This window comes from Donghicola mangrovi (assembly GCF_013377535.1).
In the GTDB taxonomy this organism is placed as follows: Bacteria; Pseudomonadota; Alphaproteobacteria; order Rhodobacterales; family Rhodobacteraceae; genus Donghicola; species Donghicola mangrovi.
On sequence record NZ_JABCJE010000013.1, the window covers coordinates 1 to 55,510 of the forward strand.

The 55,510-nt window shown below is 62.5% G+C and carries 58 protein-coding genes (1 of these 58 cut by a window edge); 31 read left to right on the top strand and 27 right to left on the bottom strand.

Annotation, left to right across the window (positions count from 1 at the left end):
* Window positions 1-39: 39 nt before the first annotated feature.
* From HJ536_RS17950 to HJ536_RS17995, 10 genes are all read right to left on the bottom strand, one after another.
* Entirely contained in the window at window positions 40-972 is a 933-nt protein-coding gene (locus HJ536_RS17950; protein ID WP_177158799.1) for a TIM barrel protein, read from the bottom strand.
* 3 nt (window positions 973-975) lie between these two features.
* On the bottom strand, window positions 976-1,272 hold the full coding sequence (locus HJ536_RS17955) for an antibiotic biosynthesis monooxygenase (protein WP_176853636.1): 297 nt from the start codon (window positions 1,270-1,272) through the stop codon (window positions 976-978).
* 12 nt (window positions 1,273-1,284) lie between these two features.
* Window positions 1,285-2,226: a sugar phosphate isomerase/epimerase family protein gene (locus HJ536_RS17960; RefSeq protein ID WP_177158800.1), complete on the bottom strand. Its 942-nt coding sequence runs from the start codon at window positions 2,224-2,226 to the stop codon at window positions 1,285-1,287.
* A 21-nt stretch (window positions 2,227-2,247) separates the two neighbouring features.
* Window positions 2,248-3,417 (bottom strand): Gfo/Idh/MocA family protein, encoded by a 1,170-nt coding sequence (locus HJ536_RS17965; protein ID WP_177158801.1) that lies wholly within the window; start codon window positions 3,415-3,417, stop codon window positions 2,248-2,250.
* Window positions 3,418-3,468: 51 nt separating this feature from the next.
* Complete coding sequence (locus HJ536_RS17970; RefSeq protein ID WP_177158802.1) at window positions 3,469-4,470, bottom strand: Gfo/Idh/MocA family oxidoreductase; 1,002 nt, start codon at window positions 4,468-4,470, stop codon at window positions 3,469-3,471.
* An 8-nt stretch (window positions 4,471-4,478) separates the two neighbouring features.
* Window positions 4,479-5,381: a sugar phosphate isomerase/epimerase family protein gene (locus tag HJ536_RS17975; RefSeq protein WP_176853640.1), complete on the bottom strand. Its 903-nt coding sequence runs from the start codon at window positions 5,379-5,381 to the stop codon at window positions 4,479-4,481.
* 60 nt (window positions 5,382-5,441) lie between these two features.
* Window positions 5,442-6,272: an ATP-binding cassette domain-containing protein gene (locus HJ536_RS17980; RefSeq protein ID WP_176853641.1), complete on the bottom strand. Its 831-nt coding sequence runs from the start codon at window positions 6,270-6,272 to the stop codon at window positions 5,442-5,444.
* A 4-nt stretch (window positions 6,273-6,276) separates the two neighbouring features.
* Window positions 6,277-7,275 (bottom strand): ABC transporter permease, encoded by a 999-nt coding sequence (locus HJ536_RS17985; protein ID WP_177158803.1) that lies wholly within the window; start codon window positions 7,273-7,275, stop codon window positions 6,277-6,279.
* Between the two features lie 10 nt (window positions 7,276-7,285).
* A complete protein-coding gene (locus HJ536_RS17990) occupies window positions 7,286-8,305 on the bottom strand; it encodes an ABC transporter permease (RefSeq protein WP_177158804.1) in 1,020 nt (339 codons plus the stop codon).
* Between the two features lie 134 nt (window positions 8,306-8,439).
* On the bottom strand, window positions 8,440-9,414 hold the full coding sequence (locus HJ536_RS17995) for a substrate-binding domain-containing protein (RefSeq protein WP_177158805.1): 975 nt from the start codon (window positions 9,412-9,414) through the stop codon (window positions 8,440-8,442).
* A gap of 158 nt (window positions 9,415-9,572) precedes the next feature.
* On the opposite strand from HJ536_RS17995, the gene HJ536_RS18000 reads away from it, so the two are divergent.
* Window positions 9,573-10,613: a LacI family DNA-binding transcriptional regulator gene (locus tag HJ536_RS18000; RefSeq protein WP_177158806.1), complete on the top strand. Its 1,041-nt coding sequence runs from the start codon at window positions 9,573-9,575 to the stop codon at window positions 10,611-10,613.
* Between the two features lie 18 nt (window positions 10,614-10,631).
* Here HJ536_RS18000 and HJ536_RS18005 read toward each other — a convergent pair whose 3' ends face one another.
* From HJ536_RS18005 to HJ536_RS18015, 3 genes are read right to left on the bottom strand one after another with little or no spacing between them, the layout of a single operon-like run.
* Entirely contained in the window at window positions 10,632-12,044 is a 1,413-nt protein-coding gene (locus tag HJ536_RS18005; RefSeq protein WP_177158807.1) for a cytochrome c, read from the bottom strand.
* 1 nt (window position 12,045) lies between these two features.
* Window positions 12,046-13,650 (bottom strand): GMC family oxidoreductase, encoded by a 1,605-nt coding sequence (locus tag HJ536_RS18010; protein WP_177158808.1) that lies wholly within the window; start codon window positions 13,648-13,650, stop codon window positions 12,046-12,048.
* Window positions 13,651-13,694: 44 nt separating this feature from the next.
* Complete coding sequence (locus tag HJ536_RS18015) at window positions 13,695-14,225, bottom strand: sugar dehydrogenase complex small subunit (protein ID WP_177158809.1); 531 nt, start codon at window positions 14,223-14,225, stop codon at window positions 13,695-13,697.
* Window positions 14,226-14,662: 437 nt separating this feature from the next.
* On the opposite strand from HJ536_RS18015, the gene HJ536_RS18020 reads away from it, so the two are divergent.
* Window positions 14,663-14,860 (top strand): hypothetical protein, encoded by a 198-nt coding sequence (locus HJ536_RS18020; RefSeq protein ID WP_177158810.1) that lies wholly within the window; start codon window positions 14,663-14,665, stop codon window positions 14,858-14,860.
* A 77-nt stretch (window positions 14,861-14,937) separates the two neighbouring features.
* Here the strand turns inward: HJ536_RS18020 and ppk2 are convergent, their stop codons facing one another.
* Complete coding sequence (gene ppk2, locus HJ536_RS18025; RefSeq protein WP_177158811.1) at window positions 14,938-15,858, bottom strand: polyphosphate kinase 2; 921 nt, start codon at window positions 15,856-15,858, stop codon at window positions 14,938-14,940.
* A 186-nt stretch (window positions 15,859-16,044) separates the two neighbouring features.
* Between ppk2 and HJ536_RS18030 the strand changes: the two genes are divergently transcribed.
* Window positions 16,045-17,754, top strand: a complete 1,710-nt coding sequence (locus tag HJ536_RS18030; RefSeq protein WP_177158812.1) for an OmpA family protein — start codon at window positions 16,045-16,047, stop codon at window positions 17,752-17,754.
* A gap of 38 nt (window positions 17,755-17,792) precedes the next feature.
* On the opposite strand, the gene HJ536_RS18035 is transcribed toward HJ536_RS18030, so the two are convergent.
* A complete protein-coding gene (locus tag HJ536_RS18035; protein ID WP_177158813.1) occupies window positions 17,793-18,401 on the bottom strand; it encodes a CGNR zinc finger domain-containing protein in 609 nt (202 codons plus the stop codon).
* Window positions 18,402-18,585: 184 nt separating this feature from the next.
* Between HJ536_RS18035 and HJ536_RS18040 the strand changes: the two genes are divergently transcribed.
* The 5 genes from HJ536_RS18040 to HJ536_RS18060 all read left to right on the top strand — a co-directional run bounded on the left by HJ536_RS18040 (window position 18,586) and on the right by HJ536_RS18060 (window position 22,902).
* A complete protein-coding gene (locus HJ536_RS18040; protein WP_177158814.1) occupies window positions 18,586-19,497 on the top strand; it encodes an alpha/beta fold hydrolase in 912 nt (303 codons plus the stop codon).
* Window positions 19,498-19,532: 35 nt separating this feature from the next.
* The gene (locus tag HJ536_RS18045) at window positions 19,533-20,162 is read left to right on the top strand and encodes an FMN-dependent NADH-azoreductase (protein ID WP_177158815.1); all 630 of its coding nucleotides are present in this window, start codon (window positions 19,533-19,535) and stop codon (window positions 20,160-20,162) included.
* Between the two features lie 101 nt (window positions 20,163-20,263).
* A complete protein-coding gene (locus HJ536_RS18050; protein ID WP_176853654.1) occupies window positions 20,264-21,124 on the top strand; it encodes a carbohydrate ABC transporter permease in 861 nt (286 codons plus the stop codon).
* Complete coding sequence (locus HJ536_RS18055; RefSeq protein WP_177158816.1) at window positions 21,121-21,918, top strand: carbohydrate ABC transporter permease; 798 nt, start codon at window positions 21,121-21,123, stop codon at window positions 21,916-21,918. Before HJ536_RS18050 ends, HJ536_RS18055 begins: the two co-directional genes overlap by 4 nt.
* A gap of 123 nt (window positions 21,919-22,041) precedes the next feature.
* Window positions 22,042-22,902: an aldo/keto reductase gene (locus HJ536_RS18060; protein WP_177158817.1), complete on the top strand. Its 861-nt coding sequence runs from the start codon at window positions 22,042-22,044 to the stop codon at window positions 22,900-22,902.
* A gap of 95 nt (window positions 22,903-22,997) precedes the next feature.
* Here the strand turns inward: HJ536_RS18060 and HJ536_RS18065 are convergent, their stop codons facing one another.
* Window positions 22,998-23,408 (bottom strand): cyclophilin-like fold protein, encoded by a 411-nt coding sequence (locus HJ536_RS18065; protein ID WP_228028798.1) that lies wholly within the window; start codon window positions 23,406-23,408, stop codon window positions 22,998-23,000.
* Between the two features lie 241 nt (window positions 23,409-23,649).
* Here HJ536_RS18065 and HJ536_RS18070 point away from each other — a divergent pair, with 241 nt between their 5' ends.
* The 13 genes from HJ536_RS18070 to HJ536_RS18130 all read left to right on the top strand — a co-directional run bounded on the left by HJ536_RS18070 (window position 23,650) and on the right by HJ536_RS18130 (window position 36,638).
* The gene (locus tag HJ536_RS18070; protein ID WP_177158818.1) at window positions 23,650-24,102 is read left to right on the top strand and encodes a (R)-mandelonitrile lyase; all 453 of its coding nucleotides are present in this window, start codon (window positions 23,650-23,652) and stop codon (window positions 24,100-24,102) included.
* Between the two features lie 75 nt (window positions 24,103-24,177).
* Window positions 24,178-25,107: a LysR family transcriptional regulator gene (locus HJ536_RS18075; protein WP_228028799.1), complete on the top strand. Its 930-nt coding sequence runs from the start codon at window positions 24,178-24,180 to the stop codon at window positions 25,105-25,107.
* Between the two features lie 97 nt (window positions 25,108-25,204).
* Window positions 25,205-25,966, top strand: a complete 762-nt coding sequence (locus HJ536_RS18080) for a carboxymuconolactone decarboxylase family protein (protein WP_177158819.1) — start codon at window positions 25,205-25,207, stop codon at window positions 25,964-25,966.
* Between the two features lie 47 nt (window positions 25,967-26,013).
* Entirely contained in the window at window positions 26,014-26,643 is a 630-nt protein-coding gene (locus tag HJ536_RS18085; protein WP_177158820.1) for an NADPH-dependent F420 reductase, read from the top strand.
* Between the two features lie 13 nt (window positions 26,644-26,656).
* A complete protein-coding gene (locus HJ536_RS18090; RefSeq protein ID WP_177158821.1) occupies window positions 26,657-27,055 on the top strand; it encodes a (R)-mandelonitrile lyase in 399 nt (132 codons plus the stop codon).
* Between the two features lie 108 nt (window positions 27,056-27,163).
* Complete coding sequence (locus HJ536_RS18095; RefSeq protein ID WP_177158822.1) at window positions 27,164-27,592, top strand: ester cyclase; 429 nt, start codon at window positions 27,164-27,166, stop codon at window positions 27,590-27,592.
* Between the two features lie 17 nt (window positions 27,593-27,609).
* Complete coding sequence (locus HJ536_RS18100; RefSeq protein ID WP_177158823.1) at window positions 27,610-28,992, top strand: multicopper oxidase family protein; 1,383 nt, start codon at window positions 27,610-27,612, stop codon at window positions 28,990-28,992.
* Window positions 28,993-29,144: 152 nt separating this feature from the next.
* On the top strand, window positions 29,145-31,766 hold the full coding sequence (gene mprF / locus HJ536_RS18105) for a bifunctional lysylphosphatidylglycerol flippase/synthetase MprF (RefSeq protein WP_177158824.1): 2,622 nt from the start codon (window positions 29,145-29,147) through the stop codon (window positions 31,764-31,766).
* A gap of 200 nt (window positions 31,767-31,966) precedes the next feature.
* Window positions 31,967-32,788 carry a phosphonate ABC transporter ATP-binding protein gene (gene phnC, locus HJ536_RS18110; protein ID WP_176853664.1) on the top strand — a complete coding sequence of 274 codons (822 nt, stop codon included), beginning with the start codon at window positions 31,967-31,969 and terminating at the stop codon, window positions 32,786-32,788.
* Window positions 32,789-32,849: 61 nt separating this feature from the next.
* Window positions 32,850-33,761: a phosphonate ABC transporter substrate-binding protein gene (phnD, locus tag HJ536_RS18115; protein WP_176853665.1), complete on the top strand. Its 912-nt coding sequence runs from the start codon at window positions 32,850-32,852 to the stop codon at window positions 33,759-33,761.
* Window positions 33,762-33,831: 70 nt separating this feature from the next.
* Complete coding sequence (phnE, locus tag HJ536_RS18120; protein ID WP_177158825.1) at window positions 33,832-34,686, top strand: phosphonate ABC transporter, permease protein PhnE; 855 nt, start codon at window positions 33,832-33,834, stop codon at window positions 34,684-34,686.
* Window positions 34,683-36,020: a phosphonate ABC transporter, permease protein PhnE gene (phnE, locus tag HJ536_RS18125; protein ID WP_177158826.1), complete on the top strand. Its 1,338-nt coding sequence runs from the start codon at window positions 34,683-34,685 to the stop codon at window positions 36,018-36,020. The genes phnE (HJ536_RS18120) and phnE (HJ536_RS18125) overlap by 4 nt, the downstream gene beginning before the upstream one ends.
* Before the next feature lie 3 nt (window positions 36,021-36,023).
* Window positions 36,024-36,638: an LbetaH domain-containing protein gene (locus tag HJ536_RS18130; protein WP_177158827.1), complete on the top strand. Its 615-nt coding sequence runs from the start codon at window positions 36,024-36,026 to the stop codon at window positions 36,636-36,638.
* Here HJ536_RS18130 and phnF read toward each other — a convergent pair.
* Window positions 36,635-37,351 carry a phosphonate metabolism transcriptional regulator PhnF gene (gene phnF, locus HJ536_RS18135; RefSeq protein WP_177158828.1) on the bottom strand — a complete coding sequence of 239 codons (717 nt, stop codon included), beginning with the start codon at window positions 37,349-37,351 and terminating at the stop codon, window positions 36,635-36,637. The genes HJ536_RS18130 and phnF overlap by 4 nt on opposite strands.
* Window positions 37,352-37,428: 77 nt before the next feature.
* On the opposite strand from phnF, the gene phnG reads away from it, so the two are divergent.
* The 7 genes from phnG to HJ536_RS18170 are packed head-to-tail and all read left to right on the top strand — an operon-like array spanning window position 37,429 to window position 42,347.
* A complete protein-coding gene (gene phnG, locus HJ536_RS18140) occupies window positions 37,429-37,869 on the top strand; it encodes a phosphonate C-P lyase system protein PhnG (RefSeq protein ID WP_177158829.1) in 441 nt (146 codons plus the stop codon).
* On the top strand, window positions 37,869-38,441 hold the full coding sequence (phnH, locus tag HJ536_RS18145) for a phosphonate C-P lyase system protein PhnH (protein ID WP_177158830.1): 573 nt from the start codon (window positions 37,869-37,871) through the stop codon (window positions 38,439-38,441). The genes phnG and phnH overlap by 1 nt, the downstream gene beginning before the upstream one ends.
* A complete protein-coding gene (locus tag HJ536_RS18150; protein WP_177158831.1) occupies window positions 38,441-39,526 on the top strand; it encodes a carbon-phosphorus lyase complex subunit in 1,086 nt (361 codons plus the stop codon). Before phnH ends, HJ536_RS18150 begins: the two co-directional genes overlap by 1 nt.
* Window positions 39,523-40,377, top strand: coding sequence for an alpha-D-ribose 1-methylphosphonate 5-phosphate C-P-lyase PhnJ (locus HJ536_RS18155; protein WP_177158832.1), 855 nt, complete (start codon window positions 39,523-39,525; stop codon window positions 40,375-40,377). Before HJ536_RS18150 ends, HJ536_RS18155 begins: the two co-directional genes overlap by 4 nt.
* The gene (phnK, locus tag HJ536_RS18160; RefSeq protein ID WP_177158833.1) at window positions 40,374-41,138 is read left to right on the top strand and encodes a phosphonate C-P lyase system protein PhnK; all 765 of its coding nucleotides are present in this window, start codon (window positions 40,374-40,376) and stop codon (window positions 41,136-41,138) included. The genes HJ536_RS18155 and phnK overlap by 4 nt, the downstream gene beginning before the upstream one ends.
* Window positions 41,139-41,142: 4 nt before the next feature.
* Window positions 41,143-41,826 (top strand): phosphonate C-P lyase system protein PhnL, encoded by a 684-nt coding sequence (phnL, locus tag HJ536_RS18165; RefSeq protein ID WP_177158834.1) that lies wholly within the window; start codon window positions 41,143-41,145, stop codon window positions 41,824-41,826.
* On the top strand, window positions 41,826-42,347 hold the full coding sequence (locus tag HJ536_RS18170) for an AAA family ATPase (protein WP_177158835.1): 522 nt from the start codon (window positions 41,826-41,828) through the stop codon (window positions 42,345-42,347). The genes phnL and HJ536_RS18170 overlap by 1 nt, the downstream gene beginning before the upstream one ends.
* Here HJ536_RS18170 and HJ536_RS18175 read toward each other — a convergent pair.
* Window positions 42,329-43,006: a DUF1045 domain-containing protein gene (locus HJ536_RS18175; RefSeq protein ID WP_338082459.1), complete on the bottom strand. Its 678-nt coding sequence runs from the start codon at window positions 43,004-43,006 to the stop codon at window positions 42,329-42,331. The genes HJ536_RS18170 and HJ536_RS18175 overlap by 19 nt on opposite strands.
* 82 nt (window positions 43,007-43,088) lie before the next feature.
* Between HJ536_RS18175 and HJ536_RS18180 the strand changes: the two genes are divergently transcribed.
* Entirely contained in the window at window positions 43,089-44,228 is a 1,140-nt protein-coding gene (locus HJ536_RS18180) for an alpha-D-ribose 1-methylphosphonate 5-triphosphate diphosphatase (RefSeq protein ID WP_177158837.1), read from the top strand.
* Window positions 44,229-44,281: 53 nt separating this feature from the next.
* Here the strand turns inward: HJ536_RS18180 and HJ536_RS18185 are convergent, their stop codons facing one another.
* From HJ536_RS18185 to HJ536_RS18210, 6 genes are all read right to left on the bottom strand, one after another.
* Window positions 44,282-45,304 (bottom strand): LacI family DNA-binding transcriptional regulator, encoded by a 1,023-nt coding sequence (locus HJ536_RS18185; RefSeq protein WP_176853679.1) that lies wholly within the window; start codon window positions 45,302-45,304, stop codon window positions 44,282-44,284.
* Between the two features lie 3 nt (window positions 45,305-45,307).
* Window positions 45,308-45,961, bottom strand: coding sequence for a dual specificity protein phosphatase family protein (locus HJ536_RS18190; RefSeq protein WP_177158838.1), 654 nt, complete (start codon window positions 45,959-45,961; stop codon window positions 45,308-45,310).
* A complete protein-coding gene (locus tag HJ536_RS18195; protein ID WP_228028800.1) occupies window positions 45,958-46,785 on the bottom strand; it encodes an inositol monophosphatase family protein in 828 nt (275 codons plus the stop codon). The genes HJ536_RS18190 and HJ536_RS18195 overlap by 4 nt, the downstream gene beginning before the upstream one ends.
* A gap of 69 nt (window positions 46,786-46,854) precedes the next feature.
* Window positions 46,855-47,967 carry an ABC transporter substrate-binding protein gene (locus HJ536_RS18200; protein WP_176853682.1) on the bottom strand — a complete coding sequence of 371 codons (1,113 nt, stop codon included), beginning with the start codon at window positions 47,965-47,967 and terminating at the stop codon, window positions 46,855-46,857.
* A gap of 41 nt (window positions 47,968-48,008) precedes the next feature.
* A complete protein-coding gene (locus HJ536_RS18205; RefSeq protein WP_177158840.1) occupies window positions 48,009-49,130 on the bottom strand; it encodes an ABC transporter ATP-binding protein in 1,122 nt (373 codons plus the stop codon).
* 3 nt (window positions 49,131-49,133) lie between these two features.
* The gene (locus HJ536_RS18210; protein WP_228028801.1) at window positions 49,134-50,966 is read right to left on the bottom strand and encodes an ABC transporter permease; all 1,833 of its coding nucleotides are present in this window, start codon (window positions 50,964-50,966) and stop codon (window positions 49,134-49,136) included.
* A gap of 274 nt (window positions 50,967-51,240) precedes the next feature.
* On the opposite strand from HJ536_RS18210, the gene HJ536_RS18215 reads away from it, so the two are divergent.
* On the top strand, window positions 51,241-51,870 hold the full coding sequence (locus HJ536_RS18215; RefSeq protein WP_177158841.1) for a hypothetical protein: 630 nt from the start codon (window positions 51,241-51,243) through the stop codon (window positions 51,868-51,870).
* The gene (locus HJ536_RS18220; protein ID WP_177158842.1) at window positions 51,860-52,894 is read left to right on the top strand and encodes a phytase; all 1,035 of its coding nucleotides are present in this window, start codon (window positions 51,860-51,862) and stop codon (window positions 52,892-52,894) included. Before HJ536_RS18215 ends, HJ536_RS18220 begins: the two co-directional genes overlap by 11 nt.
* Window positions 52,895-52,936: 42 nt before the next feature.
* On the opposite strand, the gene HJ536_RS18225 is transcribed toward HJ536_RS18220, so the two are convergent.
* The 3 genes in view from HJ536_RS18225 to HJ536_RS18235 are tightly spaced (at most 8 nt apart) and all read right to left on the bottom strand, a layout consistent with a single transcriptional unit that may run on beyond the window.
* A complete protein-coding gene (locus HJ536_RS18225; protein ID WP_228028802.1) occupies window positions 52,937-53,401 on the bottom strand; it encodes a CYTH domain-containing protein in 465 nt (154 codons plus the stop codon).
* Between the two features lie 8 nt (window positions 53,402-53,409).
* The gene (locus tag HJ536_RS18230) at window positions 53,410-54,162 is read right to left on the bottom strand and encodes a ParA family protein (RefSeq protein ID WP_176853687.1); all 753 of its coding nucleotides are present in this window, start codon (window positions 54,160-54,162) and stop codon (window positions 53,410-53,412) included.
* A gap of 2 nt (window positions 54,163-54,164) precedes the next feature.
* On the bottom strand, window positions 54,165-55,510 hold the 3' portion of the coding sequence (locus HJ536_RS18235; protein ID WP_177158844.1) for a CHAD domain-containing protein. 181 nt of this gene lie beyond the right edge of the window; only the last 1,346 of its 1,527 coding nucleotides appear in the window; the start codon falls outside the window, past its right edge; it ends in the stop codon at window positions 54,165-54,167.

Consider the following 55,510-nt stretch of genomic DNA (forward strand, 5'->3'; position numbering starts at 1 on the left):
CTGTTGTAACCTTGGCCAGCCCCTCCGGGACCAACCTATTCAGAAACCGATCGACGCCAGAAAGCCTCGGCTTGCCGCCAGATCGTCCAGCACAGAGCCGGAATTGCGCGGATCGCGCTCTTGTTCGATGGTGATGTAGCCGCCATAGCCGAGGTCGCTCAGCAAGGCGCGGATGGCCACATAGTCGATATTGCCGCGGCCGATGGGGCACATGACCCCTTGGGCGCAGGCGTCAAAGAACCGGATGCGTTCGCCCATCACGCGGGTGAACACGACCGGATCGATGTCCTTGAAGTGGATATAGTCGAGGCGGTCCCAGTACTGACGCAGCCCCGCCACCGGATCCATGCCCGCATAGGCCATGTGGCCCGTGTCCAGACATAGGCCCGCGGTGTCCGCGTCGATATCCTGAACCAGTCGCTCCAGTTCATCGGCGAACTCGATGTAGCCGCCCGCATGGGGGTGGATCACCGCACGTACACCGAATTCGTCCCGCGCGACCATTGCGATGGCGCGGATGTTGTCCATCATGCCCGCCCAAGCCGCATCGTCCAGACGCGGGGCGCGGTCCGAATGACCGGCAGCATAGTCGCGCTCGTCATGGCCCCAGTCCATCACCGTCAGGTAAGGCGCAGGGATGCGCTGGCCGTCATGGGTGGCGGGGCGCGGCAGGGCCGTGATCAGGGCGCAAATCTCTCGGGTCTGGCGCAGCAGGGCCTCGCGATTGGCCGGATCGACCAGATCGTCAAAGATCGTCCCCGCCACAATCGACAGACCGCGTTTGTCCAGCGCCGCGGACACCACGTCGACGTCCAGCGGCATGTAGCCATAGGGCCCCAGTTCCAGCCCGCCGAAACCGGCGGCGGCAGCCTCGTCCAGGACCTTTTCCCAGTGCGGCAGGTGGGGGTTATTGACATCGTCTACCCCCCAACAGCACGGGGCGCAGGTGATGGTGATCGGCTGCGGCGTCATGGATCAGGCGTCCTTGTCCGACGCGATATTGATGGTTTCGAACACCAACTCGCGATGGAATTGCTCATGGAACGCGATGAAGCGCTTGGTGTGCTCCTGCTCCATGTGAAAGGCGTGGGCCGCCTCGTCTTGCCATGTTTCAACAAAGACAAGGCGGTCCGGATTGTCGGTGCAGGTGTAGAAGTCATAGGCGATGCAGCCCGCTTCGGCGCGCGTGGCAGCCTGGGCCGTGGGAGCCTGCGCAAGCACGGTGTCTCGCGTGCCGGGCAAAAGGTCGATCGTGATAATGAACTTGTACACCTGCAGCCTCCGTTAGCGAATGATCGTTGCTTGCAGCGCGTCGATCGACGAACGGATGCCTGCTTCGGTCGACATGGTGAAGTCTTCCATCTCGAGCGAGACCCAGCCGTTGTAGCCGCACATGCCAACCACCGAGAAGAACTCTTTCCACCACTGCAGGTCACGGCCTGCACCGACGGCAACGTAGTTCCACGAACGGTTTGCCACGTCGGTCACGTCCTTCAGTTCCAGAAGGCCGTTGATGTCGCAAAGGCCGCGCTCGATGCGGGTGTCTTTGCCGTGGCAGTGGTGGATTGCTTTGCCCAGTGCGCGGGCCGACGCGATCGGCTCTGCGCCCATCCACATCAGGTGCGAGGGGTCGAGGTTCATGCCGACCATTTCGCCCACTTCGTTGCGCAGACGGAACAGGGTCTCGGGGTTCCACACCAGCATCGCGCTGAAGTTTTCCAGAGCGTAACGCTTGATGCCGGCCTTCTTGCCGAAGTCTACCAGATCGTGCCACAGCGGGAACGCGCGGTCTTCCCACTGGTAACGGTCGCGCTCGGGCATCTCGTCGGGCCAGGATTTGGTGTAGACCAGCCAGTTCGGCACGGTGTCGCCGGGGGCCGCTTCGGGCAGACCGGACATGGTGACGATGGTTTCAACGCCGATTTCGCCTGCCAGAGTGATGGTTTCTTTCATCTCTTTCAGGTGACGGGTGCCCATCGCGCCCGGATCCAGCGGGTTGGCCGAGCAGTTCAGTGCTGCGATCTGCAGGCCGCGGGCCTCGATCTCTGCCATTTTCTGCTTCAGCAGACCTTTGTCCGCCAGCAGTTCGTCCGCGCGGAAGTGCGGGCCCTTGGACCAGCCGCCGCCGGTCATCTCGATGCCTTCGACACCGAGTTCAACGCACTTGTCGAGCATCTCGGTGAACGAGAGGTTGCCCATGACGTCGGTACAGATTGACAGTTTCATGTCTGTTATTCCCAGAAGGTGTTATTCGAAGTCGATCCATGCCGCGCCGGCGTCTGCCGAACGGACACAGTTTTCCAGCCAACGCACGCCTTCGGTGCCTGCGGTGATGCCGGGGTAGTGATGGGTGGACAGGAACGCCTCATCGCCGCGGTTCTTGGCGTCGATGGCTTGGGCGATCCACAGGTAGATGTTGGCCCAGCTGTCGCCGAGGCCTTCGGTGTGGAGCGCGCCCATGCGGTCAACCGCAAGGCTCTCTTGTTCCAGATAGGGCATGCCGTGGTGCAGGATGCGGTTGGGTTCGCCCTGCACTTCGTAGATCAGCTGGTCGGGATGGCTGTCCGACCACTCGATCGAGGCTTTGGAGCCAACGAAACGGTAACGCTGCGAACCCATGTTCCCTGCGTTCACCGAGCTGACCCAAAGACGGCCACGAGCGCCGTTGTCATAGTGCATCAGAACGGTGGCGTGGTCTTCAAGAGGGGCGCGGCTGGGGATGAACGCTTTGCGGTCACACAGCAGCTTTTCGATCTTCATGTTGGGCAGAACGACCTCGGACAGATAGTAGAGGTGCGTGCCGATATCCCCCAGAACAAAGGTCGAGCCAGCGGTGGCGGGGTTGGTGCGCCACTTCACGGCGTCGGCGCTGTCGTCGTCGCCTGCGTTGAAGCCGTGAGTGTACTGCATATCCACAATGCGAATGTCACCCAGCATGCCCTTGGCCACCATTGCGGCCATCTGGTGCACCAGCGGGTGGCCGGTAAAGCCATAGGTGACGCCAACGATCAGACCCTTTTCCGCCGCCAAGGCTGCGACTTCCTCGCACTCGGCCACGGTGAAGAACAGCGGCTTTTCGCAGATCACGTGGATGCCCGCGTTCAAGAGCGCCTTGGTGATCTCGAAGTGGGTGAAGTTCGGGGTTGCCACCGACACCACATCCACGCCGTCCTCGCGGGCGGTCTCGCCTGCGATCAGGTCCTGATAGGTCGCATAGCAGCGGTCCTCGGCGACACCGAGGTTGGTGCCGAAATCGCGGCCCCGCTCGGCGTCCAGATCGAACGCGCCAGCAACCAGCTGGTAGGTGCCATCACGCAGGGCGCCGGTGCGGTGCTTGTAGCCAACCTGTCCCGTGCGGCCACCACCGACCATTCCCCAGCGCAGAGGGCGCGAGGTTGTACGTTCACCATTAATCATGGGGTTACCTTCCTTGGATGAAATCCCCTCTCCCCAGAGGGGAGTAGAAAATCAGTTATAGAGACCGGGCTTGTCGATCATCTCGACAGTTTCCAGGTTCTGGCTGTCCACGGCGCGCAAGGCGGCGTCAGCGACCAGAGTGGCAGCGTACCCGTCCCAAGTGCTGGGGCCGGTTGCGGTGCCCTGCCCTGCGGCGACGATCCATTCACGGAATTCCTGATCGTAGGCCTCGATGAAACGCTCGCGCCAATCTTCGGGGATCGCCTGACGGATGCCGAACTGGTCGGTGATCACGGTCGCCGGACGGTTGGGCAGCGCAGCGATGCCGGTCTCGCAGGAGACTTCGCCACGGATGTCATAGCCGTAGGAGATGTTCACCGAAATCTCGACATCCACGATCGCACCAGAGGACATGTGCAGCATGACCATAACCGGATCGCGCAGCTCGTTGCCACGGGTCGAGCGGCGGGGCACGCGCACTTCGACGCCGGTGATCTCGTCACCCAAGAGCCAGCGCGAAATGTCCGCGTCGTGCACCAGCGTGTCGTTCAGCGGCATGTCCGAGGTATAAAGCCCCTCGGGCACCGAAGCATTGCGGTGGGTCGATTTGTACATCAAGGGTGCACCCAGAGTGCCCCCGTCGATCACGGCCTTCAGGCGGCGGTAATCGGCATCGAAGCGGCGCATGAAACCGACCTGAACCAGACGGCGGCCAAAGGCGGTTTCGGCTTCCATGACGCGCAGGGCGGCCTCGGCCGAGGTGACCAGCGGCTTTTCGCAGAACACCGGCTTGCCTGCCGCGATGCAGTCCAGCAGCTGTTCCTCGTGGGCGGGGCCCCAAGAACAGATGACAACGGCCTGCACGTGGTCGGCGTGGATCAGCGCGTGGGGCGTGTCATAGACCTTGGCCCCGGCAGGAGCGGCGGCTTGCGCGCGCTCCAGATTGATGTCGGTGACGGCCACGACCTGCACACCCGACAGAACCTGCGTGAGACGACGGATATGGTCCTGACCGATCATACCGGTCCCGATGATACCTACCTGCAACGTCATGGTTTTTCTCACTTCTTGAAGTATTTATCGACGTAGCGCTGCATTTCGTTGCGCATGAAGACGCCGGACTGGTCTGCCTTGTCTTCCCACGCGAAAACGCAGGCGGTCATGATGCCGTCAAAGCCCACTTCGGCCAGAGTGCCGAAGAAGTCATCCCACGGAACCTCGCCCTGACCGATGTTCAGGTGCTGGTGAACGCGGGCGTTGGTGCCCGGAGGGTTCAGGATGTAGCGCAGGCCGCTCGATGCCTTGTGGTTGAAGGTATCGCCGACGTGGACGTGTGCCAGAACGTCTGCCGCTTCGCGCAGCATCGCTTTGGTGTCATCGCCAAAGTAGAAGGTGTGGGGCGCGCAATACAGGAACTTCACGTTCTTGGAGTTCACGGTGCGGATGATATCCAGCGCGGGCTGCAGGGTCTCGCACCAGTCTTCGGGGTGCGGTTCCACGTGCAGGTTGATGCCTTCGCGCTCGAACACGGGCACCAGTTCTTCCATGGAGCGCCACCATGCGTCTTCGCAGGCTTCGATCATCGAACCGGTGTGGCAGCAGTAGCACGAGCCCTTGTCGGGGTGCGGTCCGCGGCCGAATTCCGAGTTCATGGTGTCCACTTCCAGCTCGACCGCGATTTCGATCGCGCGCTTCCAGTGTTTGACAGCGGCCTGACGCTCGGCTTCGTCGTTGCTGGCCCAACGGTACATCGGCAGCAGCGACGCGATGCCTACGTCCGCATCCTTCAGGGCTTTCTTGAAGCTCTTGATGCGGTCGGGGAATACGCGGGGCGCCTTGAACCATTCAAGGAAGTCGCCACGGGGGCTCATTTCGATCCAGTCATAGCCGAGCTCTTTTACCTTGGACGGCAGCTCTTCGAGGCTCAGGTGACGGTGCATAAACGGGTCAAGCGCGATCTTCATGCGTCTTTCCTCCTAGGGGTGTTCGGGACGCGCCGCCACGAGGTGCGGCGCGTGAATTCGTTAACCGGCGGTGTTCATCTGGGGCGCGTGGCCGTCATGGGTTTCCATGTAGCCTTCGATGCTGGCCTCCAGATCGGCCATGGTCTCGCCGCCTGCCATGAGGTCGGTGATCTCTTCGCGGGTCTTTTCGCCCTTGCGGAAGTCGGCCGCGATGGCGCCGCGGATCAGAACCGCAAAGTGGTCGCCCACGGTCATCGCGTGCATCACCTGGTGGGTGATGAAGATCACGGCCAGACCACGACGCTTCGCCTCATTGACGATGCGCAGAACGTGGGCCGCCTGTTTCACACCCAGAGCCGCGGTGGGCTCGTCCAGGATCAGAACGCGGGCACCGAAGTAAACTGCGCGGGCAATCGCCAGCGACTGACGCTCACCGCCCGACAGGCCGCCAACCAGACGGTCGCCATCGGTGATGCGGGTGATGCCCATCTTCTGGACTTCTTCGACGGCGATCTTGTTCGCGGTCTTGCGGTCAAAGATCTTGAAGGGACCGAAACCGATGGTCGGCTCTTCGCCCATAAAGAAGTTGCGGCCCACGGACATCAGCGGATAGGTGCCGCCGAACTGGTGCACGGTGGCGATACCGCGGTTCTGCGCGTCCTTGGGACCCGAGAAGGTGACAGGCTCGCCATCAACCAGGATCTCGCCGCGGGTCGGGGCGTGAACGCCCGCCAGGGTTTTGATTAGGGTCGACTTACCGGCACCGTTGTCGCCAAGCAGACAGAGCACTTCGCCAGCGCGGACCTTGAGGGAAATCTCGTGCAGGACATCGATGGGGCCGAAGCTTTTGTCGACGTTACGCAGCTCGATAACAGGAGTAGTAGCGGACATATTCTCAGCCTTTCTTCTTTTTGGTGACAGCGGTCATGGCTTTTTTGCGGAAGGTCTCGTTCATGGCGACCGCGGCCAGAAGCATCACACCGATGATCAGGTTGGCCCAGTTGCGGTCGATCGCCGTGAAGTCGATCCCTTTGATAACAATCGCGAAAGTGATGGTGCCGACGAACACACCGATGATGGAACCGAAGCCGCCGGTCAGAAGCACACCGCCCACAACAACGCTGACGACGATGTTGAAGATGTCGTTCATACCGCCCGAAACCTGGGCCGAGTTGAACAGGATCGCATGGCACATACCGACGAACGAAGCCGAGGTTGCGGTGCCGACGAACAGCAGGATGGTGATCAGATCGACAGGGATACCGGCGTTGCGGGCAGATACCTTGTCGCCACCCATTGCGAAGATCCAGTTGCCGTACTTGCTCAGGTGGGCAAGGAACCAGAACACCGCGGTCAGAACGACCCACCACAGGATGACAACCTGATGGCTGCCGCCGAAGATGAAGTCACCGAAGATGGTCTTGGCCCAAGCTGGCGAGGTCAGCGGAACCGATGCGCCACCGGTCAGCAGTTTGGACCCGGCCAGAACGATGCCCTGCATCGCCACCAGCGTGCCCAGAGTGATGATCAGCGTCGGAACGCTGGTGCGGGTGGCAAGGATGCCGTTGAACAGACCCACGACCACACCGATCGCCAGAGCCCCGAGGATCGCGACCCCCATGGGCAGGCCGTAGTGACCCGCGATGATCGCGGTAGTCATGGCACCTGCGGGGATCATCGCACCGATCGAGATGTCGATCTCGCCCGAGATCATCAGCAGAGCCACCGGCAGAGCCACGATCCCGATGCGGGCCGCGTAGTTCACCCAAGAGGCTGCGCCCGACAGACGGTCCAGATCGACACCGCCAAAGATCACGTAGAAAACCAGAACACCGATCAAACTCAGGATAGACGGGGTTGCGGGCCGACGAAGTAAGCTAGAAATCATATCCATTCTCTCGTCCTCACTTCTTCTTGGTCGCATAGGTCATGGCGAGGGCACGGAAGGTGTCGTTCGACAGAACAGCCGCCAGCAGAAGCGCACCGATGATGATCGAGCCGATGTTCGGATCCAGCGCGGCAAAGAAGATGCCCTGGTTCACGACAGCAAAGGTCATGGTCCCCAGCACGATGCCGATCACGGACCCTGCCCCACCGGTCAGAAGCACACCACCGATCACAACGCACATGATCGAGTTGAAGATAAAGGACTGGCCACCGGCCACTTGGGCAGCCTGATAGGTCATGACCTGGGCAATGCCGACGAAGGCAGCGCAGAAGCCAGAAGTCATGAACAGGCCGATTGTCAGTTTGTCGGTCGGAATACCGGCGTTACGGGCGCTATCGCGGTCACCGCCAAGCGCGAACACCCAGCTTCCGAGCGGAGAAAGGTGAAGAAAGAAGAAAAAGACGACGACAAAGCCAAGCCACCAGAAGATCGAGACGTTGAACATGCCGTTGATGAAAGTACCGAGCAGCGCTTTGGTCACCGCGTCGGGAACATAAGAGACGCTGGTCGAACCTTTGACCATAACCGCCAGACCCAGCGTCATGCCCATCACCGCGAACATCATGCCGATGGTTGCGATCAGCGACGGGATGGTGGTGCGGGTCACGATCAGACCGTTGATAAACCCAACGAGCAGACCCACGCCCAAACCGCCGGCAATGCCGACAACGGCGGGCAAACCATAATGGCCCGACAATACCGCGGCCATCATCGAGGAAGCGGGCACAACAGAGCCCACAGACATATCGAATTCACCGGAAATCATCAGCAGGCCAACGGGCAGCGCGATAATGCCGACTTCGGCCGCGATGTTCAGCCAGCTCGACCAACCGGGGGCTCCCAGAAAGACCGCCCCGCCGAGGCTTGCGAAAAATACGTACACCACGATGAACCCGATCAGAGACCCCGTTTCGGGTCGCCGGATCAGCCCACCAATCGAAAAACCACCCTCTGCGGATGAGGTTTGCGTTGACATCTAAGCGTTTCCTGTTTGGTCCGTTACTGCTGCCGGGCACATGCCCGCAGCGTTGCAGAAGGAGGTCCGCCGGACTGCTCCGGCGGCCTGCTTCTGTGTGTGCGGGAGGGCCCGCACACATCGGGGAGGATGGATCAGCGCGCGCCGGCCTTAACGCCTTCGATCACCAGCTCGACGTTCGATGCATCAATCACGCCGGGACCGGTCAGGATCTCGCGGGTGGGGATGGTCACGCCGTAGTTGACGAAGTTGTTCAGGATCGAAACCGCAAAGAAGCCCTGCTGGTAGCCCTGCTGGTCGATCGCGCAGTCCTGGGTGCTGGCCTGGATGTTGGCCAGAATGGAGTCGTTGAAGTTCATGCCACAGATGTGGACCTGACCGGTTTTGCCGGCCTGCTGGATGCCCGAAACAGCCGCGTTGGTGTCTGCATCGCCAATGGCGAACAGCGCGTCGATGTCGGGGTTTTGCAGCAGGTGCGCACGAACGGCCTGAGCCACTGCGGTCGCATCGCCGAACGAGGTTGCGGGCAGCTGCAGAACCGAGCCTTTGCCGCCGGTTGCTTCAACGCCTGCGTTGAAGCCCGAGCAGAAGGCTTCGATGTTTGCCGCGCCGGGCAGAGTGTTGACGCAAGCGCCGTTCTTGTGGCCCGCGTTGCCCAGATATTCGCCCGCTGCGTAGCCCGACTTGTAGTCGACAGCGCCGACATAGTTCAGAGCACCCAGACGGTCAGCCGCATCAATGCCACCGGCGTTGTAGATGACCAGCGGGATGCCAGCGTCAACAACGGCCTGGAAGGCGGGGTCCATTGCCTCGGGCACCCAGTCGGGGCCAACGATGGCGTCTGCGCCCTGGTCAATCGCCTGACGGATCAGTTCTGCCGCGTCCGGACCCAGGTTGTCATAGTTCTGCGGGCCAAGCCAGGTGACCGAGCCGCCCTGCGCCTGTGCAACAACGCCTGCATCCTCGGCGCCTTTTTTAACGCGCGACCAGAACGGATCGTCGGGCTTGCCGCCGATCACGAAGATGTCTGCTGCGAATGCGGTGGATGCCGAGAACGCGATAGCTGCGGTTGCCAAAAGGCCACGCGAAATGCGCGATTTCATAGTCATTAGATGTTCCTCCCAGTGTCTCGGGGCTGCCGTCCCTTCGGCGCCTCGAGTGAGCAGAGGGATACCGAATCCACGGCACAAATAAAACATGAATTGACATTGCGTGATAAGATTGTTTCATTTAGTGTCATGACACAATGAACTAAAGTTGGTATCAAATGGGACGTAAGCGTGTAACGATTGCCGATCTGGCCGAGGAATCCGGTGTCAGCATCTCGACCATCAACCGCATTTTGGCGGGCACGGACAATGTACGCGCCGCAACGATCGAGCGGGTCCAAGAGGCCGCCCAACGCATCGGTTATTATGGCGAGGGGGTCCTGTCCGCCCGCCGTGAAAGCGCCCTGCCCAAGTTCAAGTTCGGCTTTCTCTTGCAGCAGTCCAGCCGCGACCTCTATCGCCTGTTCGGCGAGAAAATCCGCGAGGCTGCGGCCGCTCGCTATGCGGAACACATCGACTGTTTGATTGATTTCGTGGACCTGCTGGAGCCCGCCAATATCGCACAGAGGCTGCGGGCTTTGGGTCAGGAATGCGATGCGGTGGCGATTATTGCCGCCGACCACCCCTTGATCGGGCAGGCCATCCGCGAGCTGTCGGAAAAGGGCACTTCTGTTGTCACCTACATCACCGACCAATCCGCGCCTGAACGGGCGGGCTATGTGGGTACCGACAACTGGAAGATCGGGCGAACGGCGGCGTTCTTTATCTCGCAGATGACATCGGGGCCGGGCCGCATCGCCATGTATATCGGCAACCACCGCTATCAGTGTCAGGACGTGGCAGAGGCGTCATTCCGGTCCTATATCCGCGAACACGCGCCCCATCTGGTGGTCGCGGACCCCGAACCCACCCACGAGGACAGCACCCGCGCCTACAATCTGGTGCGCGAGGAATTCCAGAACCACGAGGATCTGAAGGGCATTCTGATCGTCGGCGGCGGTATTTCCGGTGTGCTCCGTGCCATGCGCGAAGTCCCCAAAGAGCGCCGCAGCCAAGTCCGCGTGATCTGCCGCGACATCGGCCCCGAAACCCGCAAAGGCCTGACCGAAGGCTTGGTGACCGCCGCCCTGTGTCATCCCTTGGAACAAACGTCCCAGATGTTGATCCAGACCATGCTGGACGCCCACCAGCGCAAAGGGAATGACAGCACGCTTCAGCGCACTGTCCCCTTCGAAATCATCACCCCCGAGAATATCTGACCCTCGGGGGCGTCTCGTTTACAGGGTGCGTTTGCGGCGCAGGGCCCAAGCGATCAGCGCGATCACCACGATCCCCGCAAGCGCCACGCCTGCCCAGAACAGGGCCTTGGCGTGCTCGATCAACCAAGGCGCCGTGTCGGCTGCCATGATGTCGGAAACGTCGTCCCCCGTCAGGCCCGCGTCCCCTTTGCCAAAGCCGGCCGTGACATAGTTTGACACCGCCGCGATCTGGCCGTTGTCGAGCGCCCCGTGGATCATGCTCTGACCTTCGCCAAAGGCGGGCATCACGGCGGTGCCGTCCGCGCCAGTGCGGTGAATGCCCTGCACGATCGCCATCACGAGATTGTTGTGGTTTGACGACCCGACCGCAGAATTGCCGGTCAGCGGCGGGAAGGTTCCGTCATCGGACCCCTGCCCGTTCATCCCGTGACAGGCCGCACAGGCCACGTTGTAAAGCTGCGCGCCGTCGGTCATGTCCGTGGCGATGTAGCCGGGCTGATCACTGGCAACCATGCCGGGTTCGATTTGGGTCCAATCCACAGGGGTGGCCTTGGTCACCGACCAAGCTGGCGTGTCCTGCCCCTGATCGCGGATCGCCGGAACCGTCCGCAGATAGGCGGTAATGGCTGCGATATCCTGATCGGTCAGGTATTGCAGCGAGTTCTGGACCGCATCCGCCATGGGGCCACCAGCCTGCGCCTTGCCCATCGCGTGGCCGTTTTGCAGGTAGCTGGCGATCTCGTCGTCGCTCCATTGGCCAAGGCCGCTGATATCGTCCGAGGTCAGATTTGGGGCATACCACCCCTCGACCGCCGTACCAGCCAGGAAACGGCTGTTGTCCGTAGCCATGAGCTGGTTGCGCGGGGTGTGACAGGTGGAACAGTGCGCAAGCCCCTTGACCAGATAGGCCCCGCGGTTCTGCTGGTCGGTCAGATCGGGATCGGCGGTATAGGGATCGCCCCCCGCAAACAGCAGGTCCCACGCGGCCATCGCGCCGGGGATGTTGAACGGGAACTCCAGCGCCGTCTCGGCCTTGGGGGCTGCGTCCACCGGATCGATCTGCATGAAATAGGCATAGAGCGCCGCGTTATCCTCGTCCGTGATGTTCGCGTAAGAGGGATACGGCATCGCAGGATAGAGGCGCGATCCATCGGGCCGCACGCCCTTGCGCAGGGCATCGGCGAACTCTGCCTCGGTCCATTTGCCGATGCCGTATTGGTCCGACGGGGTGATATTGCTGGAGATGATGGTGCCCATGGGCATTTCGAACGGATAGCCGCCCGCCATATAGGCCCCGCCCGTGGCGGTGTGGCACGCGGTACAGTCCCCTGCCCGCGCCAGATATTCCCCGCGCGTCACCAGATCATCCTGCGCAAAGGCAGGCACTGCGGACACCATCAGGGCCCCAAGGGCGAAAGTTGATACACGCATCTCAGACCTCCTTGGCGATGATGTCGGCCGAGCGGATCGCCAAGGCGACCGCTGTCAGCGTCGGGTTCACCACCCCTGCGGCGGGGATCACCCCGACCGAGGCGATAAACAGGTTCTCATGGTCGAAACTGCGCCCCTCGTGGTTTACCACGGAATCCGAGGCATCGGCCCCCATGATCATCGTCCCCATCAGGTGGTCGTGGTTTTCCCAGTCGTTGATATAGAGGATCTCGCCGCCCTCGACCTTGGGGTTCATCTTTTGGGCGATGTCGCGGTACATCTCGCGGCACTTCACGGCGCCTGCTTTGACGTAATCATCCACGTCGAAATGGATTTTCATCCCCGGCAGGCCAAGGCTGTCCTTCCATTCGGGGTTCGGCTCCAGGCGGTTCTTGGGGTCCGGCAACTGCTCGAAGAACGAATAGAGGTACATGTAGCGCCGTGATTGATCGAGGATCCGCTCGTCCAGTTCCGCACCCATCAGCCCGTCATCAATGGCCGATTTCGCCAGATCGATCTGCGGGTTGTTGTTCGCCATCGAGGTTTTGTTCGCCGAATGCTCGGACCGGAAGGCCCCGTCGCGCCAGTTCATGATGGTGGCCTGCTGCACGGGGCCACGACCCGCCCACTGGGTATCCTCGCACAGGAACCCCATGGAAATCCCGATGTGGTCCATCATGTTGCGCCCCACCATGTCCGATGAATTGCCAATGTCGTTCATCATCATCAGCTTGGCCGTCTCAAAGCTGTGGGCCGCCAGAACGAAATACTTGGCGGTCAGGCGGTGCTCTGCGCCCTCGGGGGTCAGATAGCGGACGGCGATGATCTTGTTTCCTTCGCCGGTTTCGATCTTGTGGACGACGGCCTCGGGGATCAGTTGGGCGCCAGCCCGCACGGCTTTGTCCGCGTGGATCGACCCGTTATAGAGCGTGCCGATGGGGCAAACCTGATCGCAGTTGTTGTTCCCTTGGCAGGCGGGGCGGCCATCCCACGGTTTGTGGATGCGGACGGTCGGCTCGATGCACATGGAATAGCCCTGCGGCACCAGCGTATCGTTCAGCTTCTGCCCGTTGACGGCATAGGCCTCGGCGGTGATGGGATAGGGTTTGGAGCGCGGCGGATAGGCCTGCCCTGCATGGGTGCCGGACTGGTCATCGGTGTCGGAGCCCGCAATCCCCAGCTCGTATTCAGCGCGGGTGTAATAGGGTTCGATGTCATCATATTCCAGCGGCCAGTCGCGCCCCTTGCCGTACAGGGACTTCAGCTTGAAATCGTTGGGGATATAGCGCCACGTCGCCCCGCCCCAATGCCAAGTCGTACCGCCCACCAGCTTGAGCATCCCCGGCATCATGTCAAAGCTGCCGGTGTTCTGGATGTAGCCCGGCTGATAGCTGGTCGGAGCCCACGGGTTGTTCGGATAAGCATCGTTGCGATCGTAATGGCGCCCCGAATTGCGGAAGTTCATCAGGATTTTCCAGCGGGGCACCGAGGGGCCAGCCTCGAGGATAATCACCGATTTCCCCTGTTTCGCCAGTTCATAGGCCGCGTTTGATCCGACCGCGCCGGAGCCGACGACAATCACATCTGCATCATAGTCCTGTGCCAAAGTCTTAGTCCTTGTTCATAACGAAAAAGGCCGGGAGCGCGCGCTCAACCGGCCTCGGGAAGGTGGGCCCAGTATCCGGTGCCTTGGCGCGAATAGCTGGGAATGGGGGTATAGGGTTCGGTCAGCCGATAGGTCAGCGCTTGGGTATAGGTCACGAACTGCACCCCGTCGTCCGAGGTATGGGCAACCGGCGTGCCTGCGTATCCCAGATAAAGCGCGGAAATCAGGGTCTTGGCGGTGTTTTTTAATTCGCCGTCAAATCCGTCTGCGGTTTTCAGCGTTTCGACATCGGTGATCCCCTGCTCAGTGGCAAAGCTGGCCAGACGCGACAGGGCCTGCGGGTAATCGGGCTGGGTGACGGTGATCGCATCAACCGCGCGCTTGGCAAGGGCGGGGTCAATCGTTTTGCCGGTGACCAGTTCGGCGATGGCCATACTGTCAGCCGTTTGCGCGATCGCGGGCAGAGGACGAGAGATCAGCGCGCCGCTGGCCAACATCGCGGCAGTGCCCATCAAAAAGAGGCGGCGGGTCGGACGATCCATCGCCCCTCGGTGATCCGGCGGAGAGGTATCCACGGGTAACTCCTTTGACAAACCAAGGGCACCCTGCCGTTTCGTCCGAGGTCCGCCTAATGGGCGGGACGGGCAGATAGGTGAAAATTCAGGCACCCGAGAATGCTGCCCCTCGCGGGGGCATCGGGGGCACAACGCACGTCGTGCGAAATGGTTGCCGAAATCGCGCCGTCGTGATGGCAATTCCCCTGTGCTGACAAGCACATAGGCTGTGCATGATGCAAGGCGCACCTAGTTTACCCAAGGGGGTCATAAGCCAAGCTGTTAGCGGCACCAGCCAAAATTCGCACACGGGTGCAACAATGTCGTTGCTTCGGAAACGTGCCGAAAGCTCAACCTGAACGCGAATTTTCCTTGATTGGCAGCACCCGAAATGCGTCCCTATCCGCGGGAGGAACAAGACTCATTTTACCGTTCTCAGTACATGTGGGGTAAGTGCAATGGAAAAGTGTCTGTTTGTGGCCGAGACTGATGGCGAAAACGCGGTCAGTCATGTGTGGTTCTATAGTGGCGAAGGTAATCCGCGGCTGGTGCAACGTACGGATGTGACGTCCCAGCGCATCACAGGGGCAGAATTCGCCGGTGCGCCGGCCGAAATGATCGCAGCGTGGCTGCGAAGGTTTGCCAACCTGCCCTGAATTTGCGAACTGGCCGCCCCGCACGGGCGACCAGTCAAGACCAAAGGGCTGCTCGAACAGGCCGGCAGCCCGATGCATCAATACTTTGACGGAACGTACAGATCGCGCGGCAGGATCGCGCGCTCATAGTCGGGCTTGAACACACGCTCGGGCAGCGAAATCTCTTCGTGGTTTATCGGACCATAGGGAAAGAGCGTCAGCAGGTGGTCGATGCAGTTCAGGCGCGCGCGCTTCTTGTCGTTGCCTTCAACGATGTACCACGGCGCCTCGGGGATGTTCGAGCGTTGCAGCATCTCTTCTTTGGCCTTGGTGTACTGCTCCCAGCGGACGCGGCTTTGCAGGTCCATGGGGCTAAGTTTCCACTGCTTCATCGGGTCGTGGATACGCATGAGGAAGCGCATCTGCTGCTCTTCATCGGTGATCGAGAACCAGTATTTCACCAGCCGGATGCCCGAGCGCACCAGCATCCGCTCGAATTCCGGCACGTCGTGAAAGAACGCCTCGACCTGATCGTCGTTGGCAAATCCCATGACCCGCTCCACACCGGCACGGTTGTACCAGCTGCGATCGAACAGAACGATCTCGCCCGCCGCAGGCAGGTGCGAGACATAGCGTTGGAAATACCACTGGGTCTTTTCGCGGTCCGACGGCGCGGGCAAGGCCACGACGCGCACCAGACGGGGGTTCAAACGCTGGGTGATGCGCTTGATCACGCCGCCCTTGCCCGCCGCATCGCGCCCCTCGAACAGCACCACGACCTTTTCGCCGGTGTGCTGGACCCAGTCCTGCAGCTTGATCAGCTCGGCTTGCAGGCGCAGCAGCGACTGGAAGTACACCTTGCGATCAATCTGCTCGGGGTGGGCGCGGTTATAGATTTTGCGGATCTCCTGACTCAGGATCGCGTCTTCGAATTCGATCTCGAAGTCCTCGTCCAGAGTGTCGATCAGTTCAGCCTCGAGCCAGTCGCGGGGGGCATCTTCAAAGGGGGTGTCGGTCATGACGGTCACCTGTTACCGAAATCGGCCCCCAGCTATGGCAAATCTCTGTGACAGGGGCATGACGGTCGGGGGCATTTCGGGGGCCTGATCCGTGCCTCACGCTTACAAAATGGAACATCTTCGGCCCCAGCGTGTTGAACCAGCCAAGGACGCGGCCTCTGCCGCTATTGGTTAAGGGAGAAGATTTTGACCGTATTCAAGAACTCGACAGCACTGATCCTCGCGATGTCGCTGATGGTGCCTCATGCTGCAATCTCGCAACAAGCGATGGACGAACTGGAAAAGCTGCCGGACGAGGCGCGCGCCACGATGGAGGCATGCGTTGCCCAATCCGGTGACACCGCCGCGTGCCTTGAGGAGGCCTTGAAGGCCGACACCGATCAGGCGACCGAGGCCGAGACGACGGCCGAACAGGACAAGGCTGCCAAGAAGGCCGAAAAGCAACAGAAGAAGGCTGAGAAAGCCGCCAAAAAGGCCGAGAAAGCTGCCGCCGCAGAGGCGAATGCCAAAGCTGAGGCCGAGGTAACCGCCGCGCCCGAGGCCGAGGCTGCCCCCGAGGCCAACGATGGCCCCAAATTCGTAGAGGCCCCCGAGACGCCCGCAGAAGCGGAGCCTGCCCAGAATGAGGCCGCCGCCCCTGCCCCCGAAGCAGCGCCTGCGGATCAAAACACCGCTCAGACCGAGCCTGCTCCTGCCCCCGCCGCAGAGACTGCTGCCGAAGCAGAGGTCCAAGCCACCGACACGGCCCCCAAAGCCAAGTTGACCAAAGAGGAACGTCAGGCCCTCAAGCGCGAGAAGCGTGCCGAGGCCAAAGCCGCCCTTGAACAGTCGCTGGCTGCCGAAACCGAGGGCGACGCCCCCGCCGCAGCTGCCCTCGCGGATGCTGAAAACACCGACATGACGGCCACCGCGACCGAAGAAACCATCACCGAGGACACCGCCCGGACCTCCAACGAGGATTTCAAAACCCGCGTCAGCGATTCCAGCGACAAGGAAGAGGCTGATGACAAAGGCCTGACCACCGTAGAGAAGGCCGCTCTGGCAGGTCTGGCCGCGCTGGCCGTGGGGGCTGTGCTGAAGAACGGCGCTCAGGTGGCAGCGAACTCGGGTGACCGCGTGGTTCTGGAGCAGCCCGATGGCACCTACCGCGTGATCAAGGACGACGGCGCCCTGCTGCGTCAGCCCGGCACCACCGTCCGCACCCAAAGTTATGAGGACGGCTCTAGCCGCACCATTTCGACCCGCGAAGACGGCTCGCAGATCATCACGATCTACGACAGCCAGAAGCGCATCGTGCGCCGCGAGCGGATTGATGCGAACGGTGACCGCTATGTGCTGGTCGATGACAGCCAAGGCGCCGCACCGGTCGAAGTCACCGCCCTGCCCGCTGCTGACATCAACGACAGCGTGACGGTGACCAATCAGGACGCCCTGCGCGCCGCGCTGGAACAGCAGGCCCGCACCGACCGCAGCTTTACCCTGAACCAGATCCGTCAGATTCCGCAGGTACGTGCCCTCGCCCCCGCCATCGCGGTCGAGAATGTGACCTTTGCCACCGGTTCGGCCGCCATCCGTCCCGAACAGGCAGAATCGCTGGCGGCTCTTGGGGACACCATCCGTGACCGCATCGCCGAAAACCCGCGCGAGATTTTCCTGGTCGAGGGGCACACCGACGCGGTTGGCAACGCGGCCTATAACCTGGCCCTGTCGGACCGCCGTGCGGAATCGCTGGCCCTTGCGTTGACCGAATACTTCAACGTTCCGGCGGAGAACCTGATCGTGCAGGGCTATGGCGAGGAATATCTGAAGGTCGCCACCCAGACCGCTGAAGAGGCAAACCGCCGTGCCAATGTGCGCCGGATTACCGATCTGCTGCGCACCGCCAGCGCCAACTAAGCGAAACGCCCCCGCCACCGTGCGGGGGCTTTTTTACGCTATTTGCTGCGGAATGCCGCCGCTTTGGCCCGATTCCCGCAGACCTCCATCGAGCACCAACGCCGCTTGTGGTTCTTGCTGACGTCCAGAAAATAGAGCGTGCAGCTAGGCCCCTCGCAGTTGCGAACATAGCGGAAGTCAGATTGGGTGATCAGACGGGCCGCCACCGCCGCGATGCGGATGATCAGGTCCGCCGGCGTCCATAACTGATGGCGGTTCACCAGTTCATAGGGCTGCCCCATCCCCCCTGACATAATCAGCAAATAGTGCGGCCCCGAGGCCAGAATGCCATTGATCCGCGCGATGATCGGGTGATGGTCATCGGTCAAGGCCACCCCGCTCGCGCCCTCGATAAACGCCCGGAATTCTTCGCGAAAGTTGACGATGTCCTGACGGGCGCGCTCCAGCTCTGCGGCGGCAGAGGGCGCGCGGAACGGCGTGACTTCGGTCTCGGACGCCAGACCCGCTGCAACCATCCAATCCAGCAAATCCTCGCCGGTTTCCAGCCACTCGAACAGGGTGGAACGCGGCTTGGCGACCGAGTTCAGGAAATCCAGCGCAGGGCTTTCTCCGACAAAGAAGGGGGCGGGTCTGGTATCGCGCGACATGGGCAGGGGTGGTCCGTATTGCGGTGGGCTTAACCCTCCTTGGATAACCATAGGCCAAAGGGTTTGCCAGTTACTTTTGAACACAATGCGTCACGAAAAAGTAACTCCCAATTTTCAAATTTCAAAGTTACAAAAATAACCGTCTAATAAATCTTTATAAGGTTATTTTCGAAAGGCACCCCTGATGCGACCCACCCTACCCGCTGCGGCGGCTCTGGCGCTGACTGCCCTGTCTGCCGCCGCTGATCCCGCGCGCCCCGTCACCTATCACACGCTGGAGGTCGAGGGCGTTCCCGTCTTCTACCGCGAGGATGGTCCGGCGGATGCGCCCGTCCTGCTGCTGCTTCACGGCTTTCCGTCATCGTCCCACATGTTTCGCGATCTGATCCCCGAACTGGCGGACAGCTTTCACATCATCGCCCCCGATTACCCCGGTTTCGGCCAGTCCGGCGCTCCGGTTCGCGCGGATTTCGAGACGTTGGCGCAGACCATGACTGCCCTGACCGAAGAGCTCGGGCTGACCAGCTATACCCTGTATATGCAGGATTACGGCGGCCCCGTGGGGATGCGCATGGCCGTCCAGCACCCCGACCGAATCAATGGCCTGATCTTCCAGAACGCCACCATCCATGTCGAAGGTTGGTCCCCCGATGTGGTCGCGCAATTCGCCCCCTTCTGGGCCGAGCGCACCCCCGAAACCGAAGCCCCCTTACGCCAGATTCTGACCGCCGAGACCACCCGCTGGCAGTACGAACACGGCAGCACCCGGACCGAACGGCTCAGCCCCGATGCGTGGCTCAGCGATCAGGCGGGCCTTGATCGGCCGAGCAATGACGCGATCCAGCTGGACTACCTGTGGAGCTATCAGGACAACGTCGCCAGCTATCCCGCGTGGCAGGATTATCTGGCCGCCGAGCGCCCGCGCACCCTGATTGTCTGGGGCAAGAACGATCCCTTTTTCACCATGAATGCCGTGACGGGCCTGCAGAACCTGCTGCCGAACGCGGAAACCCGCCTCTACGAGGCCGGGCATTTCGCGCTGGAAACCCACACACCCGAAATCGCCGCCTCGATCCGCGAAGTGATGGCGCGCTGACCCTTTCCCCAACCTGAACTCAAAGGAATAAGCCTATGAAAACCGTTCTTTATATCGCCGCGTCCCCCCGTGGGCAGATGTCCCAGTCCGGCAAGCTGGCCGAACGCTATCTGGCCTCGCGCCAAGCCATCGACCCCGATGTGCGGGTGGACCGTCTGGACCTGTGGGCTGCCGACCTGCCCGATTTCGACGGGGACAAAGCCGCCGCCAAGATGACCTTTTTTGGCGTGGGCGAGATGGACGCCACCCGCCAGAGCGCGTGGGACCAGATCGTCGAGATCACCCGCCGCTTTACCGAGGCCGACGAATACGTGCTGTCGGTGCCCATGTGGAACGGCGGCATCCCCTATAAGCTGAAGCAGTACATCGACATCATCACCCAGCCGGGTCTCCTCTTTGGCTTTGACCCCGAGAATGGCTACAGTGGCCTGCTGCGCGGGAAAGAGGCGCGTGTGTTCTATACCGCCGGTGTCTATGCCCCCGGCGCGCCCGCGAAATACGGTGCGGATCATCACTCAACCTATCTGGGGTGGTGGCTGGACTTCATCGGCGTGACCGAGGTTGAAACCGTCCGCTTCCAGCCCTCGCTTCTGACCGCCGATCCGGCGGGCGACCAAGAGCGCGCACTGGACCGCGCCGCGAACCTGACCCGTCAGCCCGCCTGACCCCCATGACCCCACGGCACCGCAGGCCCCCGCCTGCGGTGTTCGCTTGACATCCCGCGCACCGGTCGGGCCCACTGGCGGCCGGGGAACGGGAGAAGGCTATGTCCAATCCACATTCGAACGGGGCGTGGCTGCTGCTGGTGCCCGCACTGGGGATCATGGGCTTTGTCGCTGTGATCCCGCTGGTAGCGGTGTTCAATTTCTCCTTTCATGACATCTTTACCATCGACGAGGCCTACTGGATCGGCCCCGAATGGTTCACCGAAATCACCCGAGACCCGCAGTTCTGGGCCAGTCTGGGGCGCAGCGCCCTGTTTTCGCTGATCGTTCTGTCGATACAGGTGCCGCTGGGGGTCTGGCTGGCGCTTTTGATGCTGAAGATGGGGCGGATGGCCGTGCCGGTGCTGATGCTGGTGGCGCTACCCTTGGTGGTGCCGTGGAACATGATCGCGGGGATGTGGCTGACCTTGATCAACCCCGAACATGGTCTGGCGGGCCGCGCGATGACCGCCCTCGGGATTGCGTTCGACTACAAGTTCACCGCCCTGCACACGTGGGTTCTGATCGTGCTGGCGGACACGTGGCACTGGCTGGGGCTGGTGGTCATTCTGGCCTATGCGGGGGTTGCCGCGATCCCCGAACCCTATCGCCAAGCGGCGGCTATCGACGGAGCCTCTCGGCTCGCCGTCTTTCGCTATATCGAGCTGCCGCGCATCACAGGCGCGCTGTCTATTGTGCTGCTCTTGCGGTTTGTGGACAGCTTCATGATCTATACCGAGGCGTTCTCGATCAACGCGGGCGGGCCGAACAACGCCACGACCTTCCTGTCGCTTGAGCTGGCCGCCGATATCGGCAGCTACACCTATGGCCGCGCTGCTGCCCGCGCCATGCTGGACTTTCTGATCGTGCTGACGGTGGCATGGGCGTTTATCCGGATCCGGTCCACGGGGAAACACCAATGAGCGCCCGCGGCCTGACCCTGCGCGCCGTCGTCTTTGGCCTACTGGCGCTGTTCATCCTGCTGCCGTTCGCACAGACCGTCCTGCTGAGCTTCACCCTGACCCTGCCGCGCGAAGGGCACGTCACTGGCGCGCCGACCCTGCTGAACTATGCCGAGGTGTGGGCCCGCCCCGATCTGAGGGGCTCGATCCTGAACTCTCTGACCTATGTGACGCTGAATATCGCGCTGTGTCTGGCGGCGGGGCTGCCTGCGGCCTATGCCTTTGCCCGCTATCGGTTTACCGGCGACCGCCATGTGCTGTTTGCCCTGCTGGCGTTCCGGCTGACGCCGCCTGTGGTGCTGTCACTGCCGGTGTTCTTTCTGTTCGCGCGGTTCGGGCTGGTGAACAATCCGGTCGGGATCGCGCTGGTGCACTGCGCCTTTAACCTGCCCGTTGCGATCTGGATTTTGGAAAGCTTCATCGCCGCCGTTCCCCGCGAATACGATGAAACCTGCTTTATCGACGGGCATTCACTGAGCGGCTTTTTCTTCAAACGCCTGATCCCCGCAATTGCGCCGGGGATCGGGGTTACGGTGTTCTTCTGCTTTGTCTTTTCGTGGGTCGAGGTCGTGCTGGCCCGCATTCTGACCGTTACGGCGGGCAAGCCGATCACCATGGCGATCAACGCCCTTTATGGGTTCCGCACCGATATCGGGCTGGTGATGGCGATGACTGTTGTTTCCCTGATTCCGGGTGTGGCGATGATCTGGTTCGTGCGAAATCACATCGCCCGCGGGTTCGTCATTCGCACCTGATCGGGCTATTCAGCAATCTCGCTCATAAGTGGGTTCAGTTTTTCAGCGATTATTCAGGCGCCCCAAGGAGCCTATCTCTGGCGCATCCGGCGGCACCGGCCGCCCCAGAGGAAGGCACGAGACATGATCCTGCAAGACACCAAAACCCTGTCCAACGGCGTGGCGATCCCCAAGCTGGCCTTGGGCACTTGGATGATCGACGATGACAAGGTCGCCGAGGCCGTCAAAGCCGCCACCCAGATCGGGTACCGTCACATCGACACCGCCCAAGCCTATGGCAACGAGTGCGGCGTCGGCCTTGGCATCCGCACCTGCGGCGTGGCCCGCGAAGAGCTGTTCGTTCAGACCAAACTGGCCGCAGAGATCAAGGATTACAACGGCGCCACAGCTGCCATCGACGGATCACTTCAGGCACTGGGGCTGGATTACATCGACCTGATGATCATCCACAGCCCGCAGCCTTGGGCCGAGTGGGCCAGCGAAGACCGCTATTTCGAGGGCAATCTGGCCGCATGGAAAGCTCTGGAGGAGGCCTTGGATGCAGGCAAAATCCGCGCGATCGGCGTGTCCAACTTCCAGCAGGTCGACCTACAGAACCTGCTTGATAACGCGCGCATCAAGCCGATGATCAACCAGCTTCTGGCCCATATCGGCAACACGCCCTTTGACCTGATCGAATTTTCCAAAGCAAACGACATGGCCGTCGAGGCCTATTCGCCCATCGCCCACGGTCAAATTCTGGACAACGCAGAGATCGGCGCGATGGCGCAGAAATACGGGGTAACGATTTCTCAACTCTGCATCCGCTACATACTGGAACTGGACCTGCTGGCCCTGCCCAAAACCGCGAACCCTGCTCATATGAAAACGAACGCCGACGTGGATTTCGTAATCTCGGCCGAAGATATGGACGCGCTGAAGGCAATCACCGCCAAGGATTACGGCGAGGCTTCGGCCTTTCCCGTCTACAGCGGCAAGGCCTGAGCCGGAATTCTTCGGGCGTCCCGATCCGGACTATCCCCCCCGAAGACAGAGCGCCCTTGGAAACAAGGGCGCTCGATTTGTTTCTGAACTACGGGTCAGTCCGCCAACTCGATCCTTACGGCCACATTTCCGGGGGCTTTCAGGGCTGAATAGTCACCGTCAAACGCCCCTAGTCGCACCAGCCCCCGCGCCGCCGAGAACGGTTTGATGAAGATCGCCAGATTTTGCCAAGGGGCGTACTGTGTGATATCCCCCGCCGCCGGTTTGTAGCTGTCCGGCGCGTCCGAGGCATCCAGCGTTCGGTTCAGATCGGCCACCTTTTCGGTTCCGTGATAGTCGGTCAGGGTCAGTTCCAGCGGCAAAAGGCTGGCGAAATCCCGCGCCGCCGCGCTGTTGTCCAAGGTGGCAGGCATCACCACTTCGCCCGCAATTACGTTGATCTTCATCGTTTCGTTCTTTTCTGCCGCGCCGGCCAGCGCAGGCAAAGCTGCAAGGGCGAGCGCCATTATAAATATGTGTCTCATGGGCTTGTGGGGCCAAGCCCCCTCCCGATTTCCGGCCCAAGATGCGCCCGATCCGCCGCCCCGCGCAATAACCGGTGTTTCATAGCACTGATGAGGGCGCCTCATCGACCGGCGCGCGCCATTCATGAACAGACCTCATCACGGCATCCCGGATTGACCCGATGATCGGGCGTCCCCAAGGCCCTATTCTGTAGGGGGCACAGGACGAAAATAGGAGACGACCATGAGACTTACCCTACTCGCCGCCGCCCTTGCCCTGCCCCTTGGGGCCGAGGCCCAAGAGGTCGAGATCACCCGCCACGCAGATCGTGCCGGTCAGATCGGAGCCGCTGAAACCTTTACCGGCACCGCCTATGTCGCGCCGGTCTTTGGCCCGCAAATAAGCGGCGTCAGCGCGGGCGAAGTCACCTTTCTGCCCGGAGCGCGGTCGGCGTGGCACACCCATCCCGCGGGCCAGATGCTGGTGATCACCAAAGGCACCGGTTGGACGCAGGAACGGGGACAGCCCAAGCAGACCATTCGCGCCGGTGACGTGGTTTGGTGTCCGCCCGATGTGGAACACTGGCACGGGGCGACGAACAGCACCTCGGTCACCCATTACGCCATTCAGGGCAGCGTCGATGGCAGTGCAGTTAGCTGGGGTGACCATGTTTCGGACGAAGACTACGGCGGCTAGGTCGCGAACACCCCAAGGGTCGGCGGAAATAATCCGTCGACCTTATGAACCACAAGCATATATCATGGAGGAAAAATGCGTCCCGAGTTAGAGGCTCCGACCGCCCCCATGATCCGCGAAAATATTACCGATCTCATCGCCTTTGCCGCCGTTGCCGAAGAGCGAAGCTTTACCCGTGCCGCGGCGCGCCTGAATGTGTCCCAGTCCGCTTTATCCCACACGATCAAGGGGTTAGAGCAGCGTCTTGGCATCCGCCTGCTAACCCGCACCACCCGCACCGTGGCCCCGACATTGGCCGGAGAGGACCTGCTGGCCACATTGAACCCCTGCTTCGAGCGGATCGAAAACCGGCTTCAGGCCCTGAACGAGGTGCGGGACGAGCCCACGGGAACCGTCCGCATCGTGGCCGTGGAATACGCCATTGAATCCCTGCTCTGGCCCAAGCTTTCGCCGATGCTTCGGAAATATCCGGCCGTAAATGTGGAGCTGGTGATGGAATATGAGTACACCGATCTGGCCCAATCCCGCTGCGACGCGGGCGTGCGGTACGGAGATCAGGTGGCCGAAGGGATGATCGCCATGCGCATCGGCCCCGACGAGCGGATGATCTGCGTGGGGGCGCCCTCTTATTTCGCGGTGACCAAAGAACCCAAAGAGCCGAACGACCTGACCGACCACAGCTGCATCAACTTGCGTCTGTCGAACCACGGCGCCCTTTATGCGTGGGAGTTCGAGGATGCCGAGGGCAAGGATATCCGCGTCAAGGTAAACGGTCAGGCCACCTTTAACACCATCAACTCGGTGATCCGGGCGGCGGTGGATGGCCACGGGCTGGCCTGCGTACCCGAACGGTTGGCGCAGCCCTATCTGGACAGCGGCGCGCTGCGCACCTGTCTAGAGGAATACTGCCCCTATTTCCCCGGCTTTCACCTCTATTACCCCAGCCGCCAAAGGTCCTCTTCGGCATTCGAGGTGGTGCTAGAGGCCCTACGCCATAGGGATTGATGAAAACGCCTCATGAGTGGGTTGCGGGTTTTATCCATTAAGTTTCGGGCAGTTAAGGCCATTTGTGTCCCATACGCCGAACACAAAGGAATGCCCTATGAATACCCGCATCGCCGCCTCTGCTCTTGCCCTGATGGGATCGACAGCCAGCGCGCAGGATCTGGCCAGCACTTTGCCCGAGGCTGTCTCCAAGGTCGCCCCCGCCCTCGAGGCCTATAGCACGGACGCCCTGTTCGGGACGGTCTGGAACGCAGACAGCCTGTCCCTGCGCGACCGCGCCTTGGTCACCTTTGCCGCCAAGGTCACCCGCCACGAGGTGGACGATCTGGCCGCCTATACCGCGCTCGCACTGGACGCGGGCGTCACCGCGCCCGAACTGTCCGAAGCCATCACCCATCTGGCCTTCTACACCGGTTGTGGCAACGCGACCGCTGCGGCGGTGGCCATGGCGCCGGTCTATGAGGACCGCGGGATCGCATCCGCCGATCTGCCCGGGCCCAACCCCGACTTGCTGCCCCTGAACGAAGAGGCCGAAGCCGCCCGCCAGACCATGGTCCAAGGCAACTTTGGCGAGACCAGCCAAGGTGTGGTCGACTACACCGAGGCTTACTTGTTCCGGAACCTGTGGCTGCGCCCTGATCTGGCCCCCCGCGACCGCAGTATGATCACCGTTGCGGCCCTGATCGCCGCTGGCCAGCCCGAGCAGATGACCTTTCACCTGAACCGCGCCATGGACAACGGCCTGACCCAAGACGAAGCGGGCGGCATGTTGGCTCATCTGGCCTTCTATGCCGGTTGGCCGCGCGTGTTTTCCGCCCTACCGGTCGCAAAAGACGTCTTTGCCAGCCGTTCCAAATAATCGGGTCGGGCGCAGAGGCGCCCGCCCTTCCCTTCGGGAGTTGAGACATGAAAATCGCCATCCTAGGATCGGGCCGCATGGGCGCGGCACTTGGCCAATCGTGGTCCGCCGCAGGCCATCACGTGACCTTCACCTATGCCCGCAGCGACGCGAAACTCCAGCGCCTTGCGCAGGCAACCGGCGGCGCATGGGCTTCGATCCCCGAGGCCATATCCGATGCGGACGCCGTGCTGCTGTCCGTCCACTGGTCCCGCATTCCCGATGTTCTGAAGCAGGCCGGTGAGCTAGCGGGCAAGATCGTCCTGAACTGCTGTGTCCCCTTGGACGAGGATGACGCCAACCTCCTTTACGGCCCTTCCACCTGCGGGGCCGAGGAACTGGCCCGTCTGCTCCCCCATGCCCGCTGGGTCAGTTGTTTCAACACCATCCCGTCGGAAACCTTTGCCCCCGTCCGCGCCCGCACCCTGACGCCCCAGCCCCAAGTGCTGATGTATGGCAACGACGCGGGCGCCAAGCAGGTGGCCCAAACCCTGATCCGTGATGCGGGCTTTGACCCGCTCGAGGCAGGTGGCCTGACCACAGGCCGCTATGTCGAACCCTTTGCCATGGTCACCGCTGTGCTTGCCTACGGGCAGCCCGGTGGCCCTGCGCTGACCTACCGTTTTGAAAAACTCTGAAAGGACCCCTCTGATGAAAATCACCCGTTCGGGCACCAACCCCTCGATCCCCGGCCCCGCAGACTGGTTCACCGGCACTGTCCGCGTTGACCCCATGTTCCAAGCCGAAGACCCCAGCCGCGTCGGCGGCAGCCACGTGACCTTTGAACCCGGCGCGCGCACCGCGTGGCACACCCACCCCGCCGGTCAGACACTGATCGTGACCTTCGGCCGTGGCCGTGTGCAGCGCGAAGGCGGCCCCGTCGAAGAAATCAGCCAAGGCGACGTGGTCTGGTTCCCCGCCGGTGAAAAGCACTGGCACGGCGCGGCCCCCGACACCGCCATGAGCCACATCGCAATCCAAGAGGCCGTCGACGGCAGCGCCGTGACTTGGATGGAAAAGGTATCGGACGCTGACTACAGCCCCGAATAACGCCCTTGGGCACGCCCCGCGCAGCTGTGATGTGCGTCGGGGCGTGCCTGTGCTATGGTGCGGGCGCAGGCCCCACGAGGGCCAATGGCAAAAGACAGCAGGTGCCCTTTGACCCGAGACGAAATCCTTGTGGCCTATTCCGGTTACATCGCTTGCCTGAATGCGCAGGATTGGCCGAACCTGCAAAACTATGTCTCGGACGAGGCCACATATAACGGCACCCTGATCGGGCTGGATGGCTATCGCGCCATGCTGATCGGTGACTTCAAGGCCATCCCCGACCTAAAGTTCCACATGGTGCAAGTGATGTGCGACCCGCCGGTGATCGCGGCGCGCCTTGCCTTTGATTGCACGCCCGTCGGGGATTTGTTCGACCTGCCGGTGAATGGCAAACGGGTGCAGTTTTCCGAAAACGTGTTCTACGAATTCGCAGGCGGCAAAATCCGCAACGTCTGGTCCGTCATCGACAAAGCCGCCATCGCCGCGCAACTCTGTACGGGTGCTGAAAACGCACCATCACAGGAACCAAGCGCATAACCGTGAGGGGACCAGCCATGACTTTCACTCGACGCGCCTTTTGCGCTGGCCTTGGCGGCGTTGCGGGACTGGCCCTGACGCGCCCTGCCTTGGCCGCGCCGCCAACGTTGACCGCCCGCAAAGCAACCGTGCAATTGGCCCCCGAAGGCTATCCTACGACCGAGGTCTGGTCCTATGACGGCACCCTTCCCGGCCCGCTGATCCGCGTACCACAAGGGGGCCGCGTGACCCGCCAGCTGATCAACGCCCTTGATGTGCCAACGTCGGTCCACTGGCACGGCATCCGCATCGACAACGCGATGGACGGGGTGTCCGGCCTGACCCAAGACCCCGTGCCGCCCGGTGGCACTTTTGACTATGACTTTGCGGTACCGGATGCGGGCACCTACTGGTACCACGCCCACAAAAACTCGATGGAGCAAGTCGCCCGCGGTCTGTCCGGAGTGCTGATCGTGGACGAAGCCACCCCGCCCGATGTGGACCGCGACGAAATCCTGATGCTCGGGGACTGGCTGCTGGATCCGGACACGGGCGCCTTTGTCGAGCCCTTTGCTAACCCCATGACCATGAGTCACGGTGGCCGCACCGGAAATCTGGTCGGGGTGAACGGACAATACGCCTATGGCCTGACCGCCGAAACCGGCGAACGTCTGCGCCTGCGCCTGATCAACAGCGCCAACGCGCGGATTTTCGGCCTGCGGCTGCAAGGGATGTCGGGCTGGACGGTTGCCTTGGACGGGATGCCTTTGGACCAGCCAGAGCCCCTGACCACCGAGATCATCCTCGCCCCCGCGCAGCGCGTGGACCTGATCGTCGATGTGACAGCGGCGGTGGACCAGCCCGCCGCCCTGCTGATGGCAATGTCCGACGACAGCTGGCAAGCCTTGGTCGAGGTTACAGTCACCGGCGGGCGGACGCCCCGCGCCGATCCCCCCGCGCCCCTGCCTGCGAACCCCAACACCGCTCTGCCCGACCTATCGCAAGCCCGATCGCTGGAGATCGCGATGGAGGGTGGCGCCATGGCGGGCATGGACAGCGCCGTCTTCGAAGGGGAAAGGCTGGACTTCCGCGGCCTGATCGAGCGCGGCCAATACTGGGCCTTGTCCGGTCAGTCGGGACTGTCCGACACGCCCTTTGCCACGTTGCAGCGCGGGGAACCCGTGAGGATCAAGCTGGTCAACCGGACGGTTTTCCCCCACGCAATGCACCTGCACGGCACCCATTTTCGGCAGATCGGCCCCGATCGCACCCTTGGGCCACTGCGCGACACGATCCTCTCCTTCCCCGATGAGCCTTTGGAAATCGCCTTTACCGCAGACAATCCGGGCAAGTGGCTGTTTCACTGTCATATGTTGGCCCATGCCGCGACGGGCATGACCACATGGATCGAGGTGGCCTGACAGCCCCCACTCCAGCGCCCTTAACATCCTTGACGCAGATGTTAAGGGCGCGGAAACCTGATGGCGTCTAATAGATTGCGGAATCGTAATCTTCGGGTCACGTGTCGCGAAGCCGGCGGTGCGATCCGTTGGGTCAACCAAAGGGACTGCCCATGACCGAAGACACCCGCACCGACCTCTCGCTGATCCAGCGGATCAAACCGCTTTTGCCGTGGATCATCACGGCTGGACTGTTCGCGGCGGGGGCCTTTGCGCTGCATCACCTGCTGGCCAGTGTGGACCTGAAGCAAGTCGCGACGCTGGCGCGATCCACCCCGCTGCAGGTTCTGCTGCTGGCGGTTCTGACCACCTTTGGCAGCTATGTGACGCTGGTGGGCTACGACTGGTCCGCCCTGCGTTATATCGACAAGGACCTGCCCGCCCCTGTCATCGCCTTGGGCAGCTTTCTCGGCTACGCGATGGGCAACACCATCGGCGCGGGGCCGATCACGGGCGGGGCTGTGCGCTATCGCGTCTATTCGGCGCTGGGGCTGTCCGCGCAGGACATCGCGGCGATCGCGGCCTTTGCATCGGTCGCGTTCGGGTTTGGGGCCACGATTATCGGGTTCGGAGCACTGGCCTTTCATCCGCTGGCCTTGGGGCACCTGCTGCCCTTTGGCGGCGGCACAATCCGCGCGGTGTCTCTGACTGTGGTCATCGGCTCTCTGGCACTGCTGTTTTATCTGTCGGCCAAGGGCGCGCAAATTTCCCTGCGCGGAATGCATCTCAAAGCCCCCGAGCCGCGGCTGCTGGCCGCCCAATTCCTGTTTACCGCCCTTGATCTGTTGCTGGCTGCTCTGACGCTTTATTTGCTTCTGCCCCCGTCGGACCTGCATTTCGCGACCTTTCTGGCGGTTTATGCCGCTGCGATCATGGCCGGTGTGATCAGCCACGTCCCCGGCGGCGTGGGCGTGCTGGAGACCGTGGTGATTGCCGCCCTGCCCGCCTCGGTTCCCGTGGCCGAGGCTGCGGCGGGCCTGCTGCTCTACCGCGTGATCTACTACCTGCTGCCCTTTGGCGTGGCGCTGATCCTGATGGCCCTGACCGAGGCGCGTATGGCATCTGACCGGATCAAAGGCCCGCTGCTGACCAGCCTTGCGCCCCTGAACCGGTCGATCGGCGCGCTGGTGCCCGTGGCGATGGCCGCGATGATGCTGGCCTCGGGCGCGGTCCTGATGATGTCCGCGCTGGTGCCGCCCACGTCCGAGCTGGCCGAACAGCTGGAACTTTGGACCCCGCTTGCGGTGATCGAAGGCGGCGCGTTGCTGTCCAGCATCTTTGGCGCGGCGATGCTGGTCATTGCCCACGGCCTGCTGCGCCGGGTGGCGGGCGCGTGGTGGCTGGCGATGCTGGCGCTGGCGGGGGGCATCGGGGCCAGCCTTGCGAACGGTCTGGACATCGAACGAGCGGTCTTTCTGGGGATCGCGCTGCTGATCCTCTGGCCGATGAAGCGCGAATTTTTCCGCGCCACCCGCCTGACGCGGGACGTTTTCAGCGGCCGTTGGTCCCTGATGATGCTGGCGATCATGACGGCGGTGCTGGCGGTGTTCTTCTTTGCGCACAAGGCCACGCCCTATGCCCATGACCTGTGGTGGCAATTCGCCGTGGACCAGAACGCGCCCCGCGCCCTGCGGGCAGCATTGGTGGGCATGGTCGCGCTAAGCCTTGCGCTGATGGTCTTTGCCCTGCGGCCCGGACGGATGACCCACGCCCTGCCCACCGCAGCAGAGCTGGAGCAAGCGCGCGCCATCGTCATGTCCCAGTCCCATCCGGACGCCAATATCGCGCTGACCGGCGACAAATGCCTGATGCTGTCGGAAACCGGTCGCAGCGCCTTGATGTACCGCATTCAGGGGCGCAGCTGGATCGCCCTGCACGAACCCTTTGGCGACCCGTCCGAGATCGAGCAACTGGCCTGGGATTTCCACGACGCGGCCTATGCGGCGAACGCGCGGCCGGTGTTCTATTCCGTCGGGGTCGATCTGATCCCCTTGTGGCTGGAGATGGGTCTGGCGCTGGTAAAAATGGGCGAAGAAGCCGTGGTTCCCCTGCGGGATTTCTCGCTGGACGGGCCTGCGCGCAAACGGCTTCGGACCAACAATAACCGCGCCCAACGGGATGGCCTGCGGTTCGAGGTTCTGCAGCCCCCCTTTGCCGAGGATCTGATGCCCACCCTGCGGGAAATTTCCGATGCTTGGCTGAAAACCAAATCCGGCGGGGAAAAAGGGTTCTCGGTCGGTGCCTTTGACGAGGGCGTCCTGTCCCGCGCCCCCATCGCCATTGTCCGCCATGAAGAGCGGATCGTCGCCTTTGCCAGCCTCTGGCAGACCGATCTGAAACATGCGGCCACGATCGACCTGATGCGTCATGTGGACAATGCCCCCTCGGGGATGATGGAGTTCCTGTTTACCGAACTGCTGCTCCACTATGCCCGCGAAGGGTATGCCGAGTTTTCCCTTGGGAACGCCCCCCTTGCGGGCCTTGAGGCGCGGCGCGGAGCGTCGCTGTCCACCCGTCTCGGGGCGCTGGTCTATCGTCACGGCCGCCAGTTCTATAACTTCGAGGGGCTTCGCGCCTTCAAGGACAAGTTCGATCCCGACTGGCGCCCTGTCTATGTGGCGATCCCGCCGCGGGCCAATATTCTGGTCGTGGCCACCGATGTGGTCAGCCTGATCGGCAAAAGCGCGCCGCGGGACACCAAGACCTCTATGACAGCCACGGTTACCAGTTCTTAAGATACCTATGCGGCGCAGATTATACGGGGCGGGCCCTGCGCGCCCCGTTTCGCCGTAAAACCCCTGTTCCCAAGACGTTACGCAGGGGAAACCCTGACTTGACAGGAAACCGTTACAGAAACTTGGCGGGACTGTCACAGACCTTCAAAGAAACTGTTATCTTCGATCCGTAAGCAGAGCCCCAACAAAAAGGGGCCCTCATGCATCTGAACGTTGTCCAAGTTTCCAAGTCCTTTGGTACCAAGTCTGCGGTGGACCGCGTGAATTTCGCCGTCGAGGGTGCCAAGTTCATCGGCATTATCGGCCGGTCCGGTGCGGGGAAATCGACCTTTCTGCGCATGATGAACCGCCTGACCGATGCCACCGACGGCCGGATCGAGGTTGACGGCGTCGACGTGCTGTCCCTGACCGGCAAGGCCAAGCGCGACTGGCAAAGCCAGTGCGCCATGGTGTTCCAGCAGTTCAATCTGGTGCCCCGCATGGATGTGGCCTCGAACGTCCTGCACGGGCTTCTGGGGCGCCGGTCCACGCTGACCAGCCTGCTGAACCTGTGGTCCTCTGCCGACATCACCCGTGCGCTGGAAATTCTGGACCGCCTCGGCATTCAGGAACAGGCGGCCAAGCGCGCCGAAGCCCTGTCCGGCGGCCAGCAGCAGCGCGTCGCCATCGCCCGCGCCCTGATGCAAGACCCCAAGATCATTCTCGCGGACGAACCCATCGCCTCGCTGGACCCGATGAACGCGCAGATCGTGATGGACACGCTCAAGCGCATCAACATCGAAGATGGCCGCATGGTCATCGCCAACCTGCACACACTTGATACCGCGCGCCGCTACTGTGACCGCGTGATCGGGATGCGGGATGGCCGTGTGGTGTTCGACGGCACCGCCGACCAACTGACGCAGGATGTCGCCCGCGACATCTATGGCGCAGACCAGAGTTTCTCCGAAAGCGCGACCTCGACCGAGATTTCGTCGCTGGCTTCGGGACAGAAATACGCAGACGCCTTGTTGGGTGACTGAGTAGCTCCGGCACGAGCCATTCCGGCCTTGCCACCAAGACAAACCTCTCGTGGAGACGACCATGAAAAAGATCATCGCACTCGCGCTGACCACCACTGTTCTTGCCGGTGCCGCTGCTGCACAGGACATCAAAGAATTCAACATCGGCATTCTGGGTGGCGAAAACGCTCAGGACCGCATGAACTCGTTCTCGTGCCTGCAGAACTACACCGAAGAAGCTCTGGGTGTTCCGGTCAAGCTGTTCGCCCCCGCCGACTATGACGGCGTTCTGCAGGGCCTGCTGGGTGGCACCATCGACATGGCATGGCTGGGTGCTTCGGGCTACGCCAAGATCTACCTGACCGACGAAAACGCTGTGACCCCCGTTCTGGTCAAAGCAAACCTCGACGGTTCGTACACCTACCACTCGATCGGCATCGCCCGCAAAGACAGCGGCATCACCAAGCTGGACGATCTGGAAGGCAAAACCTTTGGCTTCGGCGATCCGAACTCGACCTCGGGCTACCTGATCCCTTCGGTTGAGATCCCCGCAGAGACCGGCCACTCGATGGAGTCGGGCGACTTCTTTGGCGAAGTGCGCTTCACCGGCGGTCACGAGCAGACCATCGTTGCCGTTGCAAACGGTGACATCGACGCAGGCGTGACCTGGGCCGACGGTCAGGGCAACTGGGAAGACGGCTACAACTCGGGCGCGCTGCGCAAGGCCGTTGACGCAGGTCTGGTCGACATGAACGATCTGGTCCAGATCTGGATGTCGAAGCCCATCCCCGAGGGCCCCGTTGTTGTCCGCAACGCTCTGCCCGAAGACGTAAAAGAGAAAATGACCGCTCTGGTTGCCGGTCTGCACGAGAAAGACCCGGATTGCGCCTACGGCGTTGCAGCCGGTGACACCGCTGGTTTCGTTCCGATCACCCACGACTACTACGAGACCATCATCGAAGTCCGTCGCCAGCAGATCAAAAGCGGCAGCTAATCGCTGACACATGGCCCGAAGGCAGCCCCATGCTGCCTTCGGGTTTTTTGCGTTTTCTAGGGAAAGATCGATGCAGGCAGCACCAAGCTCGAACACCGCCGATTACATGGCACTGGTCCAACGTCGCCGTTTATATGGCGGGGCATTGCTGGCGCTTTTCGTCCTGCTGATGGCCAGCGGCTTCAATCTGGCCGAGGACCGCAATGCAGGCGGTTTCCTCGAGGGGCTGCACCGCATCTTCGACTTCCCTGCCGAGATTTTCTCGGAGGCGTTCACCGACTGGCGCAACCTGCCCGGTCTGGTTCTGAAATTCCTGCCCTCTTTGCTGGAGACGCTGAACATCGCGGCGATTTCCACGCTGGTCGGGGGCCTGTTGGGGATGCTGCTGGCGTTCCTGTCCACCCGCGGTCTGGCCCTGTGGCCCGCGCTGACGCCGGTGTTCCGCCGGATCATGGACATCATGCGCGCCGTCCCCGAGATCGTGATCGCGCTGGTGCTGATCTTCCTGCTGGGGGTTGGCCCCGTTCCCGCGATGCTGGCCATCGCCTTTCACACCACCGGCGCTTTGGGCAAGCTCTTCTCGGAGGCGGCCGAAAACGTCGATCTGAAACCGGTCGAGGGGCTGGCCTCGGTCGGGGCGAACTGGCTGCAGCGCATCTGTTTTGGCGTCCTGCCGCAGGTGGCGCCGAATTGGTCGTCCTATGCGCTGCTGCGGTTTGAAATCAACATCCGCGCCTCGGCCATTCTGGGCTTTGTCGGCGCTGGCGGCATCGGCTACGACCTGAAAACCGCCCTGCAATGGGGCATGGGCAAATACGATCAGGTGGTCGCCATTTTCGCCCTGCTGTTCATCACCATCATGATCGTCGACCACATCTCGGACCGCGCCCGCGCCCGTCTGGTCAAAGGAGGACAGGCTCTATGACCGCGCTGAGTGATCCCCAATTCGCCTTCGACACCCAAAGCCGGATCAAGGCCACCTTTGCCCGCCGCAAATGGCGCAACATCGCCGTGCCGCTGGGAATTCTGGCCTATCTGGTCTACGTGTTCTTTGCCTTTGACGTGCAGGGGCTTGCGGCCAAGGCCCGCCCCGAGAACGCCTCGATCCTGCTGCGGGATTTCTGGTCCTACAAGATGCACGTGACCCGCGACAACCGCTCGGACACGATCGTGACCGCTTATGAAGGCGAGCGCAAAGGCACCTTCCCCGAAGGTCAAGGCCCCGATTGGGTCAGCTACGGCCCCGAAACGGTGATCAGCCTGCGAGATGGCAGCACCGTAACCCTGCTGCCCGAGAACGCTGCCCGCATCGACATTCCCGACTTCGGCAGCATCGTCGCGCAGGTCCAAGGCCGTGCGGTCGATCTGAACCTGCCCGCCGATGCCACCACCCCCGACTGGATGAGCGTGTCCCGCAACCGCGTCGCCATCACGCAGGATGGTTGGCGGTTCTCGATCACCCCCGCCCGCACCGAGGTGTTCCGCTACCGCGCGGGGTGGGAGCTGTTCTTCTTTACCATCGACACGCCCTTCTACGGCAAATCGCTGGGGGAACTGGCGGCACTGGCTCTGTGGGAGCCGCGGGTCGAACCCCAGCGCCCCAACATCGTCGCGATGGCCGACTATGTCTGGAACAACAAAATGTGGCGTCACGGCGAAGTCGCTTGGGCCATGTTCGAGACCATCCTGATGGCGTTTCTGGGCACCATGGGCGCTGGTCTGATCGCCCTGCCGCTGGCCTTTCTGGCGGCCTCGAACTTTGCCCCTGCGCGTTGGGTGCGCCTGACCTGCCGCCGTCTGTTCGACTTCTTGCGCGGTGTGGACGGGCTGATCTGGACCGTGATCCTGTCGCGCGCCTTTGGCCCCGGCCCGATGACCGGTAGCCTTGCGATCTTGCTGACCGACACCGGCACCTTTGGCAAGACATTCTCGGAAGCGCTGGAAAACATTGATCAAAAGCAGGTCGAGGGCATCCAGTCCACCGGCGCGAATGCCCTGCAGCGGATGCGCTTTGGTGTGATCCCGCAGGTGCTGCCCCTGATCCTGTCGCAGCTGCTGTATTACCTCGAGTCCAACACCCGATCGGCCACTGTGATCGGTGCGCTGGTGGGCGGCGGGATCGGCCTGTTGCTGACCCAAGCGATTATCACCCAGAAAGACTGGGAAGAGGTCTGCTATTATATGGTTCTTGTCGTGCTGACGGTCATGCTGATGGACACCATCTCGGGCTGGATCCGCCGCAAGTTCATCAAGGGCTAAACCATGCCGAAACTGTCCCCCACCGACCCCTATATCCACCCCGAGTGCACGATCGCAGGAAGCACCTTTGGCGCCTATGTCGAGATCGGGCACGGGTCGCGCGTGCTGAATTCTACCTTCGAGGATTACGCCTATTGCGACCGCTATGCGGATATCGCGAACACCACGGTGGGGCGGTTTTCGAACATCGCCGCCTTTACCCGCATCGGGCCGACCGACCATCCCTATCGCAATGCCGCGCAGCACCATTTCCTCTACCGCTCCTCCTACTATTTCGAGGATGCCGAGGATGATCAGCGGTTCTTTGAACATCGGGCGTCCCGCCGCAGCACCCTTGGCGCGGATTGCTGGGTGGGTCACGGCGCGATCATCAAGCCCGAGGTGACCATTGGCACCGGCGCGGTGATCGCTTCGGGTGCGGTGGTCACGCGGGATGTGGCGCCGTTCATGATCATGGCGGGCGTCCCCGCCAAGCCGGTGAAGATGCGCTTTGACCAGAGCGTCGCCGACGCCCTGCAAGAGATCGCCTGGTGGGACTGGCCCCATGACCGCCTGCGCACCGCGCTCGAGGATTTTCGCACCATGCGCGCCGAGGCGTTCGTCGAGAAGTACCGTTAACCGGCGTCCTCGGGGGTCACGGTCAGTGCGACGCGGTCCCCGACGAACCAGCTGATCCCGTATTCGATGGGCACCCCGTCCGCATCGACGTTCACCGACTCGGTCCGCAGCAGCGGCGCCCCTTCGGCGATTTTCAGCAGACCAGCGCGGGGGTTACGGGCGATCTTGGCCGTCACGCGGGTCGAGGCGCGGGTGTAATCCGGCACTCCCATCGCGGCCAACGCATAAGAGATCGAGGGCTTCTCCCCCATCAGCCGTAGGAAATCGGGGAACCGTTCGGCAGGCAGAACAGAGCGGAAATGACAGATCGGCAGGTCATCTCCGGTCGAGATGCCCTCGACCACATGTACGGTGGTCACGCCAAGGGTATCAGCCTCGACCTGATTAGCGGGACGGGTCTCCATGCGCAGGATCTGGCGGCTGGGGGTGCGCCCCGAGGCCGCGATATTCTGGTGGAACCGCACGCGGCGTCCCAGCTGGTAATCCGCAGGCGGCGCGGCGGCGACAAACACGCCCGCCCCACGGCGGGACACGGTCAGCCCCTCTTCGCCCAATGCGGACAGGGCATGGCGAACGGTGTGGCGGTTCACCCCGAAACGGGCCGAAAGCTGCGCCTCGGTCGGCAGCTTTCGGCCCGCGCGATAGAGGCCTTGGGTGATCTCGGATCGCAGGGTTTCTGCGATTGTTTGCCAGACGGGATTTTTGCGCGTCATGAAATTGTCATTTGTCAAACGGGCGCTTCTGGCCCAATATTTGTCTAGTTGTATAGATAAATAGACAAGTCGTCAAGATGTCCATATCCGATCAAGACCAGCGCAAAGACTATATGGGGGTGCTGGCCCGCGCCCGTCCGGACCGGTTGGCCGCTTTGCTGCCCGACCTGCCCGACCACACCTGGCTGCGAGCGCCCGAGATTGGCACCACCATGGTGCGCGGCCGTGTGGGGGCCAGCGGTGCGCCCTTTAACCTTGGCGAGATGACCGTCACCCGCTGCACCCTGCAACTGGCCGATGGCGCGGTGGGGCATGCCTATGTCCAAGGGCGCGACAAGGGGCACGCCACCCGCGCCGCCCTGATCGACGCCCTGATCCAGTCCGGCCAGCAGCCCGAGGTCACCACCCCCCTGCTGACCACCCTGCGCACTGAGGAAACCGAGCGCCGCCGCATCCGCGATGCCAAGGCCGCCGCCACCAAGGTGGAATTCTTTACCATGGTCAGAGGAGAGGACTGATGGCCCACGACACCGTTCTGGCCGCGGGCTTTGCCGATCCGGCCCGTGATGCGGCCCGCGCCTTCCGCCTGTGCCTGAATGCGATGGCTCGCCCCGGCACCCTGCAGGATGTGGCCCCCATCGCGGCCCCCGCGCCCCTGTCGGCAGCGGCGGCCACTGTGCTGCTAACCTTGGCCGACAGCACCACGCCCCTGTTCATCGGCACCAGCCACGACACGCCAGAGGTTCGCGCGTGGATCGCCTTTCACACCGGCGCGCCGCTGGTGGATCGCGCTCAGGCGGTCTTTGCGGTGGGCAGTTGGGCCGCGCTTGGTCCGACCGAGGCCTTTGCCCAAGGGACGGCGGAATATCCCGACCGCTCGACCACGCTGATCGTGGAACGCAGCGCCCTGACCCCCGCCAATGCCCGCCTGACCGGCCCCGGCATCCAGCACGCCCACGAGTTGCGCCTGCCCGATCCGGCGGCGTTTCAGGCCAATGCCGCGCTGTTCCCGCTGGGGGTCGATTTCTATTTCACCGCAGGCACCCAGCTTGCGGCGCTGCCCAGAACAACCAAGGTGGAGGCGCTGTAATGTATGTCGCAACCAAAGGCGGCGAGCGCGCCATCGACGCCGCCCACCAGTGGCTGGCCGAGGAACGCCGCGGCGATCCAGCCATCCCCGAACTGTCCGTTGACCAAATCCGCGAGCAGATGACGCTGGCCGTGAACCGCGTGATGGCCGAAGGGTCGCTCTATGATCCGGACCTTGCTGGGTTGGCGATCAAACAGGCCCGCGGCGATCTGATCGAGGCGGTGTTCCTGCTGCGCGCCTATCGCACCACCCTGCCCCGTTTCGGCGCGTCCGAGCCTGTGGACACCGGCGAAATGCGCATCACCCGCCGCATCTCGGCCACGTTCAAGGACGCCCCCGGCGGTCAGATCCTTGGGCCGACCTTTGACTACACCCACCGCCTCTTGGACTTCAAACTGATGGCCGAGGGGGAGACCCCGACCGCGCAGCAGAAGCCCTCTGATCCGGTGGACGCGCCCCACATCCTGTCGCTGCTGGACCGCGACGGGCTGATGGAGCCGTTGGAACAGACCGACGCCACCCCCGCCGACCTGACCCGCGAACCCATGTCGATGCCTGCGGACCGCCCCCTGCGCCTGCAAGCCTTGGCCCGCGGGGACGAAGGGTTCGTGCTGTCCATGGCCTATTCGACCCAGCGCGGCTACGGGCGCACCCATGCCTTTGTCGGCGAGCTGCGCATCGGTACCTGCGATGTGGAAATGTTCGTGCCGGAACTGGGCTTTGCGATCGAGATCGGTGAAATCGAACTGACCGAATGCGAGACTGTGAACCAGTTCACCGGCTCCAAAACCCAGCCGCCGCAGTTCACCCGTGGCTACGGTCTGGTCATGGGCCAGTCCGAACGCAAGGCGATTTCGGTCAGCCTCGTGGACCGCGCCCTGCGCTGGGATGAGCTTGGCGAAGACAACGTTGGCGCCCCCGCGCAGGACACCGAATTCGTGCTCTATCACTGCGACAACATTCAGGCGACCGGGTTCCTCGAGCATATCAAGCTGCCCCATTACGTGGACTTCCAGTCCGAACTGGAACTGATCCGCAAAATCCGCCGTGCCGCCGAAACCCCCATGCAGGAGGCCGCCGAATGACCGATCAGGCCTATAACTTTGCCTATCTCGACGAGGCGACCAAGCGGATGATCCGCCGCGCCTTGCTCAAAGGTCTGGCGATCCCCGGATATCAGGTGCCCTTTGCCAGCCGCGAGATGCCCATGCCCTATGGGTGGGGCACCGGCGGTGTGCAGGTGACCGCTGCTTGCCTGACCCCCGAAGACACCCTGAAGGTCATCGACCAAGGGGCCGACGACACCACCAACGCCGTGTCGATCCGCAAGTTCTTTGAGCGTACCGCCGACGTGGCCACCACCGAAGCCACCGCCGAGGCGACCGTTATCCAGACCCGCCACCGCATCCCCGAGGTGCCCCTGACCGAAGGCCAAATTCTGGTCTATCAGGTGCCGATCCCCGAGCCCCTGCGGTTCCTCGAACCGCGAGAGAGCGAGACGCGCAAGATGCATGCCCTGTCCGAATACGGGCTCATGCATGTGAAGCTTTACGAAGATATCGCCCGACACGGGGCGATTGCGACCTCCTATGCCTATCCGGTGCAGGTCGAGGGGCATTATGTGATGGACCCCTCGCCCATCCCGAAATTCGACAACCCCAAGCTGGGGGACAACGCCGCGATCCAGCTGTTCGGCGCGGGGCGTGAGCAGCGCATCTATGCCCTGCCCCCCTATACCCGCGTGGTCAGTCTGGATTTCGAGGATCACCCCTTCGAGCCGACCAAGGCCGACCATTCCTGTGATCTGTGCGGGGCTGGCGACACCTATCTGGACGAAGTGATCACCGACGATCAGGGCAGCCGCATGTTTGTCTGTTCGGACACCAACTACTGCGTCACCCGTCAGGCCGAAGCAGAGGCAGGAGCAGCCCAATGACCCAAGACCAACCGCTTCTGAGCGTCCGCGATCTGGCCAAGATGTATGGCGGGCGGATCGGCTGCACCGATGTCAGCTTTGACCTCTGGCCCGGCGAAGTGCTGGGGATCGTGGGCGAATCCGGCTCTGGAAAATCGACCCTGCTGGGGTGTCTGTCGGGGCAACTGGCCGCTGATCGGGGCCAGATCCTGTACCGTGGTCGCGACACCCGCCAGATGTCCGAACCCGAGCGCCGCCTGCTGTCACGCACGGAATGGGCCTTTGTGCACCAGAACCCGCGGGACGGTCTGCGCATGGGCGTGTCCGCGGGTGGTAACGTGGGCGAGCGTCTGATGGCCGTTGGCGCCCGCCACTATGGCGATATCCGCGAGACCGCCACCGACTGGCTGGGGCGCGTGGAAATCTCGGCCGAGCGAATCGACGATCGGCCGCGCCAGTTCTCGGGCGGGATGCAGCAACGTTTGCAGATCGCGCGCAATCTGGTGACCTCGCCCAAGCTGGTGTTCATGGACGAACCCACGGGGGGTCTTGATGTGTCGGTTCAGGCGCGTCTGCTGGACCTCTTGCGCGGGCTGGTGCGGGATATGGGGCTGTCGGTGATTATCGTGACCCACGATCTGGCCGTCGCGCGCCTGCTGGCCGACCGCCTGATGGTGATGAAGGACGGCCATGTCATCGAACACGGGCTGACCGATCAGGTACTGGACGATCCTCAGGCCGCCTATACCCAATTGCTCGTTTCCTCTGTCCTGCAGGTGTAACCCCATGATCCGGATCGAAAACCTTAGCAAAAGCTTCACCCTGCACAATCAGAGTGGCGTTGTCATTCCGGTCATGGCGGGGGCACATCTGGCGGTCCAGCCGGGGGAATGCGTGGCCCTGACCGGCCAGTCCGGGTCGGGGAAATCCACCCTGATGCGGATGATCTATGGCAACTATCTGGCCGCCGGTGGGTCCATCATGGTGGGGGACGTGGACGTGGCCAAAGCCTCGCCGCGCGAGATCATCCGCCTGCGGCGCGAGACCTTGGGCTATGTCAGCCAGTTCCTGCGCGTGGTGCCCCGCGTGCCGACACGCACCGTGGTGGCCGAGCCCCTTTTGGCCCTTGGCATCCCCTCGGATCAGGCCCATGCCCGCGCCGAGCATCTGCTCGAGCAGCTCAACATCCCCCAGCGCCTGTGGTCCCTGTCGCCCACGACCTTTTCGGGGGGCGAACAGCAGCGCGTGAACATCGCCCGCGGCTTTGCCCATGACTATCCGGCGCTGCTTCTGGATGAACCGACCGCATCGCTGGACGCCAAGAACCGCGAAGTCGTCCTGTCGCTGATCGAGGCCGCCAAGGCCCGCGGTGCCGCTATCGTCGGCATTTTCCACGACGAGGCCGCCCGCGACCGCGTCTGTGACCGCACCGTGGACGTGACCGGCTTTACCCCGCAGAGGGCCGCATAATGGGCGTTTTCGCAATCGTCGGCCCCTCGGGCGCGGGCAAGGACACCTTGATGGAGGGGCTAATCACCCGCCACCCCCACATCCACCGCGCCCGCCGCACGATCACCCGCAGCAATGACGGGACCGAGGATCAGGAAAGCGTCACACAGGACGTTTTCGATGCCCTGCTGGCGGATGGGGCCTTTGCCCTGCATTGGCAGGCGCACGGGTTGTCCTATGGCATCCGGCACAGCGAGTTGGCCCATGAAACGGTGATTTTCAACGGCTCCAGACAGGCCTTGGCGCAGGCCGCCGAGCGTCTGCCCGATCTGCGCGTCATCCTGATCGAGGTCTCGCCCGAGGTGCTGGCCGATCGCCTTGCCTCTCGGGGGCGCGAGACCACCGAGGATATCGCCAAACGTCTGGAACGGGCGAAACAGGCCCTGCCCGAGGGCATCGCCTATCTCGTGGTGCGCAATGACGGCACGCAGGCAGAGGGGATCGACGCCCTCTGCGCCGCCGTTCAGCCGGTAAGCGTATGACGCGACAGGATGTGGAACCGGCCATCCTCTGCCTCGCCGCACAGGGCGATGGTGTCCATGGCAAAGGGGCGCGGCAGATGCGGGGCAAAGTAGGCCTCGGCAATGATGCGTGCCTGCGCCAAGGGCTCTGCCTCCAGATCGCCGCTCAGGGTTATGTGAAACCGGAACTCGTCCATCACATAGGGATAGCCGTACTGGTCCAGAAGCGCGCGCTGATGGGCGGTCAGGGCCTCGGGCTTGCGGCGGGCATATTCGGCCTCGGTCAAAGGCGCGCGGAAGGGTTCCAGCGCGACGACCAAGCGGTCGCACAGCCCCCGCAGCGCGGTCACGTCACCCTCGGGACGCAGCGCCAGAAACCGCCCGCCGATCGAGGAAACCACCAGCGCCTCCAGATCAAAGGCCGGAATGCTGCGCGCCAATTGTGCCACGGCATCGGTCAGGTCGCTTTCGGTGCGGCCCTCTGCCAGCCGGAACGGCGCCTTGAGCGTTCCATGAAAGCCGTATTTGCGCGGGGTCGCGGTCAGACCGGCCAGATCCACTCCGGCCAGATCGGGATGCAAGGCAGGCTGACCGGACGCGGCATCCCATCCCAGCCACGCAGACCCGGCCTGCCAAAACGCCCCATGGGGCGGAACATAGTAAATAGCGTATCTTTTCATCATCGCTGCCTTATCGCCGCGCAATGTCACGAGGGTGTGACGAAGCGCTGCCAGATGATGGCCCTGCGAACCGGAGACTAACATGACCGACACTATTCTGACCAACGCCACGCTGGTGCTGCCCGACGAAGTGATCAGGGGCACGCTCGTGATGCGCGGCGAGACCATCGCAGAGATCAGCGAAACCCCCAGCACCGCACCCGGCGCCATCGACTGCGCGGGCGATCTGGTGATCCCCGGCCTGATCGAATTGCACACCGACAATCTGGAGCGTCACCTTCAGCCCCGCCCCAAGGTCGACTGGCCCCACACCGCCGCGATCATCGCCCATGATGCAGAACTGTGTTCGGTCGGGATCACCACGGTTTTTGATGCCCTGCGCGTGGGCTCGGTGGTCAAGGACGCCGCCGATTACAAGGAATACGCCCGCCACGTGGCCACCGAAATTCTGGACCTGCGGGCCAAGGACGCGCTGCGGATTTCGCACTTTTTGCACCTGCGGGCGGAATGCTGTTCGGAAACGCTGGTCCAAGAGCTGGACAAATTCGGCGAGGATGACCGCGTCGGTATCGTCAGCCTGATGGACCACACCCCCGGCGAGCGCCAGTTCCGCGACCTGAGCAAGCTCAAGGCCTATGTCTGCGGCAAGCACAACCTGTCGGACGACCAATTCGACGATCACGTGGCCGCACAGATCGCGCTAAAGGAACGCTTTGGCGCGGTGCACGAGGCTGCCGCTGTCGCCGCCTGCTCCCGTTTCGGCGCGGTTCTTGCGAGCCATGACGACACCACGGCGGATCATGTGGCGGTGTCGGCGCAGCACGGGGTGTCCTTTGCCGAGTTCCCCACCACCGTTGAGGCCGCGCAGGCCTGCCGCGACCACGGGATCAAAGTGATGATGGGCGCGCCCAACCTGATCCGCGGGGGCTCGCATTCGGGCAACGTGGCGGCGCATCATCTGGCCGAGCTGGACCTCTTGGACATCGTGTCCTCGGACTATGTGCCGGCGTCGCTGCTGTCTTCGGCGCTTCTGCTGGGGGATTTGTGGGGCGATGTGGCGCGCGGCGTACGCACCGTCACCGCCGCCCCTGCCGAAGCCACGGGCCTGCATGATCGGGGCCGCCTGACAGTTGGCAAACGCGCTGACATTCTGCGGATCAAGCGGATCGAAGGCACCGCCACCGTGCACGGCGTTTGGGTCAAGGGCCAGCGCGCGGGCTGACCTGATTAAACGAACGGGAGCACCGGAAACGGTACTTCCTGCGTGACGGCCCCCTAGTCTGCCGGACCGAACAGAACGCTCTGTCGCCACTGCGCAGCGGTTGGCAGGGAATGCACCTGCGCGGGCGTCTCGTCCGCGACGATGCGGACCACGGTGCGGGCGATCTCTTCGTAGGGTTGGGCAAAGGTCGTCAGGCCATAGCCCGCCCACGCCGCCTGCGGGATGTTGTCGAACCCGATGACGTTCAGATCGGTCGGCACCTTCAGCCCGAAATCCAGCCGCGCACTGTCGATCAAACCGCACGCCATCAGGTCGGTCAGGCAGAACACTCCGTCCGGGCGATCCCGCCCTGCCAGCAGGGCCCGCGCGGCCTGCGCCCCGTCGTCATAGTTGCTGTTGGGGGCTTTGAACGTGCGGGGGGCGTAGCCTTGCTTGGCCGCGGCCTCCAGAAACAGGCGTTCGCGTTCCATCAGGCTTGGCGTTCCTTTGGCAGAACCGGCCAGCGCCAGACGTTCGCACCCTGCCCGTTTCAGCATGAACACCGCGTCATCCATCGCGGCCTGATAGTCGATCCGGATGTGGTCGGCGTCCGCATGGCCGCCACTGCGGTTGATCAGGATCACCCGCTGGCCCGCGTCGATGCAGGTGCTGACCATCGCCTCGGGCGGCGTGCCGGACATCACCACACTGGCCGAGGCGCGATAACTCAGCGCCTGCTCCAGCGCGGCCTGCGCGCTTTCGGGATCGGCGGTGACGTTGATGACCATGGCCATCCGCCCCGCCGCCTGCAATTCGCGGGTGATCGCGTCCAGAAGCAGCCCGTGATAGGGCTTGGTCATGTTCGAGGCCAACAGACACACAGGGCGGCTTTCGGCCTTGGAAATCCCGCGCGCCAGATGGTTGACGTGGTAGTTCAGCTCCTTGGCGGCGGCCAGAACCTTTTCCCGCGTCTTGGCCGAGACACTGGCCCCATCCGTGAACGTCCGAGAGACAGCAGACCGCGACACCCCCGCCAGCCGCGCGACTTCGGCAGCGGATGCAAGGCCCTGAGGCTGTTTGCGCAGGTTCGCGGACATACCCTATTCGCCTTCGGTGATGGTTGCGGGTTCGAACGGTCGGATCATGGCTACCATATCCGCAGACCACTGCGCCGCATCAACAAGAACCTGCTTGGGCGCTTGCGGCCATTCGTCGGGGTGAAGCTGACGGGCCACACGGATGTGGTCGATCGCGGCCTGCAAGGTCGGGTAGTTGGACGGGCATTCCAGATGCAGGAACAGGGCCACCAACGTGACAGAACGGGACCGACCGCCACGGCAGTTCACCAGAATATTGCCCGTACCCTGCCACGGATAAGAGGGCTTTTGCGGAAAGGTCTGCTCGATCAGCCCCTTCAGCTGGTAATAGCCCGCCAGCAGCATCGGCGTAGGGTTCCCCGGCCCGTCCACGATCCCCAGCTTGTAGTACCGCACGGGCGACCAGCCAAAGGGCAGATTGCGCGTCTCGGGATCAACATTGGTGACCATGTTGATGTCCAGATTGACGGCGCAATTGACCACGGTGCCCACGCCATGTTCGGCCAGATAGGCCGGATCAGAGGCCGCCTGTTTGTTCCCGATATAGAGGTCGATCCCCCGCCCATAGAGGTTCCGGTGGATCAGGTGCATCGGGTCACGGGCGGCATCGGCGCGGGCAAAAGCCTCTTTGATGCGGTCGATTTCGGCGGTGGTCATGCGCTGGCCTCTTTCAGCGTGACGGGGGCCAGAACCTTGGCGAATTGATCGGCCAAGGCGGGGGTGATCGCCAATACGGGGCCGGTCGCGGTCAGGTCGGCCACGGTCGCGGGCCAAGTGCCGATGCGCCCGCCCGCCTCTTCGACCATCAGAAGGCCCGCGAGGCAGTCCCAGCTGCTCATGATGCCCTCGAAATACCCGTCAGAGCGGCCCTCGGCCACATAGGCCAGCGCCAAACCGCCGGAGCCCCCACGGCGGATGTTCGCGCCCTCTTCCAGCACTTTGCGCTGGGCCTCGAGATAGGTCTCGACCGGCAGGCGGCGGGACCAGCCCATTTCCAGACAGGCGCTAGAGGCCGCCAGAGTGGTGGTGACGCGCATCGGCTGGCCGTTTTTCAATGCCCCGTGGCCACGGCGGGCAAAGTAACGTTCGTTCAGCACGGGGTTGGTGATGGCCCCCAATTCGCACCGACCGTCCACGCAGAACGCGATGATCACGCAGAAATGGGGCACCCCACGGGCAAAGTTCGCGGTGCCGTCCACGGGGTCGATCACCCATGTGGCGCGGCCGGGGATGCCGCCCCCCTCTTCGCCCAAAATCGCGTCTTCCGGAAAAGTATGGGCAATCTCCTGACGGATCAGGTCCTCGACGGCCAGATCGGTTTCGGTCAGAAAATCCTGCGGGCCTTTCATGTCCAGCTGGCCTTCCTCGCGCTGGAGGAAGCCCTGGAGGGCGCGGTCGGCAGCCTTGGCGATCAGGGCTTCAAGGAATGCCGCGCGGGCATCAAGGTCGATCACCGGAGAGAGCGTTTGAATATCGGACAATGGGGTGGTTCCTAATGCAGAAAAGACGGGCCAAGGGCGGCCCGCCAGAATAATCATGAAAACAATGGCTTATTGGCCCAACTGACCCTGACGCGCCAGTGCCCAGATGTCCTGCCAGTCCTGACGGGCAGCCCAGTCCGCGCCGGAAGTGGTCGCGTCATAGGACATCATCGCATCCATATAGGCCACAACGCCCGAGGGTTCGTCCGCAGGCACGGCGTTCTGGGTGTTGGTCGACATCTTGCCGTCGACGGCCTGAGGGGCCCAGCCTTCTTCGGTCAGCATGTAGTGGACGAACAGCTTGGCGGCGTTGGGGCTGTCAGTGCCCGCAGTCATCAGCATGAACTTGGGATAGAGCAGACCGACCATGGGCTTCATGCTGTCACAGATGCCCAGAACCATGCCGTTTTCGTTCTCGCGGAACTTGGCGGTGGACATGATGCCGATGAAGTTCTCGGTGGTGTCGGGCGCGCCAACGGCCGCTGCCACATCGCTGTCCGAGTCCGTCAGAAGCGGGTTGTTCGCCGCAAGGGCCGCAACAAATGCCTCGGTCGCGCTGGCAAGGGTGGTTTCCAGGGGCTTACCGTAATGCGCCTCGTAGGCGGCGGCGATTTCGGCATCGTGGTGCATGGCCATCTGGTTGAACCAGTCGGTATAGAGCGACTTGGCCAGCGGATCGGGCATGGCGATACGCCCGTTCCATTCCTTGTCGGTCAGGGTCCAGATGTTGTCCACGGGACAGCTGTCATTCAGCGCGGTGTTGTAGGCCCAAACATCCGGCGAGGTCGAGACGATCAGCGGCGACTGGTATTTCGCGTCGATCTTGTCCGCCATATCCGAGGGCAGATAGCTGACAGTATAGCCGGGCTCGATCAGCTGAGCGGTTGCGGCGGGCAGGTCCGACACGATCACCACGTCGGCCTGCACATTGCCTGCCTGCGCCTCGCCTGCGATGATCTTGATGGTCGCCGCGGCTTTGGATTTGGTGCCCACAGCCTCGAGGCCGTATTTCGCGGCAAAGGCATCGGCCTGCTCTTTGATCTTGCCGGTCGAGTCATAGATGGTCAGCGCCGGTTCGGCTTTGGCGGCCTCCAGAAGGGCGGCTTCGTTGAAATCCTCGGCCAGCGCGGGGGCGGCGAATGCCATGCACAGCGGAAGGGCGGTCGAGATCAAGTACTTCATGTTTCAATCCTGAAGATGTTCGGAAACGAAGGGGAAAAAGGTCAGATCACACCCGCAGAGCTGCGGGAATGGTCATGGCTTCGGCTGACGCCGGACGCGATCCGTGCGCCGGTGTCAGAAAACAGGTGCATCGCCTCGGCCAGCGCCGAGACATAGACCGCCTGCCCAACGCGCCAGCGCGGCGGGGTCTGGGTGGACTGGACCAGCCGGATGGGACCCGCATCATCGGCGCAGGTCAGCTCGACCAGCCAAGAGCCACCCGTGGGCAGGATGCTTTCGATGATGGCCGTGACCGCCCCCGCACTTTCGCTCAGGCCAAGGGTGATCCCCTCGGGGCGCAGGCCCAGTTCATGGGCGGGCGCGTCCAGACCGGCAGCACGGGCAAAGCTGCGCGCCACATGAGACGCCGCGGGCAGCATGTTGATCGGCGGGTTCCCGATGAAATCAGCCACAAAGCGGTTGGCGGGGGCCTCGTAAATCTGGGACGCGGTGGCGTATTGCTGCAACGCGCCCTTGGACATGACGGCAATATGGGTGGCGAGGGTCATCGCCTCCCACTGGTCGTGGGTCACGAAAACGATGGTGGTGCCGAATTCGCGGTGCAGGCGCGACAGTTCGGCGCGCATGGTCAGGCGCAGGGCTGCGTCCAGATTGGACAGGGGTTCGTCCAGCAGCAGGATACCGGGGGTCACCGCCAGCGTCCGCGCCAAGGCCACCCGCTGCTGCTGCCCACCGGACAGTTGCGCGGGGTAGCGATCCTCGAGCCCTTCGATCCGCAGGGTCGCGACCATCTGGGCCACGCGGGCCTTGCGCTGGGCTGCGGGCATCTTCTGGATCTTGAGGCCGAACTCGATATTCTGGGCCACGGTCATGTGCGGCCAGAGGGCATAGGACTGGAACACCAGCCCGATCCCGCGCTTTTCGGGGGGCACAAAGATGCCCTTGGTCACGCTGTCCAGCACGCGGCCATCGACGTCAATCTCGCCCTCGGACAGGGTTTCCAGCCCCGCGATCATGCGCAGAATGGTGGACTTGCCGCACCCCGAAGGCCCGAGGATACAGGTGAACGACCCGTCCTCGACCGTGAAGGTGATGTTGTCGACGGCAGCAGCGGCCTTGGGGCTGTAGCTCTTGGTCAGGTGGGAAAGGGTAATCTTGGGCATGGGTCAGCTCTCCAGTCCCTGCGCCAGACCGGTGCCTGTGATGCGGTTGATGACCAGCGTCCCCACAAGGGCGATCAGCGCGATCATCAGCACCACAGCATTCGCGGCCTGAGTGTAGTTGTAATCGACAAGTCGGATGGAAAAGGTGGTCAGGACGTCCGTCGCCGGAACCGCCAGAATGATGAACAGGCTCACTCCTTTGATCCCCGAGATGAACGGCATGATCATCGCCGTCACCAGAGCGCCCTTCTGGATGGGAACGATGATGGCCATCATGCGCTTCCACCAGCTGGCGCCCATGATGCGGGCGCTTTCCTCGACATCGCGGCCCAGTTGGGTCATCGCCGAAATCCCGGCGCGCGAGGCAAAGGGCATCTGGTCCGCCACCAGCGCCAACAGCAGGATCAGGGGCGTCCCATAGAGCGCGGGGATCGGCCCGTGGGGCACCGCGAACAGCGACAGGAACGCAGCGGCGAACGCAATCCCCGGCACCAGATAGGGAAAGAATGTGATCTGGCGCAGGGCCACGGCCAGCCACCGCACGGGCGAACGGGTGACGATATAGCCCGTCATCAGCCCCAGAAGGCCCGCACAAATCGAGGCCGTCCCAACGATGCGCACGGAATTCCACGCAGCGGCCCAGAATTCATCGGACAACAGGATGCCGTTGCGCAGCGCCACAGTCCCCAGATCCCGCCCGATCCAGTAGTCCAGCGTGAAATTCGACAGGGTAAAGCGGCCGGGCAGTTGCATTACCGTAGACAGGGCCAGCGCCCCCAGCGGCACGATCACCGCCACACAAAACAGGCCAAAGGCAAAGGCAAACGCGGGCCATTGCAGAACGCCAAGGGACTGGCGGCGCCCCATGCTGCCTTTGCCCCCGATGATGGCGAAACGGCGGGCCTCTCTCATCATCCAGGTATCGAGCGACAGGGTAACCACGCCGATCAGCAGGATCACACCGGTAAAGACCGCGGCCATGCCCGATTGCTGGGTCCCGATCGCCCGATAGAGCGAGGTCGCCAAGGTCTCGAACTGTACGGGTAGCCCCAGCACATAGGGGACCGAGAACTCGCCCACCGCATCCGCGAACATCAGCAGCGCCGCCGACATCACCGCAGGGCGCATCATTGGGAAGACGATTTGCAGGGCCAAGGTCCCCTTGCCCGCCCCCAGCATCCGGCCCGCATCCTCGAGCTGGCTGTCCAGACGGCGCAGGGCGTTCCCCACAAGCAGGATCACAAAGGGAATGTAGTTCAGCGTCATGATCACGATGGTCGGAAAGATGCCATAGGACACCCAGTCGGGCAGCTGATAGCCCATCGCCTCGACCCAGCCGGGTTGGCCGCCGATGGTCGCGTTCTTGAACAGGGTCGTCCACGCCAGCGCAAAGGTCCACGCGGGCAGCATAAAGGGGATGATCAGCGCGGTCGCCAGCCAGCCCCGCCCCATCAGATCGGACCTGACCAGCAGCCACGACAGCACCGAGCCGATCACCAGCGCCAAGCTCATGGACACCAGCGCCACGGTCAGCGTGTTCACCAGCGGCTTCCAGAAAATGATACCGGACATCCGCGACGCAAACGCGCGGCTCAGGTAATAGCTGGTCCAGTCGCCTACCTCGCCCCCGATACGGGCGGCGTCACCGGTCTGGATGGTGAACATATCCTGAAAGATCGACACCAGCGGCACCGCGATCAGCCACCCGAACAGCACCAACATGCATAGCCCCGCCAAGGCAGTCGGCTCCTTGCGGGCGATGGTCAGACGGTGCCTTAGGCGCGCACCGAATGGGGCGGGCTCGGGCCGTGTCGGGTTGGTTGCCAAGGTCGACAAAACAGGTGTCTCCGTCCGTGAATTTCGAGGGAACACCTAACCGCCGCTTGTGACAGATTCGTGAATTTTGCAACTACGTGCAATTTTTATCACACTGTTTAAAAACGGTAATTTTTTTCATTACTCAATTCATCGCATCAATGTGCTGATTTCCCACTGCTTTTCCTGCGTACCCCTCACCCTCCACCGCCGCACCCGAAAATCCCGCCACAAAACCGTTACAGACTCGGCCTAGCGGAGCGGCGTCTTGTGACCCTTTGCTTTGGAGCTCCCGATGAAAATGCTTCCTGCGGCAGTGCTTTTGGCCGCCCTTCCCTTTGCCGCCCTTGCGGATGTGAACAAAGAAACCATCACGCCGAACAACACCCTGACCGCAGCGCCGACCGCCTGGCTGGGGCAGACCCCGCACTTTGTGGTCATGGGCACCGTGAACGGATTTGACTTTGACGTGCAGTATCTGGACCTGACCAAGGCCGACATCCACAACATCGAAGTGAAACGCGAATACCTGATCGACGGCGATGCGCGCCCCTACCAAGAGGTGGATTTCGAGCTGCAGGCGGTCATCGACGGCATCGCCAAAAAGATCGAAGGCAAGCTGAACCACGCGGACTTTCTGACCCTGACCCTGCCCGCCACGCTGGAACTGGGCCCCGAGGAAAACCCCGCCGGTCAGAAGACCTATACCGAGTTCGAGTTCGAATGGGAAAACGACGGCATTTCGGTGAACGAAGAGCATGGCGAATGGACCGGCACCGCCGAGATCCCCTATGACGATGCCTTTGCCAGCGCCGAGCCTTTGGCCGATGGTCTGGCCGGTGGCTACATCAACGCGGTGCACGGGGACGATCACCTAGTGATCTCTTACACCTTTGAAATCGGGGAGGCCGAAGTTGAAGAGTAACGCCCTTCTGCTGCTGGCGGCGCTGCTGCCCGCCCCCTTGGCCGCCGAGGTTCCCCAGATCATGGTGCAAGCCCGCGCGGAATCCGCCCCCATCGACGGGGATGCGGACGATCCGGCGATCTGGGTAAACCCTTCGGACCCGATGAAAAGTCTGGTGCTGGGAACCGACAAGACCAAGGGACTTTATGTCTTTGATCTGGCGGGTCAGCAGGTGGATTTCCTGCCCGATGGCAAGCTGAACAACGTGGATATCCGCCCCTTTCGCCTGATGGGCGAGGATGTCTGGCTGGCCTCGGCCGCCGAGCGGGGCGCGGAAAAGCTGGTGTTCTGGATCATCCGTGCGGACGGGTCAATCACCCATGCCAGCCCCTTTGCCTTTGACGGCGTGCCTGCGGATATGGCCGACGGGGTCGAGAATATCTACGGCTCTGCACTGATGCGCGATCCGGAAACGGGGCGTGTGTCGGCGCTGGTGAACTACAAATCCGGCCATGTGATCCAGTGGGACGTGACCGAGCAGAATGGCGAATTGGCACTGACCTATCTGCGCACGCTGCAAGTCCCCAGCCAGCCTGAAGGCATGGTTTCCGACGACCGCACCGGCCTGATCTATGTCGGCGAGGAAGACGCCGCCATCTGGCAATTCCCCGCGTGGCCCGAGGGCGGCGACACCGGCAAGACCATCGCGAACGTGCCGTCCGATTGCTTTCCCCGCGACGATATCGAGGGGCTGTCGATCTATGACGGGGCCGAAGGGCACTATCTGGTCGCCTCCAGCCAAGGCATCCATCGCGCCGCGATCTTTGATCTATCGGACGCGCAGACCCCGTGTGTCGGGCTGGTCGGGGTCGAGGCTGGCGAGATTGACGGCGTGACCGAAACCGACGGGCTGGACGTGACCGCTGCGCCGCTTGGGCCGAACTATCCTGCGGGGATGCTGGTCATGATGGATGACCAGAACGAGATGTTCACCACGGGCTTCAAGTACATGTCCTTTGCGGACGTTCTGGCGGGCCTTAAGTAAAATCGGCGCGCGGGGGCCACGGGGTATCCCGCGCGTTTTGCGTTATTCGGGTGCGCTAGGCGCCACAGCCAAGGCACTGTTTTTATAACGCTTATCCTCGGTCACATCGGCGCCGAACCAATCGGGCGCGGTGAACGCGACCGCCTCTTCGACCGAGGCAAATTCGACCTCGACCAGCATCAGACCTGCCAGATGCCCGTCGAAGATATCCAGCTCGACCACCGCCCCATCCGGCAGGGCTCCGGTATAGCGGGTCTTTTCCAGCCGCCGCCCCTCGGTCGCGGGCCAGAGGGCGTTAAAGTGCCCCTCTTCTATCGCGGTTTCGTATTCCTTGCGGGCCATTGTGCCCTTGGATTTGACGGTGATGTAGTAGCCCTGCCCCTTTTGGCGGACGCGCACTTCGATGCTGTCCGCGCCAGAGGTGATATAGCCTTGCCGCACGACCTCGGCCTTGAACCCGTCCAGCGCGGGGCACTCCGCCACAAGGTATTTTTTTTCGATCTCCATCGGGGCGCTCATGCTTTGCCGAGCCTTTCCATCACCTCGTCGTGCAACTCGCGATAGGCGACGGCGGCGGCACTGCGGGGGGACGTAGCGATGACCGGCGCGCGGTGCACGCCCATCCGCTCGATATCCGAGGTGAAGGCGATCTGGGTGTTCAGGAACCGCTTTTTGTGGGCTTTGCGCATCTCTTCCATGGTTTGCCCGTGCAGGGATTTGATCCCCTGAGACATGGAAAAGAACGCGTGCAGCTTGTTCACGGGCAAGTCGTGCTCGCGAAAGAATTCTTCGAGTTGCTCGAAGGTGCGCTGGGAAAGGGTCGTCGGGATGACCGGCACCACGATGCCGTCGGCCGCGCTGAACACGTTCTCGGACAGGGTCGAGATGTTCGGCGGGCAGTCCAGAAGGATCACGTCATAGTCGCTTTTCACGGCCTTCAGCGCCTTTTTCAGGCGCGAGCGGCTGTTCTTCATCCGGCTCAGAAAGACGTCGAAATCGCGAAAGGTCATGTTGGCGGGCAGGATATCGAGGTTGTCGTAATCGCTGCCACGGATGGATTTGGTGAACCGCTCCACATCGTCGAAGAACTTGGTTTCCGTCAGTTTCTTGGACGGTTTCACCCGAAAATAGAAGCTGGACGCCCCCTGAGGGTCCAGATCGCACAAGAGGGTCCGCTGGCCCGCATCCGCCAGCGCATAAGACAGGTTCACCGCTGTCGCCGTTTTACCGACCCCACCCTTGTTCGAATAGCACGCAATGATTTTCATGGTTACCCCTCCCCGCCGTGGAACAGATCACGGAATGTTTGTTGAGTCTCGGGACTGTTAAAGGACTGGAAGCTTTCGACGACCTTCTGCCGTTCCCCCAGTTGCCGTTGGTGCAGCACCGCGATCAGGGCGCCGACACTTTGGGCCAGTTGCATGTTGCCCGCGTGATCGTCCGTCCCCAGCCCATCAAGAAAGGCGCGGAGGCTGTCCTGCTGAACCGAATAGTCATTGAACAGCCCCAAGTTATCCTGAAGCTTTTTCAGGGGCTTGATCAGGGACTTGAATTCTTCGGCGGGGAACGCGGGGGCAAAGAACTCCATCAGGTAGCGCAGCTTTTTGCAGTGGATGCGCAGTTCGTGAACCTCTTCATCCTCGGTCTGGTCGTCGATGGCCTCGGCAATCTTGCAGATCTTGCGATAGCGTTTCCAGATCAGGGCCGAGGCGAAATCATGGGCCTGACTGTCCGCGTCGGGGCCGCGGTGCAGGCGCTTGGGGGCCTCGAACAGGCTAACCAGTTTGGTGATTTCTGTGGCATAGCCCTTGGATTTCAGGTGCTTTGCCAGCTTCTGATGGGCAACGGTGCGTTCGGCGGCGAACATATCGAACATCCGCTCCAGCCCGCCATGAAGGCTCTGGGGCACTAGGTCGAAAAAGAAGTCCCGTTCCAGCAGATAGACATCCAGATCGCGCAGGCGCCCCGTCGGCGCCATCAGGTCCGAGAACCGCTGTTTCAGCCGCTCTGTCTGTTTGTCCGAGTAGACCCCTTTGAACAGGCTAACCACCGAGCGGATTTTGCGCAGAGCGATGCGGTAGTCGTGCAGGAACTCAACGTCGATGTCGTCGACCACGCCCTGCTCGTTCTGGCGCGCCACGGGCAGATAGGCCGCGATGATCGCATTGGCGGTGTCGAACACCGTCGCGTCAGCCTCCAGCTCAAGGTCGGGCTTGGCCACATAGGGCGCGTGCTCGGGCAGCAGCGCAATCAGGGGGTGACGGTCGGCATAGGGCACCGCGCCCGCCCCCAGCAGATCGGCCTGCAACTGGGCAAAGGCCTTGTCATAGCCCCGCAGGCCTTGCAGTTGCGCGATGGCGATGCGGTGACCCAAGTCGGGGGTCAGGATGTGGAACCTGGCGCGGGCTTGGGTCTTGCCCTCTTTGTCCAACAAGGCCAGTTGCGCGGTTTGCAGACGCCCCTGAGCCAGCGGGATCAAGCTGCGCAATTCGGGGACACAGGCCAGCGCCAGCTTGACTGGCCCCTCGGCCAAGTCCGCCACAAACCCGGCGGGCTGATCGACACCGGTCTGGGTCAAAACCTCGCCATCGGCGGTCCAAAGGGTCAGCTCCCCGC

Coding starts and splice junctions, on each gene's coding strand:
- HJ536_RS17950 (WP_177158799.1), bottom strand. CDS start 972: ATGACGCCGCAGCCGATCACCATCACCTGCGCCCCGTGCTGTTGGGGG.
- HJ536_RS17960 (WP_177158800.1), bottom strand. CDS start 2,226: ATGAAACTGTCAATCTGTACCGACGTCATGGGCAACCTCTCGTTCACC.
- HJ536_RS17965 (WP_177158801.1), bottom strand. CDS start 3,417: ATGATTAATGGTGAACGTACAACCTCGCGCCCTCTGCGCTGGGGAATG.
- HJ536_RS17970 (WP_177158802.1), bottom strand. CDS start 4,470: ATGACGTTGCAGGTAGGTATCATCGGGACCGGTATGATCGGTCAGGAC.
- HJ536_RS17975 (WP_176853640.1), bottom strand. CDS start 5,381: ATGAAGATCGCGCTTGACCCGTTTATGCACCGTCACCTGAGCCTCGAA.
- HJ536_RS17980 (WP_176853641.1), bottom strand. CDS start 6,272: ATGTCCGCTACTACTCCTGTTATCGAGCTGCGTAACGTCGACAAAAGC.
- HJ536_RS17985 (WP_177158803.1), bottom strand. CDS start 7,275: ATGGATATGATTTCTAGCTTACTTCGTCGGCCCGCAACCCCGTCTATC.
- HJ536_RS17990 (WP_177158804.1), bottom strand. CDS start 8,305: ATGTCAACGCAAACCTCATCCGCAGAGGGTGGTTTTTCGATTGGTGGG.
- HJ536_RS17995 (WP_177158805.1), bottom strand. CDS start 9,414: ATGACTATGAAATCGCGCATTTCGCGTGGCCTTTTGGCAACCGCAGCT.
- HJ536_RS18000 (WP_177158806.1), top strand. CDS start 9,573: ATGGGACGTAAGCGTGTAACGATTGCCGATCTGGCCGAGGAATCCGGT.
- HJ536_RS18005 (WP_177158807.1), bottom strand. CDS start 12,044: ATGCGTGTATCAACTTTCGCCCTTGGGGCCCTGATGGTGTCCGCAGTG.
- HJ536_RS18020 (WP_177158810.1), top strand. CDS start 14,663: ATGGAAAAGTGTCTGTTTGTGGCCGAGACTGATGGCGAAAACGCGGTC.
- ppk2 (WP_177158811.1), bottom strand. CDS start 15,858: ATGACCGACACCCCCTTTGAAGATGCCCCCCGCGACTGGCTCGAGGCT.
- HJ536_RS18035 (WP_177158813.1), bottom strand. CDS start 18,401: ATGTCGCGCGATACCAGACCCGCCCCCTTCTTTGTCGGAGAAAGCCCT.
- HJ536_RS18040 (WP_177158814.1), top strand. CDS start 18,586: ATGCGACCCACCCTACCCGCTGCGGCGGCTCTGGCGCTGACTGCCCTG.
- HJ536_RS18045 (WP_177158815.1), top strand. CDS start 19,533: ATGAAAACCGTTCTTTATATCGCCGCGTCCCCCCGTGGGCAGATGTCC.
- HJ536_RS18050 (WP_176853654.1), top strand. CDS start 20,264: ATGTCCAATCCACATTCGAACGGGGCGTGGCTGCTGCTGGTGCCCGCA.
- HJ536_RS18055 (WP_177158816.1), top strand. CDS start 21,121: ATGAGCGCCCGCGGCCTGACCCTGCGCGCCGTCGTCTTTGGCCTACTG.
- HJ536_RS18060 (WP_177158817.1), top strand. CDS start 22,042: ATGATCCTGCAAGACACCAAAACCCTGTCCAACGGCGTGGCGATCCCC.
- HJ536_RS18065 (WP_228028798.1), bottom strand. CDS start 23,408: ATGGCGCTCGCCCTTGCAGCTTTGCCTGCGCTGGCCGGCGCGGCAGAA.
- HJ536_RS18070 (WP_177158818.1), top strand. CDS start 23,650: ATGAGACTTACCCTACTCGCCGCCGCCCTTGCCCTGCCCCTTGGGGCC.
- HJ536_RS18075 (WP_228028799.1), top strand. CDS start 24,178: ATGCGTCCCGAGTTAGAGGCTCCGACCGCCCCCATGATCCGCGAAAAT.
- HJ536_RS18080 (WP_177158819.1), top strand. CDS start 25,205: ATGAATACCCGCATCGCCGCCTCTGCTCTTGCCCTGATGGGATCGACA.
- HJ536_RS18085 (WP_177158820.1), top strand. CDS start 26,014: ATGAAAATCGCCATCCTAGGATCGGGCCGCATGGGCGCGGCACTTGGC.
- HJ536_RS18090 (WP_177158821.1), top strand. CDS start 26,657: ATGAAAATCACCCGTTCGGGCACCAACCCCTCGATCCCCGGCCCCGCA.
- HJ536_RS18100 (WP_177158823.1), top strand. CDS start 27,610: ATGACTTTCACTCGACGCGCCTTTTGCGCTGGCCTTGGCGGCGTTGCG.
- mprF (WP_177158824.1), top strand. CDS start 29,145: ATGACCGAAGACACCCGCACCGACCTCTCGCTGATCCAGCGGATCAAA.
- phnC (WP_176853664.1), top strand. CDS start 31,967: ATGCATCTGAACGTTGTCCAAGTTTCCAAGTCCTTTGGTACCAAGTCT.
- phnD (WP_176853665.1), top strand. CDS start 32,850: ATGAAAAAGATCATCGCACTCGCGCTGACCACCACTGTTCTTGCCGGT.
- phnE (WP_177158825.1), top strand. CDS start 33,832: ATGCAGGCAGCACCAAGCTCGAACACCGCCGATTACATGGCACTGGTC.
- phnE (WP_177158826.1), top strand. CDS start 34,683: ATGACCGCGCTGAGTGATCCCCAATTCGCCTTCGACACCCAAAGCCGG.
- HJ536_RS18130 (WP_177158827.1), top strand. CDS start 36,024: ATGCCGAAACTGTCCCCCACCGACCCCTATATCCACCCCGAGTGCACG.
- phnF (WP_177158828.1), bottom strand. CDS start 37,351: ATGACGCGCAAAAATCCCGTCTGGCAAACAATCGCAGAAACCCTGCGA.
- phnG (WP_177158829.1), top strand. CDS start 37,429: ATGTCCATATCCGATCAAGACCAGCGCAAAGACTATATGGGGGTGCTG.
- phnH (WP_177158830.1), top strand. CDS start 37,869: ATGGCCCACGACACCGTTCTGGCCGCGGGCTTTGCCGATCCGGCCCGT.
- HJ536_RS18150 (WP_177158831.1), top strand. CDS start 38,441: ATGTATGTCGCAACCAAAGGCGGCGAGCGCGCCATCGACGCCGCCCAC.
- HJ536_RS18155 (WP_177158832.1), top strand. CDS start 39,523: ATGACCGATCAGGCCTATAACTTTGCCTATCTCGACGAGGCGACCAAG.
- phnK (WP_177158833.1), top strand. CDS start 40,374: ATGACCCAAGACCAACCGCTTCTGAGCGTCCGCGATCTGGCCAAGATG.
- phnL (WP_177158834.1), top strand. CDS start 41,143: ATGATCCGGATCGAAAACCTTAGCAAAAGCTTCACCCTGCACAATCAG.
- HJ536_RS18170 (WP_177158835.1), top strand. CDS start 41,826: ATGGGCGTTTTCGCAATCGTCGGCCCCTCGGGCGCGGGCAAGGACACC.
- HJ536_RS18175 (WP_338082459.1), bottom strand. CDS start 43,006: ATGAAAAGATACGCTATTTACTATGTTCCGCCCCATGGGGCGTTTTGG.
- HJ536_RS18180 (WP_177158837.1), top strand. CDS start 43,089: ATGACCGACACTATTCTGACCAACGCCACGCTGGTGCTGCCCGACGAA.
- HJ536_RS18185 (WP_176853679.1), bottom strand. CDS start 45,304: ATGTCCGCGAACCTGCGCAAACAGCCTCAGGGCCTTGCATCCGCTGCC.
- HJ536_RS18190 (WP_177158838.1), bottom strand. CDS start 45,961: ATGACCACCGCCGAAATCGACCGCATCAAAGAGGCTTTTGCCCGCGCC.
- HJ536_RS18200 (WP_176853682.1), bottom strand. CDS start 47,967: ATGAAGTACTTGATCTCGACCGCCCTTCCGCTGTGCATGGCATTCGCC.
- HJ536_RS18205 (WP_177158840.1), bottom strand. CDS start 49,130: ATGCCCAAGATTACCCTTTCCCACCTGACCAAGAGCTACAGCCCCAAG.
- HJ536_RS18215 (WP_177158841.1), top strand. CDS start 51,241: ATGAAAATGCTTCCTGCGGCAGTGCTTTTGGCCGCCCTTCCCTTTGCC.
- HJ536_RS18225 (WP_228028802.1), bottom strand. CDS start 53,401: ATGGAGATCGAAAAAAAATACCTTGTGGCGGAGTGCCCCGCGCTGGAC.
- HJ536_RS18230 (WP_176853687.1), bottom strand. CDS start 54,162: ATGAAAATCATTGCGTGCTATTCGAACAAGGGTGGGGTCGGTAAAACG.